General features: G+C 74.3%; 41 protein-coding genes, 3 tRNA genes and 1 pseudogene. 20 read left to right on the top strand and 25 right to left on the bottom strand.

Features of this window, described 5'->3' with window-relative positions; genetic code table 11:
- The 5 genes from modA to ACFU0Y_RS02510 form a co-directional block, all read right to left on the bottom strand.
- Positions 1-605, bottom strand: a 605-nt coding sequence (gene modA / locus ACFU0Y_RS02530; RefSeq protein WP_380212870.1) for a molybdate ABC transporter substrate-binding protein, incomplete at its 3' end; no start/stop codon positions are given.
- 7 nt (positions 606-612) lie between these two features.
- Positions 613-1,011, bottom strand: coding sequence for a molybdopterin-binding protein (locus ACFU0Y_RS02525; protein WP_380212869.1), 399 nt, complete (start codon positions 1,009-1,011; stop codon positions 613-615).
- Between the two features lie 61 nt (positions 1,012-1,072).
- Positions 1,073-2,878, bottom strand: coding sequence for a DNA helicase RecQ (recQ, locus tag ACFU0Y_RS02520; RefSeq protein WP_380212868.1), 1,806 nt, complete (start codon positions 2,876-2,878; stop codon positions 1,073-1,075).
- Positions 2,875-5,229 carry a glycoside hydrolase family 65 protein gene (locus tag ACFU0Y_RS02515; RefSeq protein ID WP_380212867.1) on the bottom strand — a complete coding sequence of 785 codons (2,355 nt, stop codon included), beginning with the start codon at positions 5,227-5,229 and terminating at the stop codon, positions 2,875-2,877. The genes recQ and ACFU0Y_RS02515 overlap by 4 nt, the downstream gene beginning before the upstream one ends.
- 51 nt (positions 5,230-5,280) lie before the next feature.
- Positions 5,281-6,114, bottom strand: a complete 834-nt coding sequence (locus ACFU0Y_RS02510) for an enoyl-CoA hydratase (protein WP_380212866.1) — start codon at positions 6,112-6,114, stop codon at positions 5,281-5,283.
- A 164-nt stretch (positions 6,115-6,278) separates the two neighbouring features.
- Here ACFU0Y_RS02510 and nadE point away from each other — a divergent pair, with 164 nt between their 5' ends.
- Positions 6,279-7,103 carry an ammonia-dependent NAD(+) synthetase gene (gene nadE / locus ACFU0Y_RS02505; protein ID WP_380212865.1) on the top strand — a complete coding sequence of 275 codons (825 nt, stop codon included), beginning with the start codon at positions 6,279-6,281 and terminating at the stop codon, positions 7,101-7,103.
- 85 nt (positions 7,104-7,188) lie between these two features.
- On the opposite strand, the gene ACFU0Y_RS02500 is transcribed toward nadE, so the two are convergent.
- Positions 7,189-8,490, bottom strand: a complete 1,302-nt coding sequence (locus ACFU0Y_RS02500) for a CAP domain-containing protein (RefSeq protein ID WP_380212864.1) — start codon at positions 8,488-8,490, stop codon at positions 7,189-7,191.
- A 160-nt stretch (positions 8,491-8,650) separates the two neighbouring features.
- Here ACFU0Y_RS02500 and ACFU0Y_RS02495 point away from each other — a divergent pair, with 160 nt between their 5' ends.
- Both ACFU0Y_RS02495 and ACFU0Y_RS02490 read left to right on the top strand, forming a co-directional pair.
- Complete coding sequence (locus tag ACFU0Y_RS02495; protein ID WP_380212863.1) at positions 8,651-9,457, top strand: exodeoxyribonuclease III; 807 nt, start codon at positions 8,651-8,653, stop codon at positions 9,455-9,457.
- Between the two features lie 6 nt (positions 9,458-9,463).
- Positions 9,464-10,336, top strand: coding sequence for a hypothetical protein (locus tag ACFU0Y_RS02490; RefSeq protein ID WP_380212862.1), 873 nt, complete (start codon positions 9,464-9,466; stop codon positions 10,334-10,336).
- A gap of 7 nt (positions 10,337-10,343) precedes the next feature.
- Here ACFU0Y_RS02490 and ACFU0Y_RS02485 read toward each other — a convergent pair whose 3' ends face one another.
- The gene (locus ACFU0Y_RS02485) at positions 10,344-11,393 is read right to left on the bottom strand and encodes a LacI family DNA-binding transcriptional regulator (RefSeq protein WP_380212861.1); all 1,050 of its coding nucleotides are present in this window, start codon (positions 11,391-11,393) and stop codon (positions 10,344-10,346) included.
- Between the two features lie 196 nt (positions 11,394-11,589).
- Here ACFU0Y_RS02485 and ACFU0Y_RS02480 point away from each other — a divergent pair, with 196 nt between their 5' ends.
- The 7 genes from ACFU0Y_RS02480 (at position 11,590) to ACFU0Y_RS02450 (ending at position 19,410) form a co-directional block, all read left to right on the top strand.
- Positions 11,590-12,954, top strand: a complete 1,365-nt coding sequence (locus tag ACFU0Y_RS02480) for an ABC transporter substrate-binding protein (protein WP_380212860.1) — start codon at positions 11,590-11,592, stop codon at positions 12,952-12,954.
- Entirely contained in the window at positions 12,951-13,934 is a 984-nt protein-coding gene (locus ACFU0Y_RS02475; RefSeq protein WP_380212859.1) for a carbohydrate ABC transporter permease, read from the top strand. Before ACFU0Y_RS02480 ends, ACFU0Y_RS02475 begins: the two co-directional genes overlap by 4 nt.
- A 2-nt stretch (positions 13,935-13,936) precedes the next feature.
- Positions 13,937-14,761, top strand: a complete 825-nt coding sequence (locus ACFU0Y_RS02470) for a carbohydrate ABC transporter permease (protein WP_380212858.1) — start codon at positions 13,937-13,939, stop codon at positions 14,759-14,761.
- A 112-nt stretch (positions 14,762-14,873) separates the two neighbouring features.
- Positions 14,874-16,529 (top strand): glycoside hydrolase family 13 protein, encoded by a 1,656-nt coding sequence (locus ACFU0Y_RS02465; RefSeq protein ID WP_380212857.1) that lies wholly within the window; start codon positions 14,874-14,876, stop codon positions 16,527-16,529.
- A gap of 191 nt (positions 16,530-16,720) precedes the next feature.
- The gene (locus ACFU0Y_RS02460) at positions 16,721-17,026 is read left to right on the top strand and encodes a DUF4193 domain-containing protein (RefSeq protein WP_035925540.1); all 306 of its coding nucleotides are present in this window, start codon (positions 16,721-16,723) and stop codon (positions 17,024-17,026) included.
- Positions 17,027-17,086: 60 nt separating this feature from the next.
- A complete protein-coding gene (locus ACFU0Y_RS02455; RefSeq protein WP_380212856.1) occupies positions 17,087-18,334 on the top strand; it encodes an MFS transporter in 1,248 nt (415 codons plus the stop codon).
- A 41-nt stretch (positions 18,335-18,375) separates the two neighbouring features.
- Positions 18,376-19,410, top strand: coding sequence for a Gfo/Idh/MocA family protein (locus ACFU0Y_RS02450; RefSeq protein WP_380212855.1), 1,035 nt, complete (start codon positions 18,376-18,378; stop codon positions 19,408-19,410).
- Between the two features lie 527 nt (positions 19,411-19,937).
- Here the strand turns inward: ACFU0Y_RS02450 and ACFU0Y_RS02445 are convergent.
- A pseudogene (locus ACFU0Y_RS02445) lies at positions 19,938-20,855 on the bottom strand (carboxylesterase family protein); the annotation flags it as partial.
- Between the two features lie 241 nt (positions 20,856-21,096).
- Between ACFU0Y_RS02445 and ACFU0Y_RS02440 the strand changes: the two are divergent.
- Complete coding sequence (locus ACFU0Y_RS02440; protein ID WP_380212854.1) at positions 21,097-22,161, top strand: DMT family transporter; 1,065 nt, start codon at positions 21,097-21,099, stop codon at positions 22,159-22,161.
- A 76-nt stretch (positions 22,162-22,237) separates the two neighbouring features.
- The gene (locus ACFU0Y_RS02435) at positions 22,238-23,944 is read left to right on the top strand and encodes an alpha-amylase family glycosyl hydrolase (RefSeq protein ID WP_380212853.1); all 1,707 of its coding nucleotides are present in this window, start codon (positions 22,238-22,240) and stop codon (positions 23,942-23,944) included.
- 66 nt (positions 23,945-24,010) lie between these two features.
- Here the strand turns inward: ACFU0Y_RS02435 and ACFU0Y_RS02430 are convergent, their stop codons facing one another.
- From ACFU0Y_RS02430 to ACFU0Y_RS02410, 5 genes are all read right to left on the bottom strand, one after another.
- Positions 24,011-24,163: a hypothetical protein gene (locus ACFU0Y_RS02430; RefSeq protein ID WP_380212852.1), complete on the bottom strand. Its 153-nt coding sequence runs from the start codon at positions 24,161-24,163 to the stop codon at positions 24,011-24,013.
- Positions 24,164-24,229: 66 nt separating this feature from the next.
- On the bottom strand, positions 24,230-24,691 hold the full coding sequence (locus tag ACFU0Y_RS02425) for a hypothetical protein (RefSeq protein ID WP_380212851.1): 462 nt from the start codon (positions 24,689-24,691) through the stop codon (positions 24,230-24,232).
- A 105-nt stretch (positions 24,692-24,796) separates the two neighbouring features.
- A tRNA-Phe gene (locus ACFU0Y_RS02420) sits at positions 24,797-24,869 on the bottom strand.
- Positions 24,870-24,932: 63 nt separating this feature from the next.
- Positions 24,933-25,006, bottom strand: a tRNA-Asp gene (locus ACFU0Y_RS02415).
- A gap of 78 nt (positions 25,007-25,084) precedes the next feature.
- Positions 25,085-25,157 (bottom strand) — tRNA-Glu (locus ACFU0Y_RS02410).
- Positions 25,158-25,314: 157 nt separating this feature from the next.
- Here ACFU0Y_RS02410 and ACFU0Y_RS02405 point away from each other — a divergent pair.
- Positions 25,315-25,668 carry a metallopeptidase family protein gene (locus ACFU0Y_RS02405; protein WP_380212850.1) on the top strand — a complete coding sequence of 118 codons (354 nt, stop codon included), beginning with the start codon at positions 25,315-25,317 and terminating at the stop codon, positions 25,666-25,668.
- Positions 25,669-25,678: 10 nt separating this feature from the next.
- On the opposite strand, the gene ACFU0Y_RS02400 is transcribed toward ACFU0Y_RS02405, so the two are convergent.
- Positions 25,679-26,758, bottom strand: coding sequence for a universal stress protein (locus tag ACFU0Y_RS02400; RefSeq protein ID WP_380212849.1), 1,080 nt, complete (start codon positions 26,756-26,758; stop codon positions 25,679-25,681).
- A gap of 181 nt (positions 26,759-26,939) precedes the next feature.
- Here ACFU0Y_RS02400 and ACFU0Y_RS02395 point away from each other — a divergent pair, with 181 nt between their 5' ends.
- The gene (locus ACFU0Y_RS02395) at positions 26,940-28,301 is read left to right on the top strand and encodes a D-arabinono-1,4-lactone oxidase (protein ID WP_380212848.1); all 1,362 of its coding nucleotides are present in this window, start codon (positions 26,940-26,942) and stop codon (positions 28,299-28,301) included.
- 131 nt (positions 28,302-28,432) lie between these two features.
- On the opposite strand, the gene ACFU0Y_RS02390 is transcribed toward ACFU0Y_RS02395, so the two are convergent.
- The 8 genes from ACFU0Y_RS02390 to ACFU0Y_RS02355 are packed head-to-tail and all read right to left on the bottom strand — an operon-like array spanning position 28,433 to position 37,657.
- Positions 28,433-29,902, bottom strand: a complete 1,470-nt coding sequence (locus tag ACFU0Y_RS02390; protein WP_380212847.1) for an FAD-dependent oxidoreductase — start codon at positions 29,900-29,902, stop codon at positions 28,433-28,435.
- 56 nt (positions 29,903-29,958) lie between these two features.
- On the bottom strand, positions 29,959-30,942 hold the full coding sequence (locus ACFU0Y_RS02385) for an ABC transporter permease (protein ID WP_380212846.1): 984 nt from the start codon (positions 30,940-30,942) through the stop codon (positions 29,959-29,961).
- Positions 30,932-31,711, bottom strand: a complete 780-nt coding sequence (locus ACFU0Y_RS02380) for an ABC transporter ATP-binding protein (RefSeq protein WP_380212845.1) — start codon at positions 31,709-31,711, stop codon at positions 30,932-30,934. The genes ACFU0Y_RS02385 and ACFU0Y_RS02380 overlap by 11 nt, the downstream gene beginning before the upstream one ends.
- Complete coding sequence (locus ACFU0Y_RS02375) at positions 31,708-32,844, bottom strand: ABC transporter substrate-binding protein (protein WP_380212844.1); 1,137 nt, start codon at positions 32,842-32,844, stop codon at positions 31,708-31,710. Before ACFU0Y_RS02375 ends, ACFU0Y_RS02380 begins: the two co-directional genes overlap by 4 nt.
- 1 nt (position 32,845) lies before the next feature.
- Positions 32,846-34,237 (bottom strand): sulfate adenylyltransferase subunit 1, encoded by a 1,392-nt coding sequence (locus ACFU0Y_RS02370; RefSeq protein WP_380212843.1) that lies wholly within the window; start codon positions 34,235-34,237, stop codon positions 32,846-32,848.
- Positions 34,238-34,239: 2 nt separating this feature from the next.
- Complete coding sequence (gene cysD, locus ACFU0Y_RS02365) at positions 34,240-35,172, bottom strand: sulfate adenylyltransferase subunit CysD (protein ID WP_380212842.1); 933 nt, start codon at positions 35,170-35,172, stop codon at positions 34,240-34,242.
- A 26-nt stretch (positions 35,173-35,198) separates the two neighbouring features.
- Positions 35,199-35,966: a phosphoadenylyl-sulfate reductase gene (locus tag ACFU0Y_RS02360; protein ID WP_380212841.1), complete on the bottom strand. Its 768-nt coding sequence runs from the start codon at positions 35,964-35,966 to the stop codon at positions 35,199-35,201.
- Positions 35,963-37,657 carry a nitrite/sulfite reductase gene (locus ACFU0Y_RS02355; protein WP_380212840.1) on the bottom strand — a complete coding sequence of 565 codons (1,695 nt, stop codon included), beginning with the start codon at positions 37,655-37,657 and terminating at the stop codon, positions 35,963-35,965. The genes ACFU0Y_RS02360 and ACFU0Y_RS02355 overlap by 4 nt, the downstream gene beginning before the upstream one ends.
- Positions 37,658-37,935: 278 nt before the next feature.
- Here ACFU0Y_RS02355 and ACFU0Y_RS02350 point away from each other — a divergent pair, with 278 nt between their 5' ends.
- The gene (locus ACFU0Y_RS02350; RefSeq protein WP_380212839.1) at positions 37,936-39,405 is read left to right on the top strand and encodes an NCS2 family permease; all 1,470 of its coding nucleotides are present in this window, start codon (positions 37,936-37,938) and stop codon (positions 39,403-39,405) included.
- Positions 39,402-39,791 carry a YchJ family protein gene (locus ACFU0Y_RS02345; RefSeq protein WP_380212838.1) on the top strand — a complete coding sequence of 130 codons (390 nt, stop codon included), beginning with the start codon at positions 39,402-39,404 and terminating at the stop codon, positions 39,789-39,791. Before ACFU0Y_RS02350 ends, ACFU0Y_RS02345 begins: the two co-directional genes overlap by 4 nt.
- 10 nt (positions 39,792-39,801) lie before the next feature.
- On the opposite strand, the gene ACFU0Y_RS02340 is transcribed toward ACFU0Y_RS02345, so the two are convergent.
- The 3 genes from ACFU0Y_RS02340 to ACFU0Y_RS02330 all read right to left on the bottom strand — a co-directional run bounded on the left by ACFU0Y_RS02340 (position 39,802) and on the right by ACFU0Y_RS02330 (position 42,181).
- Entirely contained in the window at positions 39,802-40,167 is a 366-nt protein-coding gene (locus ACFU0Y_RS02340) for a VOC family protein (protein WP_380212837.1), read from the bottom strand.
- A gap of 9 nt (positions 40,168-40,176) precedes the next feature.
- Positions 40,177-41,040: an SDR family NAD(P)-dependent oxidoreductase gene (locus ACFU0Y_RS02335; protein WP_380212836.1), complete on the bottom strand. Its 864-nt coding sequence runs from the start codon at positions 41,038-41,040 to the stop codon at positions 40,177-40,179.
- Positions 41,041-41,155: 115 nt separating this feature from the next.
- Positions 41,156-42,181 (bottom strand): AraC family transcriptional regulator, encoded by a 1,026-nt coding sequence (locus ACFU0Y_RS02330; RefSeq protein ID WP_380212835.1) that lies wholly within the window; start codon positions 42,179-42,181, stop codon positions 41,156-41,158.
- A 69-nt stretch (positions 42,182-42,250) separates the two neighbouring features.
- Here ACFU0Y_RS02330 and ACFU0Y_RS02325 point away from each other — a divergent pair, with 69 nt between their 5' ends.
- From ACFU0Y_RS02325 to ACFU0Y_RS02310, 4 genes are all read left to right on the top strand, one after another.
- A complete protein-coding gene (locus ACFU0Y_RS02325; protein WP_380212834.1) occupies positions 42,251-43,894 on the top strand; it encodes a flavin-containing monooxygenase in 1,644 nt (547 codons plus the stop codon).
- Positions 43,891-44,850: an alpha/beta fold hydrolase gene (locus ACFU0Y_RS02320; RefSeq protein WP_380212833.1), complete on the top strand. Its 960-nt coding sequence runs from the start codon at positions 43,891-43,893 to the stop codon at positions 44,848-44,850. The genes ACFU0Y_RS02325 and ACFU0Y_RS02320 overlap by 4 nt, the downstream gene beginning before the upstream one ends.
- A 284-nt stretch (positions 44,851-45,134) precedes the next feature.
- Complete coding sequence (locus tag ACFU0Y_RS02315; RefSeq protein WP_380212832.1) at positions 45,135-46,505, top strand: polysaccharide lyase family 1 protein; 1,371 nt, start codon at positions 45,135-45,137, stop codon at positions 46,503-46,505.
- Positions 46,502-48,391, top strand: coding sequence for a pectinesterase family protein (locus ACFU0Y_RS02310; RefSeq protein ID WP_380212831.1), 1,890 nt, complete (start codon positions 46,502-46,504; stop codon positions 48,389-48,391). The genes ACFU0Y_RS02315 and ACFU0Y_RS02310 overlap by 4 nt, the downstream gene beginning before the upstream one ends.
- The last annotated feature ends 39 nt before the right edge of the window (positions 48,392-48,430 follow it).

Here is a 48,430-nt window from a genome sequence, read left to right as displayed (position 1 = left end):
AGGTCCTCGACCGCGTCCCCGGCCGCGCGCGCGTCCGTGGCGTAGACGAGGCCGGCGTCCGCCTGGCCCGAGGTCACCTTCCCCAGCACGTCGGTCACGGCGCCCTCCTCGCTCACCGGGCTCAGCCGCACGCCCGAGGCCTCCTCGACCTGCTCGGCGGCGGCCCCGCAGGGGACCTGCGGGGCGCACACCACGACCTGCACGCCCGGCTCCGCCAGGTCCCGGAAGGACCGGACGCCGGCCGGGTTGCCGGCGGGCACCACCACGGTCAGGACGTTGCTCGCGAAGACCTCCGGCTCCCCGGCGACGAGGCCGGCGGCCACGGCCCCGGCCATGCTGCGCTCGTCCGCGGTGGCCAGGACGTCGCCGGGCGCGCCCTCGGCGAGCTGCTGGACCAGGGTGGAGGAGCCGGCGAAGCTCAGCGACACCTCGACCTCCGGGTGCTGCGCCTCGAACTGCCCGGCGAGCTCGGTGAAGGCGTCCCGCAGGGAGGCGGCGGCGTGGACGTCGAGGACGGTCCCGGGGGCGCCGCCGCCGTCCCCGCACCCGGTGGCGCCGACCCCGAGGGCGGCGAGGAGGACGACGACGGAGGTCCTGGCGCGCACCACCGCCTCACGCCCCGGGGATCTCGACGACCACGCTGGTCGACTTGACGACGGCCGTGGCCACGCGGCCGGGCTCCAGGCCCAGGTCCCGGACGGCCTCGGTGCTCATGAGCGAGACCACGCGGTGCGGGCCGCACTGCAGCTCCACCTGGGACATCACGGTGTCCGAGACGACCTCGGTGACCAGCCCCACGAACCGGTTGCGCGCCGAGCTGGCGACGCGCGCGGGGTCCTCCGGCCGGACGGAGCGCTCCTTGAGCAGGCGGGCCAGCTCCAGCCCGTCCACCACGGTCTGGCCGCTCGCGCCGCGGGCGCTGCCCAGCGTGCCCTGGTCGATCCAGCGCCGGACGGTGTCGTCGCTGACGCCGAGGAACCGGGCGGCGTCGGCGATCCTGAGCTCGGTCATGGCGCCATGCTATCCGCACCTGCGCACTCTCACCGGATGTTCCGTCCGCAGATGCGGACGCTCAGGCGTCGGCGACGACCTGACGGACGGCCTCCCCGTAGCGCTGGAGCTTGGCGTCGCCGACACCGGAGATGCCCCGCAGCTCGTCCAGCGAGCCCGGCCGGGCCTGGGCGATCGCGGCGAGGGTCGCGTCGTTGAAGACCACGTAGGCGGGCACGCCCTGCTCCTTCGCCACGGCGGAGCGCCAGGCCCGCAGCCGCTCGAAGAGCTCCTGCTGGGGCTGGTCGAGGACCGGTCGCGCGGCGGCGGAGCGCGCCGTGCGGGTGGGCCTCGACCGTTCGGGCTCGCGGCGCAGGCGCACCTCCTGCCGCCCGCGCAGCACCTCCCCGGCCGCCTCGGTGAGCGCCAGGACGCCGTACTCGCCCTGCACCCGGAGCAGGCCCTGGGCGAGCAGCTGGCGCACCACCCCCCGCCACTCCTGGTCGCTCAGCTCGGTGCCGATGCCGAACGTGGTCAGCTCGGTGTGGCGCATCCGCACCACCCGCTCGGTCTCCCGGCCGAGCAGGATGTCCACCAGGTGCCCGGCGCCGAACTGCTGGCCCCGCTCCCGCTGCAGCCGCACGATCGTGGACATGAGCTTCTGCGCCGGCACCGTGCCGTCGAAGGCCTCGGGCGGATCCAGGCAGGTGTCGCAGTTGCCGCACGGCTCGCTCGCCTCGCCGAAGTAGCGCAGCAGCTGCTGGCGGCGGCACTGCACCGTCTCGCACAGCGCGAGCATCGCGTCGAGGTGGAGGGTCTGCGCGCGCTTGCGCTGCCGGTCCCCCTCTCCGTCCTCGATCATCCGCCGCTGCTGGACGACGTCCTGCAGCCCGTAGGCCAGCCACGCCGTCGACGGCAGCCCGTCGCGCCCGGCGCGGCCGGTCTCCTGGTAGTAGCCCTCGACGCTCTTGGGCAGGTCCAGGTGGGCGACGAAGCGCACGTCGGGCTTGTCGATGCCCATGCCGAAGGCGATGGTCGCGACCATGATGACGCCGTCCTCGCGCAGGAAGCGGGTCTGGTGCTGCGAGCGCAGCCCGGCGGGCAGGCCGGCGTGGTACGGCAGCGCGGTGACGCCCTGGCCGGCCAGCCACTCGGCCGTGCGCTCGACCGAGGCGCGGGACAGGCAGTAGACGATGCCGGCCTCGCCGTCGTGCTCGTCCCGGACGAGCTGCAGCAGCTGCCGGCGGGCGTCCTTTTTGGGCCCGACCCGGTACTGGATGTTGGGCCGGTCGAAGCTGGAGACGAAGACGCGGGCGTCGTCCAGGCGGAGGTTGCGGACGATCTCCTCGCGCGTCTCCGCGGTCGCGGTGGCGGTGAGGGCGATGCGCGGGACCCCGGGCCAGCGCTCGTGCAGGAGCGTCAGCCCGAGGTAGTCGGGGCGGAAGTCGTGGCCCCACTGGGCCACGCAGTGCGCCTCGTCGACGGCGAAGAGCGCGATCCGGGCGCGGTCGAGCAGATCGGCCGCCACCGGCAGGCGCTCGGGGGCGAGGTAGAGCAGGTCGAGCTCGCCGGCCAGGAGCCGGCGCTCGACGTCGCGGCGCTCCTCGGCCGTCTGGGTGGAGTTGAGGTACGCGGCGCGCACCCCGACCTGCTCGAGGGCGTCCACCTGGTCGTGCATGAGCGCGATGAGCGGGCTGATCACCACGCCGGTGCCCTCGCGGACGAGGGCGGGGACCTGGTAGCACAGGCTCTTGCCGCCGCCGGTGGGCATGAGCACGAGGGCGTCGTCGCCGCGGACGACCGCCTCGACGATCTCGGTCTGCTGCCCGCGGAAGGCGTCGTAGCCCCAGACGCGGGTGAGCACCTCGAGGGGTGCGGACGCCGTCACGGGGTGCGGGGCGCGCGCGGGGCCCGGCCCGGGGGCTGCTGCGGCGCGGCGGTGGCCGGACGGGGCGTGTGCAGCGGGGCGGTGGCGGGGCGCTCGGCCGTGACGGTCCGGGGCTCGCCGTCGATCCGCAGCGCCACCTCGCCGGCGGCCCCGTCCAGGAGCCGCACTGCCGTGCCCGAGCGGGTGACCTCCACGCCGAGCCGGCGGCCGCGCCAGCGGAGCCGGAACGCGATCCGGTGCAGGCGCTCGGGGAGCCGGGGATGCAGGCGCAGCTCGCCCCCGGCCGTGTCGAGGCCCCCGAACCCGCAGACCACGGCCAGCCACGACCCGGCGGCGGAGGCCAGGTGCAGGCCCTGCTCGGCGTCCTGCTGGATGTCCCGCAGGTCCACGAGGGCGGCCTCGCGCAGGTACTCGAGGGCCAGGTCCAGGTGGCCCACCTGGGCGCAGACCACGGCCTGGACGCAGGCCGAGAGGGACGAGTCGCGCACGGTGCGCCGCTCGTAGTAGTCCAGGTCCCGGGCGGTCTGCTCGGCCGTGAAGTCCTCGGCGCACCACCACAGGGCGAGGACCAGGTCCGCCTGCTTGACGACCTGGCGGCGGTAGATCTTCGCGTAGTGGAAGTGCTCCTCCACGGGGTAGCCGTCGCGCTTGGCCTCGAAGTCCCACTCCCGGTAGGTCGTGAACCCCTCGTTGGCGGGGTGCACCCCGCGCTCGGCGTCGTAGGGGACGTGGATCGCATCCGCCAGGGCCCGCCACCGCTGGAGCTCGTCCGCCGTGACGGAGAGCCGCCCCACGTGCTCGGGGTGCTCCTCGCAGGCGTCGGCGCCCGCCCGGAGGTTGCGCCGGGCCATGAGATTGGTGAACACGTTGTCGTCCACCACGCCGGTGTACTCGTCCGGGCCGGTCATCCCGCGGTAGTGGACGCGTCCTTCGTCGTCCTCGTGCGCCATGGCCGCCCACACCCGCGCCGTCTCCACGAGGACGTCGACCCCGCCCACCGCGGTGAGGCCCTCGCCGGTCGCGTCGGCCCACCAGCGGAAGGCCCGTGCGATGTCGGCGTTGACGTGCATGGCCGCGGTGCTGGCCGGCCAGTACGCGGAGGTCTCGTGCCCGTCGATGGTGCGCCACGGGAAGGACGCGCCGCCCAGGTCCAGGACCCGCGCCCGTTCCCGCGCCCGGTCCAGGGTCGAGGAGCGCCACCGCAGCAGCCGGGCGGCGTCGCGGGGGCGCAGCAGCGACAGGGCCGGCAGCACGAAGCCCTCGACGTCCCAGAAGGTGTGCCCGCTGTACCCGCCGCCGGTCAGGCCCTTCGCCCCGACGGGGGCCCGGCTGACGCAGGCCGCCGCCTGCAGGAGCTGGAACAGGTCGAAGCGGACCGCCAGCTGGAGCTCGGGGTCGCTGTCGATCTCCACGTCGGCGCCGCCCCAGTAGTCGTCCAGCTCGGCGCGCTGGTCGGCGAGCAGTCCGTCCCAGCCGCGCCGCCGCGCCCCGGCCATCGCGGCGAGCACCTGGCCGCGGAGGTCGTCGGCGGGGTCGTCCGCGGCCGAGGAGTGGCACAGGTACTTCACGAAGCGCACCGTCTCACCGGCACCGACGCCGGCGACGACCGTGGTCACGACGTGGTCCTCGTCGCACTGCGTGCTGACCGCGCCGCCGGCCGGCAGCTCGACATCGTGCTCGACGGCGGCCGCGACCCCGATGCGGCTCCGCGCGGTGCGGTGGACCAGGACCCCTCCGGCGTCGTGGCAGTGGTGGAGCTCGGGGCGGAACGGCTTCTCCAGGGCCGCCGCCACGCGCGGGTCCTCGTTCTCCACCTTGGGCGGGGTGCCGTTGACCACGAGACCGGACCGGAGCACCACCTGCACGGGGCGGTCCACCGCCTCGACGACGTACTCGACCGCCGTCACCGGGCGGTGCACCAGCGACACGAGCCGGGTGGACGTCAACCGCATCCGGGCGCCCCCCGGAACGGTCCACTCCGTCTCCCGGCGGACGGTGCCCGCACGCAGGTCGAGCACCCGCTCGTGCCGCTCCGGCGGCGACTCCCGCAGGTCCAGCGGGACGCCGTCGACCTGCAGGTGCACGGTGCTGCCGTCGGCCACGCCGACGACCGCCTGCCCGTGCTCGGGGTGACCGTAGCCGCCCTCGGGGTAGGACAGCGGGTGGTACTCGTGGACCCCGGACATGAAGGTGCCGCGGGAGGTGCTGGGCTGCGCCTCGTCCAGGGTCCCCCGGACGCCCACGTACCCGTTGGACAGGGCGAAGACGGACTCGAGGGCGCCGCCCGCGACGGGGTCGAGGGCGGACTCGCGGACCTGCCAGGCGGAGGCTTCGTTCGACGGTTCGGGCATGGCACCACGGTAGTCCCCGCGGCCGCCCGGCGCCGGTCCGCGTCCGGGGACTCAGCGGTGGGTGAACCGCGGCTCGCGCTTCTCCGCGAACGCGGCCATGCCCTCCTTCTGGTCCTCGGTGGCGAACAGCGCGTGGAAGAGCCGGCGCTCGAGGTGGACGCCCTGTGCGAGGGTGGTCTCGAACGCCGTGTCCACCGCCTCCTTGGCCGCGAGGACCGAGGGGAGGGACTTCGCCGCGATGGTGCCGGCGACGTCCAGGGCCACCGGCAGCAGGTCCGCGGCGGGCACGACGCGGGAGACGAGGCCCGCCCGCTCCGCCTCCGCGGCGTCGACGTGCCGGCCGGTGAGGACCATGTCCATGGCCTTGGCCTTGCCCACCGCCCGGGCCAGGCGCTGGGAGCCGCCCATCCCCGGGATCACCCCGAGGTTGATCTCCGGCTGCCCGAAGCGGGCCGTGTCCGCGGCGATCAGCAGGTCGCACATCATCGCGAGCTCGCACCCCCCGCCGAGGGCGTAGCCCGAGACCGCCGCGACCACGGGCGTGCGCACGCGGGTGAAGGCGTCCCAGCCCGCGAACCAGTCGGCGAGGTACATCTCGGAGGCGCTGCGCCCGGCCATCTCCTTGATGTCGGCGCCCGCGGCGAAGGCCTTCTCCGAGCCCGTGAGCACGATCGCCCCGATCCCGGGATCGGCGTCCATCCCCGCCGCGGCCGCGACGACCTCGCGCAGGGTCGCGGCGTCGAGGGCGTTGAGCGCCTTCGGCCGGTGCAGGGTGATGATGCCGACCCGCCCGCGGGTCTCGACCAGGATGTTCTCGTACCCGTCCTCGTTCCCCGGCGTGGTCCCGGGGGTGCTGCCGTGCTCGGTCCCGTGCTGCTCGCTCATGCTGCGCTCCTGGTTCGCTCGGTCAGGTCGGGGCCCGGTGCCCTCGGGGGCGGCCGCGGCGTCCGCGGCGTCCGGGTCTGGCCCGCATCCTACGCAACCGCCCCGCCGCGCCCCGCGCGCCGAGTCCTTGCCCTCCGGGGAGCGGCCCGCACTAGCATGGGCGCATGCGGACACTGCAGGCAGCAATCATCGAAGAGATGGGCGTGAAGCCCGAGATCGACCCCGAGCAGGAGATCGAGGCGCGCGTCGGCTTCCTCTGCGACTACCTGCGGGCCAGCGGCACGAACGGCTTCGTGCTCGGCATCAGCGGGGGCCTCGACTCCACGCTGGCCGGCCGTCTGGCCCAGCTGGCCGTCGAGAGGCTGCGCGCCGAGGGCACGGACGCGGAGTTCGTGGCCGTCCGCCTGCCCTACAACGTCCAGCACGACGAGGACGACGCCCAGGCGGCCCTGGACTTCATCCGGCCGTCCAGCACCGTGACCTACAACGTGGCCCCCGCCGTGGACGGCTTCGAGGGCGAGTTCCGGGGGGCCACCGGCCGGGAGATCTCCGACTTCAACAAGGGCAACATCAAGGCCCGGGTGCGGATGATCGCCCAGTACGCGCTCGCCGGGGAGCGGAACCTGCTCGTGATCGGCACCGACCACGGGGCCGAGTCCGTCACCGGGTTCTTCACCAAGTACGGCGACGGCGGCGCGGACGTGCTGCCGCTGTTCGGGCTGGACAAGCGGCAGAACCGGCTCCTGACGAAGACCCTGGGCGCCGAGGAGCGGCTGTGGTCGAAGGCCCCCACCGCGGACCTGCTCGACGACACCCCTGGCCAGACCGACGAGGCGGAGCTCGGGCTGTCCTACGACGACATCGACGACTACCTCGAGGGCCGCGAGGTCGCCGACGCCGTGGCGGAGCAGATCGAGCTCCGCTGGCGCATCACCCGGCACAAGCGCACGACCCCCGCCACGCTCCTCGACGACTGGTGGCGGGACTGACGCCCCGAGCACCGGCAGCACCGGCAGCACCACGGAGCCGCGCCCCCCCGTCCGGGGGCGCGGCTCCGTCGTCGTCGGGGAGTCCTCAGCGGGTGGCCCAGGTGCGTCCGGCGGCGTAGTGGACGGTGTAGCCCTTCGAGAAGCGCTGGCGGACCTCGGCGCCGTGGCGGTACTCGTCGGTGACCGGGAAGCCCCAGCCCCGCTCGGACCCGGCGGCCTTCCAGGCCCGGCCGATGGCCCCGTGCTGCTTGATCGCCCGGGTCCCCGTGCCGGGGCTCCACATGAGCATGGTCGAGCGCCCGTCGCGGCGGAAGACCTGGTACGCGCCCCCGGTGACCGGGTGCTCGTCCGTGACGGGCAGGCCGAAGTGGTGCTCCCGGCCCGCCGCGACCCACCGGCCGCCGATGGAGCCGTAGTTCTTCACCGCCATCGCCCCGTGGCCGGGGGCCCAGTAGATGGTCGTGGTGCGGGTGCCGGTCCGGAACTGCTGGTAGACGCCGCCGTCCACCAGACCGCCGCGCTCGTTCATGGTCGGCTGCCCGAGCGCCGGGGCCCCGCCCAGGCGGTGGTACTTGGTGCCGATGGCCCCCCGGACGGTGTAGCTGGGCGCGGTCACCGGCGGCACGAACCCCTGCGCGGGCGTCGCGGTCGTCCCGGGCACGGTCTGCCCCGCCGGGTAGGCGTAGTAGTAGATCGTCAGGTAGGTCTCCCACCCGGGGCCGCGCGGGCCCGACGTGGCCACGTGGCTGACCCCGATGCCGAGATGGGTGAGGTCGCGGGCGAACTGGTCGGTCCCGTTGCGGGGGAAGAAGTCCAGCAGGTAGTGCGTGAGCGCCTCGACCGCCTCGGCGCCCTCGAAGGCGCCGGTGAAGACGCCCTTCCCGTAGTACTGGTCCATCCGGATCCCGCCGGCGGGGGCACCCGCCCAGGGGTCCGGGTTGCGGGACTCCTTCCGGGCCGCGGCCATGGTGTCCGCCCACTGCTGGGCGTTGCGGGACAGCGCGGTGTTGTAGACCAGCGGGGCCCGCCGCGCCTGGCTGCGGTGGTCGTTGACGATCTTGAAGGCCTCGGTGACGTCCTGGACCGTGGTCGGGTGGACACCGGCCGACGCCGCCCCGGCCAGGTCGCCGGCGGCCGGGACCCGCTCGGCCGCCGGAGGGTCCGCCGGAGCGGGCGCCGGGGCGGCGTCGCTGCCGGATCCCCCGTGCAGGCTCGGAGCGGGCGTGCCGGCGGGGCCGGGGCGCTCCGCCGGCTCCGACAGCTCGGGCGGGGCCGAGAACCCGGGCGGGGCCGGCGGCGGGGTCGGCGCGGCGAGCGCCGCCGGGACGCCGCCGAGGAGGAGGGCGAAGGACGTGGACACGACGAGCGCGGTCCGTGCGAGGTTCATGGGGGTCTCCCTGCTGGGGGCGGCGCCGCCGGGGGCACGGGCCAGCAGGAAATTAGCATGTGCAATTGCACGGCGGAAGGGGTCGCCGAGAAACCCCTGGTCCCCCGGCGCGGCGGACCCCGTGACGGGGCCGTCCGGGCCAGCCGGTAACGTGGGGACCATGAGGATCGCCACCTGGAACGTGAACTCCGTCCGCGCCCGCGCCGACCGCGTGGAGGCGTGGCTGCAGCGCTCGGACGTGGACGTCCTGGCCATGCAGGAGACCAAGGCGAAGGACGAGAACTTCCCCTGGGAGCTCTTCGAGTTCATGGGCTACGACGTGGCGCACTTCGGCCTCAGCCAGTGGAACGGCGTGGCGATCGCCTCCCGGGTGGGCCTCGAGGACGTCGAGCGCACCTTCCCCGACCAGCCGGCCTTCGGCAAGCCCGGCGAGGAGCCCGTGCAGGAGGCCCGCGCGATCGGCGCCACGTGCGGCGGCGTGCGCGTCTGGTCCCTCTACGTCCCCAACGGCCGCGGCCTGGAGGACCCGCACATGCCCTACAAGCTGGAGTGGCTGCGCGTGCTCAAGGACCACGCCAGGCGGTGGGTCGACGAGGACCCGCAGGCGCAGGTCGCCCTGGTGGGCGACTGGAACGTGGCTCCGCAGGACGAGGACGTGTGGGACCTGCAGTTCTTCCTCGACAACGGCCTGACCCACGTCAGCGCGCCCGAGCGCGCCGCCTTCCGCGCCTTCCTCGAGGAGGCCGGCTACCAGGACGTGGTCCGCCCCCGGCACCCCGGCCCCGGCGTCTACACGTACTGGGACTACAAGGGGCTGCGCTTCCCGAAGAAGGAGGGCATGCGCATCGACTTCCAGCTCTACTCCCCCGCTCTCGCCGGGCGCGTCACCGACGCGTCGATCGACCGCGAGGAGCGCAAGGGCAAGGGCGCCTCGGACCACGCCCCCGTGATCGTCGAGATCGACTGAGCGGCCGTGGCCCAGCTGCTGCAGGTCGGCCGGACGTTCCGCTCGGCCACCGGGATCCCCCACCAGTTCGCCCTGCGGGTGTACGTGCCCGCCGAGGAGCTCGACGCCGTCTACGCGCCGCTGGTGCCCCGGGCGCTGCCCCCCGAGGAGGCCGGGGTCAACGAGCTGACCGAGCAGCTCGCCCGCCTGGCCGAGCCGGGCCAGGACCCCCTGCCCCCGGCCGTGGAGCCGCTGTGGACCCTGCCGTTCTCCGCGGCACCCCGGGGCCGGGACATGCTCGCGGCGGGGGTCGGCGACTTCCCCGTCTACCACCCACCGCAGCGGCTGCGGCGCTCGCTGCGGCTCGTGGCGCTCGCCGAGGAGGAGGGCGGCCAGCCCCTGCCCAACCTGCTCATCCCCGAGGACGCCGTCCGGTCCGCGGGCGAGCTCGTGAGCCGGGAGCACTTCGTGCCGGTCCACGCCCGCCAGTCGGCGTTCACGGTGCCCATGGCGTGGTTCTCGCTCTTCACCGCCCAGGACCACACCGAGAGCTTCCACCACGGCAACCGCGTCCACCGGTGCGCGGTGCCGGTGGACCTCGCGACCCGTCGCGTCGTGCGCGCCGCGCAGGTGGTGGAGGACGCCGGCGGGGAGGACCTGGAGGACCTCGCCGAGGACCTCACGCACCTGGGCCGGTGGCTCGGGGCGTTCTCCGCCAACTCCCTCGTGGTCCTGCACTACGGCTCGCTCGCGGACCCGTTCCAGCCGGACGAGAGCCCGCAGGACTTCTCGGACGCCGTGGAGCTGCTGGCCGCGCAGGACGCCCACGGCGCCGCCGTGGCGTTCCGCCGGCTCATGCACCGCTGGCTGCGCCTCGCGCACCTGGAGAGCGCCAGCTGAGACGGAGCTAGTCCGGGGCGCTGTCCGACGCGGCCCCTGGGCGGCCGCCGGCGGCGGCGGTGGTGCTGCGCACGACGACCCGGGTGGGCAGCTTCTGCGCCAGGTCCGGGTCCTCGCCCCGCAGGAGGGCCAGCAGCAGGTGCGCGGCGCGCAGCCCCTGGTCCCGCACGGGCTGGCGGACGGTGGTGAGGTCCACCAGCTCCGCCAGCGGGTGGTCGTCGATGCCGATGACGGAGATGTCCTCGGGCACGCGCAGACCGGCGCGGCGGATGGTGCGCATCGCGCCCAGGGCCATCTCGTCGGAGTGGGCCAGGACGGCGGTGGGGAGCTCCCGGACGCTGAGCAGCCCCTCCATGGCCTCGGCGGCCTCCACCCCGCCCCAGGCGGTGGTGACGACCAGCTCCTCGTCGACCGGGACGTCGGCGCGGGCCATGGCCTCGTAGAAGCCGCGGGGGCGTCCGCGGTGGACCGGCTGGTCGGCGCGGTCGGGATCGACGGCGGTGATCATGGCGATCCGCCGGTGCCCCAGGCGCAGCAGGTGCTCGGTGGCCTGTCGCACGGCGGCGGCGTCGTCGATGGAGACATAGGGGTATGTGGCGTCCTGACCACCGGCGGCGACGATGGTGACGCCCATCAGCTCCAGGCGGCGCCGTTCGTGGTCGGTGACCGGGACGGCGACCACCACGACAGCATCCACCTTCCGGCGGGCGGGCAGGTGTTCGAAGAACGTGTGGCGGCCGCCGGGGTCACCCACGTGGTACAGCAGCACGTCGTGACCGGCCTCCCGCAGGACCTCCTCGAGACCGCTGACCATCTCCCCGAAGTACCAGCGGTCCAGATGGGGGACGACCAGGGCGACGCTGCGGGTGGCGCCGGTGGCCAGCCGCGAGGCCTCTGGGGAGGCGACGTACTCCATCCGGCGGGCGACCTCGGCGACGCGCTCCCGGGTGGCGGCGGCGACGCCGTAGGCGCTGTTGAGCGCCCGGGAGGCGGTGGCCAGCGAGACGCCGGCCTCACGGGCGACATCGGCCAGGCCGACGGACTTCGAGGAGCTCATAGCCCTAGTGTAGATCTTTAGGAAGCGTTTTCGAGATGTCGTCCTCATGGTGGCACCCCCGTCCCACCGGAGTCCGGCTGTGACACGACGAAGTCCACTAGCAGAAGGTTGACAGATCGGCGCTATGACGTGGATCATATTCGGAAGCGCTTCCGAAAAGGTGGGGCGCGGCAACCCTTCCGGAGGAGGAAGTTCCATGACCGACCGTCATGTCACCCAGGATCCCGAGCGTCCGGCCGGCACCCGGCTGCGCGTGCTGGGAGCGGGCGCCTGCGCCCTGTTCGCCCTGGCGGCCTGCGCACCCCCCGGTGCCGGCTCGGCGCCCGCGGCGTCCGAGGAAGCCCCCACGGAGGTCTCCACGGATCTGGGCGAGGAGCCCGTCGAGCTGACTCTCTACGACGGGGCCGGGCTCAGGGCCAAGGACGAGGCACTGATCGCAGCGTTCGAGGAGAAGCACCCGAACGTGACCGTCACCGGTCGTTATGACCCCGATGATGTGCAGGCCCAGAACGCCCCGCGTGTGCTGGCCTCGGACGATCCGCCGGACATCGCCCGGGTGATCGCCCTGTCCGACGTGGCCGGCGACGGGCTGCTGACCGATCTCGACGCCTACGCCGACGCGTACAACTGGGACGAGCTGCCGGCGGGCCAGCTGGCCCAGTACCGGGTGGACGAGGACGGAGTCCGCGGTGAGGGCTCCCAGTACACGATGGCCGACGGCTTCACCGTCACCGGCTTCTACTACAACAAGGACCTGGCCGAGCAGCTGGGCATGACCACCCCACCGCGGACCATGGAGGAGCTGGAGGACCTGCTGGCCCAGGCCGAGGAGGCCGGCACGACACCGATCATGGCCGGAAACCAGACCGGTCAGGTCGTGTTCACCACCCAGATGATGCTCAACAACGCCCTCGGGGCGGAGTCCGTCAACGAGTGGGTCTTCCACGCCCCGGAAGCCACCATCGACACTCCCGAAGCCGCCCAGGCCGTGACCACGATCCAGGACTGGGCCGAGGCCGGGTACTTCCCCGAAGACACCAACGGCACCGACGCCACCGGGGCTCTGGGACGCTTCGCCAACGGTGAGGCCCTGTTCTACTTCTCCGGCAACTGGGACGCCGCCGCCCTGGACGAGCAGATGGGTGAGAACGTCGGGTTCTTCCTGTCGCCGGCCCCTGAAGGCAGCGAGCAGGCGACGATGTCGGACCCGGCCTCGAACTTCGCCATCCCGGCCGGTTCCGACGACAAGGATGCCGCCGCCGCGTTCCTGGACTTCCTGCGGTCCGAGGAGGCCCGCCAGGTCGTCGCCGACGCCGGGTTCGCCCCCTCCGGGGAAGGGGAGATCCCGGCCACGGAGGAGGGCTCGGTCAACGCCCAGATCCAGGCGGCCTTCGCGCAGCTGGTGGAGGCCGACGGGCAGGTGCAGTTCGTGCAGAACGCCACCAACGGGCTGACCACGACCTGGAACTCCGAGGTCCAGCGCCTGGTCGACGGGGCGACGGATCCGGAGGGCCTGCTGGCCGCGGTCCAGCGCCAGTACGAGAGCGAGCTGGGGCGATGAGCTCCCTCGACGGTTCCACCGGTCCCCTGCAGGGCCTGGTCCTGCCCACCCCCGCTCCGGCGGAGGAGACCGCGCGGCAGGACCGTGCCGAGCGGGCGACCCGCCCGCGGCGTCGGCGGCAGAGGCGGAACTGGGGCGGCTGGCTGTTCGCCGCACCGGCGGCACTCATGTACGCGCTCTTCGTGCTGCGCCCGCTGGCCGCCTCTGTCCAGTACTCCTTCTACGACTGGGACGGCATCACCGTGGCCACGTTCGTGGGCCTGGAGAACTACGTGCGGGTCTTCACCGATCCGCAGCTGCTGTCCTCGATCTGGCACGCGTTCTTCCTGATCATCTTCTTCACCGTCCTTCCCGTCACGGTGGCGCTGCTGGTGGCCGGGCTGATCCGGGAGCTGCGCAGCAAGGGCCTGGGCAGGCTCGCCCAGACCCTGCTGTTCATCCCCTACGTCATTCCGGCCGCCGCGGCCGCGATCGCCTGGAGCTGGATGTACGCCACCACCGGGGCGGTCAACCAGCTGTTGTCCGCCATCGGCCTGGAGTCCGTGACCCGCGCCTGGTTCGGGGACTTCACCTGGGCGCTGCCGGCGGTGGGTCTGATCGGGACCTGGATCAACCTCGGGTTCTGCACGATCCTGCTCATGTCCGGCATCGGCAAGATCGACGCGTCGCTCTACGAGGCCGCCAAGCTGGACGGCGCCGGGTTCTTCCAGACCTTCCGGGCGATCACCCTGCCCGGGCTGCGCCAGGAGATCGGGGTGTGCGTGACCATCACCATCATCGCCGCTCTGGCCAGCTTCGACATCGTCTTCATGGCCACCCAGGGCGGGCCCGGCTACGCCACCATGGTGCCCGGCGTGCAGGTGTACCAGCTCGGTTTCACCGAGTCCCGCATCGGCCTGGCCTCCGCCCTCGCCCTGGTCCTCAGCGCCCTCGTGCTGGCCGTCATCCTGCCCCTCCAACGACTGTTCCGGGAGAAGTGAGCATGCGTACCTCCAAGAGCACCCAGATCCCCGGGGTGGCCCTGCTGCTGCTGGCGATGGCCTTCTCGATCTTCCCGCTGCTGAGCATGTTCTCCACCGCCCTGCAGCCCCAGGGGTCCGTGCCCCGGGGGCTGAGCTGGCCGGCCGATCCGCAGTGGCACAACTTCGTCGACGCCTGGAACGTCGCCGACATCACCACCCTGGCCGGTTCCAGCTTCCTGCTCGTGCTCGGCGTGGTGCCCCTCGGGGTGCTGCTGGCCACCATGGCCGGCTACGCCCTGGGCCGGCTGCGCATCCCCGGCGGGCCGGTGCTCTTCGTGCTGCTGCTGCTGGGCCTGACTCTGCCCTTCGAGGTCACGATCGTCCCGCTGTACTACCAGATCCGCGAGATGGGCCTGCTCAACACCCGGCTGGGGCTGATCCTGCCGCTGATCGCGCTGAACCTGCCGTTCGCCGTGTTCTGGATGCGCGCCCACTTCCTCAACGCACCCGCCGAGCTCTCCGAGGCCTCGAGCATGGACGGGGCCAACGCCTGGCAGTCCTTCCGGGCCATCCACCTGCCCCTGGCCCTGCCCGCGATCGCGTCCCTGGGGCTGTTGATGTTCATCTCCACGTGGAACCAGTTCCTGCTGGCCATCGTGCTCATGGACGACCCCGGCAAGCGCACCATGGCCGGCGCCCTGCAGAACTTCGTCGGCCAGTACTCCACCGACGTGGTCCTGCTCAACGCCGGGTCCCTGCTGATCATGGCCCCGATGATCCTGGTGTTCCTCTTCTTCCAGCGCCACATCGTCAAGGCCATGCTCGCCGGCTCCGTCAAGGGTTGACCGGCCCCACCCGGTCGTCACCGGCGGTCCCTTCGTCGGGCCGCCGGTGACCGCCCACGCTGCCCCGGCCTGTGCGCCCTTCCCTCGCTTCTCTTCCTCGGACGGAGTCCCCGTGTCCTCTTCCCCCTTCTCCCCCGCTGTCGCCGTCGATCCGGACTGGTGGCGCACCGCGGTCGTCTACCAGGTCTACCCCCGGTCCTTCGCCGACTCCGACGGCGACGGCGTCGGCGACCTGGGCGGGCTGCTCTCCCGGCTGCCGTACCTCGCCGACCTGGGGGTCGACGCGGTCTGGCTCAGCCCCTTCTACCCCTCCCCGCTGGCCGACGGCGGCTACGACATCAGCGACTACCGCGACGTGGACCCCCGGCTGGGCACCCTGGACGACTTCGACCGGGTCGTGGCCGCCGCCCACGGACTCGGGGTGCGGATCATCGTCGACATCGTCCCCAACCACACCTCCGACCAGCACCCCTGGTTCCAGGAGGCCCTCGTCTCCCCGAAGGGCTCCCCGGCCCGGGACCGCTACATCTTCCGGGACGGCACCGGCGACGACGGGGCGTGCCCGCCGGCGAACTGGGTCTCGCACTTCGGCGGGCCCGCCTGGGAGCGACTGGCGGACGGCCAGTGGTACTGCCACCTGTTCGCCAAGGAGCAGCCGGACCTGAACTGGGACCACCCCGAGGTGCGCCAGTACTTCAAGGACACTCTGCGCTTCTGGGCCGACCGCGGCGTGGACGGCTTCCGCATCGACGTGGCCCACTCCCTGGCGAAGGACCTCTCCCACCCCCTGCGCGACCAGCCCACGCTGGACCGCATGCTCCCGATGGACGGCACCGACCCCCTCTACGACCGGGAGGAGGTGCACACGATCTACCAGGAGTGGCGGCAGGTCTTCGACGAGTACGACCCGCCGCGGATGGCGGTCGCCGAGACGTGGCACCCGGTCAACGAGCGGACCTATCTCTACGCCCGCCCCACCGAGCTGGGGCAGGTCTTCGACTTCTCCCTGCTGAAGTCCCCGTGGGGCGCCGAGCGCTTCCGGGCCGTGATCGACCAGGCCATGGCCGGTCACACCGGCGCCGGCGGCGGCCTCACCTGGGTGCTGTCCAACCACGACGTCCCCCGCCACGCCTCGCGCCTGGCGCTGCCGCACGACGCGGACCTCGACGAATGGCTGCTGGCCGACGGCCGCCACCCGGTGCTCGACCCCCAGCGGGGCCTGGACCGGGCACGGGCCGCCACCCTGATGATGCTGGCCCTGCCCGGCTCCCCCTATCTCTACCAGGGCGAGGAGCTCGGCCTGCCCGAGGTCCCCGACCTCCCCCGCGAGGCCCTGCAGGACCCCGTGTGGGAACGCACCGGCCACACGCTCAAGGGCCGCGACGGCGCCCGCGTCCCCCTGCCCTGGACCCGCACCGGCACCTCCCTCGGCTTCGGCGACGGCGGCGCCTGGCTCCCCCAGCCGGAGAGCTTCGGGGAGCTGTCGGTCGAGGCCCAGGACGGGGTGGAGGGCTCGACCCTCGAGCTGTACCGGGCAGCCCTGCGGATCCGCCGCGCCCACCCCGGGCTCGGCACCGCCGGCTTCGCCTGGGCCGGGGCGCCGGCCGGGTGCCTGGCCTTCGAACGAGGGGCTGACTTCCGGTGCCTGGTGAACCTCTCCGACGCGAGCGTCCCGCTGCCCGAGGACGCCGAGGTGCTCCTGGCCAGCGCCCCGGTCCCGGGCGGACAGCTGCCGCCCGACCACACCGTCTGGCTGACCGTCTCCTGAGCCCTCCGGGCACCGCCGGGGGCCGGTCCGGGCCCGGGCGCGGTGCGACGAGGATCACGCTCGAGACGCCGCACTCCACCGGGGCGGGCGGGGACTCGACAGTTGCCCATGTCGTAGGGGTACACTCTGGTCCTTCCGTGCAGGGCACCCTCTGCACAGCACCACCCCGTTCCAGGAGGACGCACCACATCATGGCCACCGATTACGACGCCCCGCGCACCCGGCCCGAGGACGAGCCGGCCAACGAGTCCCTGGAGGCGATCCAGGTCCAGCGCAGCGCCACCACCCAGACCGCGGTCATCGACGCCGAGGACTTCGACACCGCCGAGGGCATCGACCTGCCCGGCGCCGACCTCTCCCACGAAGAGCTCACCGTGGCCGTCATCCCGGAGCAGGTCGACGAGTTCACCTGCGCCTCCTGCTTCCTGGTCCGGCACCGCTCCCAGCTGGCCCGCCAGTCCGGCGAGACGCGGTACTGCACCGACTGCGAGGGCTGAGCGGACCGTTCCGTCCGGCCCGCGTCCGGGTGCCGCCGCACACCGTGATAGAACGGGCCGGTGCGCCCCTCCACCCCGCCCCCTGACCGTTCCGCCGTCCCGCCCCGCGTGCCGGGGTGGCTGGTCGTGCTCGCGGTGCTGCTCGTGGCGGTCAACCTCCGTCCCGGGGCGACCTCCGTGGGTCCCGTCCTCGCCGAGGTGCAGCAGGGTCTGGGGCTGAGCCCCACGATGGCTGGGGTGCTCACCGCCCTGCCCGGGCTCACGTTCGCCGCGGCGGGGGCGTGCGCGGCCGCGCTCTCGCGCAGGACCGGCATCAGCGGCGCCGTCACCGCCGGTCTCGTCCTGGTCGCCGTCGGGCTGCTGGCCCGCCCGGCCACCGGGTCCGTGCCGGTGTTCCTGGCCCTGTCCGTGCTGGGCTTCGCCGGCATGGCCGTCGGCAACATCCTCGTGCCGGCCTTCATCAAGCGGCACGGGGGCCGGCGCACACCGGCACTGAACTCCCTCTACACGACCGCCCTGGCCGTCGGCGCCACGCTGCCCCTGCTGGCGGCCGGGCCGCTGGCCGCGAGCGGCCCCGACGGGTGGCGGGCGGCCCTGGGCCTGTGGGGGCTCGTGGCGCTGACCGCGGTGGTGCCCTGGGTCCTGGTCACCGTCCGGGACCGGCGGGAGCCCGCCACGACCCCCGGCCGGGCCCTGCGCGCCGGCCGCCGCCCCTCGATCCTGCGCTCCCGCACCGCCGTGGCGCTGTGCGTCTACTTCGGCATCCAGTCGATGCACGCCTACGTCCAGTTCGGCTGGGTGGCCCAGATCTACCGCGACGGCGGCCTGACCCAGGCCCAGGCGGGACTGATGGCCGCCCTCATCGCCGCCATGGGCATCCCGGGCGGACTGCTGATGCCCGCCCTCGTGGCCCGCTCGCCGCACCTGCGGCGGTGGATCGTGGGCCTGGGCGCCTGCATGGTGGCCGGCTACTCCGGTCTGCTCCTGGCGCCCGCCACCGTCCCCTGGGCCTGGGCCCTGCTGCTGGGGGTGGGCGGCTTCGCGTTCCCCACCGCCCTGGCCCTGCTCACGGCCCGTTCCCGGGACCCCCGGGTCACCGCGCAGCTGTCCGGCTTCACCCAGCCGGTGGGCTACCTGCTCGCGGCGGCCGGCCCCTTCGCCGTCGGCGCCCTGCACGAGGCCACGGGCAGCTGGACCGCGCCCCTGCTGCTGCTGATGGCCACCGCGGTGGTCCTCGTCGTCGCCGGCGGCGTCGCGGCCGCGCCCCGCTTCGTCGACGACGAGATCGCGGGCACCGACGATGCGTAGCGCCAGGGTGGGGCGGGACGCCGAGCGGCTATCGTGACGGCATGACCGCACAGGCAGCAGGACGAGAGCTCACCGCCGGACTGGTCGGCTACGGCATGGCCGGGCGGGACTTCCACGCGGACCTGCTGCGGCGGGCCGGCGGCCGGGTCACCGACGTCGTCACCGGCAGCCCGGAGCGGGCCGCCCGTGCGGGCGGCGACTGGCCCGGGGTGCAGGTGCACCGGGACCTGCCCGCCCTGCTGGAGCGCTCGCGGCCCGATGTGCTGGTCGTCGCCTCCCCGACGGGACTGCACGTGGAGCACGCCCTGGCCGGTCTCGAGGCCGGGATCCCCGTGGTGGTCGACAAGCCGCTGGCCATGGACCACGAGGGCGCGGCGGCCGTGGTCCGTCGGGCCGAGGCGACCGGGACCCCGCTGACGGTCTTCCACAACCGGCGCTGGGACAGCGAGCAGCTGACCCTGGCCCGCGTGCTCGCCGAGGGGCGCCTGGGGGACGTGCACCGGTTCGAGCGCCGCTGGGAGCGGTGGCGCCCGGTGCCCAAGGACCGGTGGCGGGAGAACGCGGTGGGCCGGGGCGGCGGGCTGCTGCTCGACCTCGGACCGCACCTGGTGGACGCGGCGATCCAGCTGTTCGGGCCGGTGGCCGCGGTGCGGGCCGAGCTGCGCGCCCTGACCACGCCCACCGAGGACGACGTCTTCCTGGCCCTGGACCACGCCGCGGGCACGATCAGCCACCTGTGGGCCGGGAGCCTCGTGGGCGCGCCGGGTCCGCGGACCCGGGTGCTGGGCTCGGCCGGCGCCTTCCTCGTGCCCGGGCACCCCGACAGCCCGGGGCCCTTCGACCTCCTGGACCCCGGGGCGGGCAGCACGGGCCTGCTCGTCCACGGCACCGGGACCGAGCCCGTGCCCACCGCCCCCGGCGAGCCCGCCGACTTCTACCGGGGCGTGGCCCGGTGGCTCCTCGGCGACGGCGAGGTCCCGGTGGACCCCTGGGACGCCGTGGCCGTCGCCGCGGTGCTGGACGCGGCCCGGCGCAGCGCCCGCACGGGGGCGCGGGAGGTGCCCGCCGCCGCCTGAGCCCGGCGCACGGGGCCGAGGACGCGGCCGGCCACGCGGCCGAGGACGGTGCCGAGGACGGTGCCGAGGACGGTGCCGAGGACGGTGCCGAGGGCACGGTCGAGGGGCCGTGCGCCGCCGGCCGACCGGTAGCGCAGGACGCCGGGGACCTCCCCGGCGTCGGCGAGCGCCTCGCCGCGGGCGAAGTCGGCCCACAGCCGCCGGAGCTGCCGGCCGTGGGCCTGGACGTCCTGCCAGGGGGCGCCGGCGAGCAGCCCGGTGCCGGCCCACGTGTCCTCGTCGCCGAACAGCAGCGGGAGGTCCACCGTGTGGGCGGAGCCGTACGGACTGCCCGGTGCGCCCCAGCGGAGCACGTAGGTGTGCGCCGTGCCGCCGGCACGGGCGTGCCGGGCCGCGAAGCGGCGGACGGCCCGGAAGTGCACGGCCGCGCTCACGTGCCCCACGACGGCCCGGCGCAGCACCGGGCCGACGAGCGGCACACGGGTGGCCCGGTGCAGGACGGGCAGCGTGGGCAGGTAGAGCCGGGCCTCCTCGGCGGTGTGGCCGATGAGCACGTCGATGTGCGGGGCCACCCGGTCCCAGGCCGCCTCGACGGCGTCCTCGTCGGGCAGGGGGTGGTGCCCGTACTGGGTGCCGAACGGCATCCGGCCCCGGAGGCCGAAGGAAGCCGCGCCGGCCTCGACCTCGGCCTGCAGCGCCACGACCTCCGCGGCGGGCGTCCCGGCGGTGACGGCCCCGGCGGCGGCCGCCATGGCCGCGATCATCGCCGCCCGGCCGCGGGCGAGGCCCAGCGGCGGGCTCTGCAGGATGGCGCGGCGGAACAGCCGCTCCGCTCCCGGGACGGCCATCAGGTGGGCCACGGCGTCGCCGCCGGCGGACTGGCCGAACACGGTGACCCGGTCCGGGTCGCCGCCGAAGGCCGCGATGTTGCGCCGCACCCAGCGCAGCGCCTCGAGCTGGTCGAGCAGGCCGAGATTGGCGGGGCGGTCCGGGCCCGTGCCGAGATAGCCGAACAGTCCCAGCCGGTAGGTGACGCTCACGACCACGACGCGCTGCTCGGCGACCAGGGAACGGGGGTCCATGATCGGCGCGTCGCCGGCCCCGGTGGCGTAGGAGCCGCCGTGAATCCAGACCATGACCGGCAGCCGTTCGTCCGCTGCCCGCTCCACCGGCAGGGTCACCGACAGCCGCTGGCAGCGCTCGTCCTGCGGGAGCCCGGCGAGGGTGTCGCCCAGGACCCCGGCGAGAAAGGGCGAGTGCGCCTGGGGGCAGGCCGGGGCGGGGCGGGTGGCGTCGTACGGCTCCTCCCGGTCGGCCGCCGGGACGGGCGCGGCGAACCGGTCGGCCGTGGCGTAGGGGATCCCGGTGGCCCGCACGACGTCGCCGTCGACACGGCCGCGCACCGGGCCGCAGGGAGGAGCGAACGTGCACGCCGGAGTGGTCATGCCCTTCTTCTACCACGCGCCCCGCCGGGGACGGCAGCGGCGCCCGCCAGCCGGTCGCCGCCGGGGACCGGCGTGCTCGTCCGGCCCGTCGTGCAGGGCGCGGCGCCATCCGCCGGCGGCCCTGGGTAGATTGGGCTGTCGACCGACAGGAGCGCTCCATGACCGCACCCCCGCAGCACCCGGCACGGCTCCGCCGTGCCGGCCCCGCCCGCGCGGGGGCCGCCGACGCGCCGGCCGTGCCGTGAGCCGCACCGGACCCCACACCGGCCTCGGCGTCGCGGCGATCCTGGTCACCGCGGTCCTGTGGGGCACCACCGGCACCGCGGCGACCTTCGCGCCCGGCGCCGGGCCGCTGGCGATCGGGGCCGCCGCCCTGGGGGTGGGCGGGCTGCTCCAGGCGGCGATCGCCCTGCCCGCGCTGCGCCGCTCGCGGCGGTCGCTGGGCGCGCACGCCGGGCTGGTGGGACTCGGGGCCGGAGCCGTGGCCGTCTATCCGCTGGCGTTCTACAGCTCGATGCACCTGGGCGGCGTCGCGATCGGCACGGTGGTCTCCCTGGCCTCCGCACCGCTGGCCTCGGGCGTGCTGGAACGAATCCTCGAGCGACGCCCCCTGAGCCGGTGGTGGATGGTCGCCGCGTTCCTGGGCGTCCTCGGCAGCACCCTGCTGTGCGTGTCGCGGGACGGAGGGCCGGCGGCCTCGGCCGCGGACACCGCCGCCGGCATCGGGCTCGGACTGGTGGCCGGGGCGACCTACGCGCTGTACTCGTGGGTGGTCCACCGGCTGATGGGCCACGGAGTGGGTCGCGCGGCCTCCATGGGCGCGGTCTTCGGCACCGGCGGGGCGCTGCTGCTCCCGGTGCTCGCCCTCACGGGGGCGCCCCTGCTGGCCTCGGCGCAGTCCTTCGCCGTGGCCGCCTACATGGCGCTCGTGCCCATGTTCCTCGGGTACTTCCTGTTCGGCCTCGGGCTCGCGCGGGTGCGCCCGAGCACGGCGACCACGCTCACCCTGACCGAGCCGGCGGTCGCGGCGGTCCTGGCCGTCGTCGTCGTCGGCGAACGGCTGACCGGCGCCGGCTGGACCGGGCTGGCGGTCATCGCCGCCGCGCTGGTCGTCCTGGCCCTCGCTCCGGCCAACGTGGCCGGGCGGCAGCCGGGCGCGCCCGGCCAGGGGCCGTCCGACCGGACAGCGCCCGACCGGAGCGAGCAGGACCGGAGCGCGCAGGACCCGGCGCCCGGGGCGGAGCGCCCGGCCGCCGCACGGGCGGCCGTCGCGCCGGGCGGCCGTGACACGGCCCCGGCGGACTGACTAGGTTGGGGACGCCCCGCGCCGGCCCCCGGCGCAGGGCACCGCAGACCCCCAGGACGAGCCCGAGGAACAGCCCATGACGCAGCAGGTCCGCCAGTCCCCCACGCCCGAGGACGGCCCGTGGTGGCGCTCCGCGGTGATCTACCAGATCTATCCGCGCTCCTTCAACGACGGCAACGGTGACGGCATGGGCGACATCCCCGGCATCGTCGACCGGCTGGACTACCTGGCGGACCTCGGTGTGGACGCCCTGTGGTTGTCCCCGTTCTACGTCTCGCCTCAGCACGACGCCGGCTACGACGTCTCCGACTACCGGGACATCGACCCCCGCTTCGGCACCCTCGAGGACTTCGACCGGATGCGCGCCCGGATGGCGGAGCTGGGCATGCGGCTGATCGTGGACCTCGTGCCCAACCACACCTCGAGCGAGCACGAGTGGTTCCGGGCGGCCGTCGCCGCCGGGCCGGGCAGCCCCGAGCGGGACCGGTACCTGTTCCGGGACGGCCGGGGCGAGCACGGCGAGCTGCCGCCGAACAACTGGCGCTCCGTGTTCGGCGGCGAGGCGTGGACCCGGCTGCCGGACGGGCAGTGGTACCTGCACCTGTTCGACAGCACCCAGCCGGACCTCGACTGGGAGAACCCGGAGGTGTGGGAGGAGTTCCGCTCCGTCCTGCGCTTCTGGCTGGACCGGGGCGCGGACGGGTTCCGCGTGGACGTGGCCCACGGCCTCGTCAAGGCCGAGGGGCTGCCGGACTGGGACCACCGGGTGCGCATGGTCGAGGGCGAGCACGACGCGCGGGAGCACGACGCCCCGGACACCCCGCTGAGCACCGGCAGCCCCTACTTCGACCAGGACGGCGTGCACGAGGTCTACCGCGACTGGCACCGGGTGCTCGCCGAGTACGAGGGCGACCGGATGATGGTGGCCGAGGCCTGGGTGGAGCCGGCGCACCGGCTGGCGATGTACGTCCGCTCCGACGAGATGCACCAGGCGTTCAACTTCGACTTCCTGGTGGCCGGGTGGGACTGGGCCCGGCTGTCCCGGGCCATCGAGGACTCGCTCCGGGAGGCGGCGGCAGTCGGCGCCCCCACCACCTGGGTGCTGTCCAACCACGACACCGTCCGGCACGTCTCCCGCTTCGGCCTCACGGACCCCATCGCCTATCCCAAGGGGATCGACGCGGACGGCGAGCAGCCGGACCACGAGCAGGGCCTCGCCCGCGGCCGCGCCGCCGCGCTGGTGGAGCTCGCCCTGCCCGGCTCCGCCTACCTGTACCAGGGGGACGAGCTGGGCCTGCCCGACCACACGCGCCTGCCCGCCGAGCTGCGCCAGGACCCGGCGTTCGCCCGGACCGGAGGCGAGGAGATCGGCCGCGACGGCTGCCGCGTCCCGCTGCCCTGGGCGGCGGGCGAGCCCGGCCACGGCTTCGGCCCCGACCCCTGGCTGCCGCAGCCCGAGGAGTTCGCGCGGCTCGCGGCGGACCGGCAGGTGGGGGTCCCCGACTCCACGCACACGCTGTACCGCACGGCGCTGCGGCTGCGCCGGGAGCTCGGGCTCGGTCGTGGCGCCTTCGCGTGGCACCCGAGCCACGACGCCGCGACGGGCCTGCTCTCCTTCGTGAACACCACCGGCTCCGGGGAGCAGGTGATCGTGGCGGCGAACCTGGGCGGCGCCCCTGCGCCCCTGCCGGCGGGAGAGCCGCTCCTGCTCAGCCGCCGGGACGCCGTGCAGGACGGCGCCCTGCGGCCCGAGCGCGCCGTGTGGTGGCGTCCGACCCCCTGAGGCCTCCTGCCGGCCCCGGTGCGCGGCGGGCGGCGCCGGGGCGGCCCGGACGGGACCGGGGCCCGGTCACGGCTGCTCGCCGCCGGGCCGCTCAGGGTCCGTTCCCTGCTGCTCCAGGTCCCGGTCGAGCTCCGCGCCGGGTTCGCCGACCACGCCGTCCTCGTGCTGGTCCTCGACCGGTCCGTGCCCCGGTTCCTGCGCGCATCGGTGCTCGGTCATCTCGGCTCCTCCCGTCGGGGCCGTCCCGGCCGGGCGACCTGCCCTCCAGTCCAGGCAGGCGGCTGATCATCTCGAGGGGGTGGGCTCCGCGCACGCCCGGCGCAGCCAGTCGCCGACCGGCGCCAGGGTCCGCTGCAGCTCGGCCAGCTCGGCGGGCTGCACGGACGGGCCCGCGGCATCCAGGGCGGCCACGGCGTCGTCGAACGCGGGGCGCAGCTCGGCGGGCAGCCGCGGGGCGAGCTCCCGCACGGAAGCTGCCGCCCCCTGCGGGCGGAAGTGGGGGTCCGGCTTCTCGCCGGACAGCGGCACGAGGGTCAGCGCGGTGTAGGCGCTGGCCACGTCGAAGCAGGTCCCCGGCTCCGGGGAGGACCCGGAGGGCGCCGGGGAGTTCGCGCCCGCCGACGGCTCGAGCACGAGCCCGGAGGACTGGTGACCGGCGCCGCAGCCCGCGAGCCCCAGCAGGCACAGAGCGGTCAGTGCGGCCGCTGCCGCCCCGCGGGGGCTCGGTCGACGGGGATTCCGGGTCACGGCTCCCAGGGTAGGGAGCGAACCTCGGTGTCCGCTGGCAGCGGGCAGCACGTCCCGGGCACGAAGAAACCGCCGGCCCCACGAGGGGACCGGCGGCTTCCGCGGTGGCTCCGACCGGCGTCGATCCGGTGACCTTACGATTTTCAGTCGTACGCTCTACCAACTGAGCTACAGAGCCCCGGCACATCCACGGCGGATATGCCGCGACGGCGCCGCATCGCATCGATGAACGCCGTCTGAGCGACCCTGACGGGACTTGAACCCGCGACCTCCGCCGTGACAGGGCGGCACGCTAACCAACTGCGCTACAGGGCCTTGCTGTTTCCAACGAGGACTGATCTTACCAGCATTCCTCGGCGGTTGTGCAAATCGGCGGGAGACCCTCCGATCGCGTACCCCCAACGGGATTCGAACCCGTGCCGCCGCCGTGAAAGGGCGGTGTCCTAGGCCGCTAGACGATGGGGGCCAGAACGCCCGCATCGACGACCACGACCTCGGCGGCCGAGGACCGTCACACGGGAGAAACCGAGTACAGCTTAGAGGCTCGCGCGGATCCAGCACAATTCCGGCCCGGCCCCTCGGGACCCGGCCGCCGCCGGGGCTCGTGCGGTAGGAATGGGAGGATGATCGAGATGACCCGCGAGGAGTTCGACGGCGCCGTCGACGACGCCATCGACCTGATCCCGGACCCGCTGTTCCGCGCGATGGACAACGTGGTGATCCTGGTCGAGGAGGAGCCGCCGGAGCACTCCCCCGGGCTGCTCGGCCTCTACGAGGGCGTTCCCCTCACCGCACGGGACGGCGGGTGGGGCGCCGGGTCCCTGCCGGACCGGATCTTCGTCTACCGGGGCCCGCTGCAGCGCATGTGCGCGGAGCGCGAGGAGCTCGTGGAGGAGATCACGGTGACCGTCATCCACGAGATCGCCCACCACTTCGGCATCGACGACGAGCGCCTGCACGAACTGGGCTGGGGCTGAGCCGGCCCGCTCAGACGTCCCAGGGGCGGACGTCGTCGGAGTCGAAGTCCTTGCGGGTCTCGATCCGCTCGTCGTAGCGGTCCGGGACGATCAGCACGGGCCCGGCCGCGTTGTGCAGCACGCCCTGCGACGTGGAGCCCAGGAGCATCCCGGCGAAGCCGCCGCGGCCGCGCGTGCCCATCACCACCAGGCCGTTGCGCCGGGTCTGCTCGACCAGCACCTGCACCGGCGCCCCGTCCGCGAGCTCCGAGCCGATCTCCAGGTCCGGGAACCAGCTCTCGAGCCAGGCGACCCCGCCGTTCAGCGACCGCGCGACGTCCTCGTACATCACCTCGAAGTCCACCGCCGTGGGCATCCACGCGAGCGCCCCGCTCACCGGCGGCAGCGCGCACAGCACCGTCAGCGGGACGCCGAGCAGGCGCGCCTCCTCCGCGGCGTAGAGCATCGCGGCCCGGGCCTGGGAGGAGCCGTCCGAGCCGACGACCACGCGGTCCACGAGGGGGCGGGGGCTCGTGAGCTCCTCCGGGCCCAGGTGCTCCTGCGCCCAGGGCAGGGGCACCACGCCCGTGGGGCACTTCGAGTGCGCGGGCACGGCCGTGGAGACCGTGCCGAGCAGCCGGCCCAGCAGGCCGCCCCGGCCGCGGGAGCCCAGGACCATCAGCTCCGCGGTGCGGCTCAGCTCGAGGAGGGCCCCGGAGGGGTCCCCGGTCTCGACGGTCGCCCGCAGCTCGACCCCCGCGTCCCGGACCTGGTCCGCCGCGTGGTTGAGCAGCTCCTCGACGCCCTGGGTGAGGGCGGCCTCGTCCACGGTGGCGTAGCCGGTGTCGAACCCCGAACCGGAGAAGACGGGCAGGCTGTACGCGGTGACCAGCCGGACCGGGCGGCCGCGGCGGCGCGCCTCGCGGGCGGCCCAGCGCAGGGCCCCGAGGCTCTGCTCGGAGCCGTCGACGCCCACGACGACCTCCCCGGCGGCGTCGAGCGAGCGGCTCCGCCCGCCGCCCGAGGGGATCCGGCGGCGCACCGCCTCCTCGCCCAGCGTGCTTCCCTGCGGCTCCTCGGGCTCCCGGTCCGGGGACGGGTGGTCGGTCATGGTGCTGCCTCCTGTGCGCGTCCTCGGTCCTCGGCGCTCCGCGCGCTGCCGCGGGTCCCGCCTCCGATGGTACGCGCGGCCGGGCGCCGGAGCGGGGTGCCACGGGGCGCCGGAGCGCCCTGCGGGATGACATGATGAGCGGGCACTGTGCACCTGCCTGCGAGGAAGGACGGTCCCGCCGATGAGCGAGGTCTCGTTGCCCGACGCCCTGCCCGGTGAGACCGGGACGAGAGAGTGGGCCACGTGGGGCAGGACGCACTCCGTCACCCCCCGGCACGTGCTGCGCCCCACATCGGTCCCGGAGCTCGCGGACGGTGTCGCCGCCGCCGTGCGCCGCGGGCTGGGCGTGCGCGCGGTGGGCTCCGGGTGCAGCTTCTCGGCGCTGCCCCTGGCCCCCGACGTGCTGCTCGACCTCTCCGGGCTCTCCGGGGTCCCGGCCGTGGACCGGGAGAACCAGCGGGTCACGGTCCTGGGGGGCACCACGATCCGCGACCTGAACCAGGAGCTGGACGCCCACGGGCTGGCCGTGACCAACCTGCCGGACAGCGACTGGCAGACCGTCGCCGGCGCCGTGTCGACCGGCACGCACGGGACCGGCCTGGCCTTCGGCTCCCTCTCCCAGCAGGTGGTGGCCCTGAGCCTGGTCACGGCCGGCGGCGAGCTGGTGGAGTGCTCCGCCGAGCAGCACCCCGCTCTCTTCCAGGCCGCGCGCGTAGGACTGGGCGCGGTGGGAGTCGTGGCGAGCGTCACCCTGGCGTGCGAGCCGACGTTCCGGCTGCACGCGTCGGAGCTCAAGGAGCCCCTCGGACAGCTCGTGGACACCCTGGCGAGCCGGATGGCCGGGGCGGACCACTTCGAGTTCTTCTGGACGCCGGGCACCGCCACCGCCCAGACCCGGATCCTGACCCGCCTGCACAAGCTCCCGGACTCCTACACGCGGCCCGGCTCCCCCGTGGCCCGCACCGTGCGCCGGCTCGACGACGCCCTGCTGCGCAACACCCTCACCGCGGGGCTGAACCAGCTGTCCACCGCCCTGCCGCGCTCCACCCCGGGACTCAACCGCCTCGACGCCCTCACCAACAGCCCGCGGCAGTACAGCGACCTCTCGTTCCGGGTGTTCACCGTGCCGCGACGGGTCCGGTTCGTCTCCGCCGAGTACGCGCTGCCCGTCGAGGAGCTCGTGGTGGCCTTCCGGGAGCTGCAGACGCTCATCGAGCGCCGCGACTACTCCTTCTCGCTGCCGGTGGACGTGCGCTGCTCCGCGGCCGAGGACGCCTGGCTCTCCCCCGCCCACGGCCGGGAGACCGGCTGGATCGCGCTGCGGCAGTACTGGCGCCGCTACGACCCCAAGGTCTTCGCCGCGGCCGAGGAGATCTTCGTGGCCCACGGCGGCCGCCCGCACTGGGGCACCGTGCACACGCAGCAGGCGGAGCACCTGCACTCGGTGTACCCGCGGTTCCAGGACTTCCTCGACGTCCGGGAGTCGGTGGACCCGGACGGGGTGTTCCTCAACGACCACGTTCGCGGGCTGCTGGGCGTGTAGGCCCCCGCGAGCTCCGGCGGCGCCGGGTCCCCCGCGGTGGATCCGCCCGGGGTGGCGGCGCACGGCGCGAGGGGCCGCGCCCGGCAGGACGCGGCCCCTCGACGGGAGGCACGGCGGCGGGGCGCCGCGGATCAGACGGGCGAGGAGACCGGCTCCGTCACGCCCTCGCGGGAGACGCTGACCATCTCCTCGCGCTCGACCACCTTGACGCGCTCGCGCGGGTTGCCCTCGGCGTCGTGGGAGGACTGCCCGAGGCCCTGCTCGTACTCGTCGAGGGCCAGCCAGCCCTCCCAGGTGGTGTACTCCACGCCGCGGGCCTCGAGCACGTCGTTGACGGACTCGGGGTCGGGACGGGTGGCACCGGGCAGCACCGGGCGGTCCTCCAGGAGGTGGGTGACCGTCTCGAGGGCGTCGGACTTGGTGGCGCCGATCAGCCCCACGGGGCCGCGCTTGATCCACCCGGTCGCGTAGAGGCCGTGCAGCACGGTGCCGTCCTCGGCCAGGACCCGGCCCTCCACGTTGGGGATCACGCCGCGGCCGTCGTCGAACGGCAGCTCGGGCAGCCGGGAGCCCAGGTAGCCCACCGCGTGGTAGACGGCCTGCACGGAGTAGTCGACGTGCTCGCCGGTCCCGGACACGGAGCCGTCGCCGTTGAGCCGGGTCCGCTCCATCCGCAGACCCGTGACCTGGCCGTCCTCGCCGAGCACCTCGCGGGGGCTCTGCAGGAAGTGCAGGTGCAGCCGGCGGGAGGCGGTCCTCGGGGAGTCGTCGGCCCGCCACTTCTCGAGGGTCTTGACCATCACCTTGACCTGGTTGTTCTCGGCGATCGCCCGCTCGGAGCCCTCGTCGTAGTCGAAGTCCTCGTCGTAGACGACGATGTCGACGTCCCGCGACTTGGCGAGCTCGCGCAGCTCGAGGGGGGTGAACTTCACCTGGGCGGGGCCGCGGCGGCCGAAGATGTGCACGTCCGTGACCGGGGACGCCTTGAGCCCCTGGTAGACGTTGCCGGGGATCTCGGTGACGAGCATGTCGTCGGCGTGCTTGGACAGCACGCGGGCGACGTCCAGGGCCACGTTGCCGTTGCCGATGACCGCGATCTCGCGGGCCTCGAGCGGCCAGGTGCGCGGGAAGTCGGGGTGGCCGTCGTACCACGCCACGAACTCGGCGGCCCCGTGCACGCCCTTGAGGTCGTTGCCGGGGATGTTCAGGGGGGCGTCGTAGACGGCGCCGGTGGCGAAGATCACGGCGTCGTAGTGGGCGCCGAAGTCGGCGAGGGTCAGGTCCCGGCCGAACTCCACGTTGCCGAAGAAACGGATGTCACCGCGGCCCAGGATGGCGCGCAGCGCGGTGATGATGCCCTTGATGCGCGGGTGGTCGGGGGCCACGCCGTAGCGGATGAGGCCGAACGGGGTCGGGTAGCGGTCGAACAGGTCGATGCTGACCTCGAGCTCCCCGCTCGTCACGGGCTCGGACTTGGTGAGCATGTCCGCGGCGTAGATGCCGGCCGGGCCGGCGCCGACGACGGCGACGCGCAGGGGGCGGGTGGTGGTGTCAGCCACTGAGTTCCTTTCGATTGCGCGCACGGCGTGCACCGCGCGCATCGTAGACCGGGTCCAAGGGTAGTGAAGTTCTCGCAGAATCGCCTGGGTGAGAGGGCTCACGGCCGGTGGCCGAGCAGCCCCCGCCCCCGCAGCAGGCGCCGTTCCACCGGGTTGAAGAACAGCAGCTCCACGAGGATGCCGACGGCGAGGATCGACAGGACGGCGACCATCACCACCGCCATGTTGGAGACCGTCCGGCCCTGCTCCAGCAGGGAGCCGAGGCCGAAGCCGATCGAGCCGCCGATCGCGATGAGCTCGGCGCCCATGAGCGAGCGCCAGGAGAAGGCCCAGCCCTGCTTGAGCCCGGCGAGGTATCCGGGCAGGGCCGCGGGGAGCACGACCTTGCTGGCCATGGTCCATCCCCGGGCGCCGAGCACGTGACCGGCGCGGCGCAGCTGCGGCGGGATCTGGTCCACGCCCGCGAGCATGCCGTTGATGATCGAGGGGATGGCGCCCATGAGCACCACGAAGTACACCGTGGCGTCGGAGAGGCCGAACCAGATGATCGCGGCGGGCACCCACGCGATCGAGGGCAGCACCTGCAGCCCGGAGATGATCGGGCCCACGGCGTCGCGCAGCCCGCGCCACTGGGCGATGAGCAGTCCCAGCGGCGTGGCGACCGCCGCCGCCACCAGGAAGCCGCTGATCCCCCGCCACAGGCTCGTGCCCAGGGCGCCCAGCACGGTGCCGTCGCCGGCCAGGGCGCCGAACTGCCGCGCGACGTCCAGCGGGCCGGGCATGACGTCCGGCCGGGGGCCGAGGAGCGCGACGAGCAGCTGCCACAGCAGCAGACCGGCCACCAGGGCGACCAGGGGCGGGGCCACCTTGGTGCGCAGCACCTCGCCGGCCGAGGTCTTGCGGGTGCGCTCGGTCTGCAGCGCGTCGAGCCCGGCGAGCTCCTCACCGGTCCCCGTCGGGACCCCGGGCCGGTCGGGGGACGGCGCGGGGGCCGCCCGATCCCCGCCGCGGCGGGGTGCGGGGGGCACGGGGGCCACGGGCGGCGCGGCCGGGACGTCGGGCAGGGCGGTGTCATTTCGCATGGCGGCTGATCTCCTCACGCAGACGTGCGGTGATGGTGCGGGTCAGCTCGCCGAGGGTGTCGTCGAGCGACTGCGCGCTGCCCTCGAAGCCGTAGGACTCGGGGTCCTTCCACGGCCGGGTGTCCCACTCCTGGACCACCTGTCCGGGGCGGGAGGACATCAGCAGCACCCGCTGGCCCAGCCGCACGGCCTCGGCGACGTTGTGCGTGATGAACACGATCGTCCGGCCGGTGGTGCGCCAGACCCGCAGCAGCTCCTCGTGCAGCAGGTCCCGGGTGATGGCGTCGAGCGCGGAGAACGGCTCGTCCATGAGCAGGACCTCCCGCTCCTGGGCCAGGGCCCGGGCCAGGGCCACGCGCTGGCGCATCCCCCCGGAGAGCTCGTGCGGGCGCTTGTCCGCGGCGTGCGGCAGCCGGACCAGCTCGAGCAGCTCCCCGGCCTGCCCCCGCCGCCGGGCCGCGGGGACCCCGCGCAGCTCCAGGGCCAGCTCCACGTTGCGCCGCGCCGTGAGCCACGGGAACAGCGCGGCGTCCTGGAACATCAGGGCCGCGCCCTCCGCGGGGACCGTCACGGAGCCCTCCGTCGGCTCCTCGAGACCCGCGACGATGTTCAGCAGGGTGGACTTCCCGCAGCCGGAGGCCCCGAGCAGCGCGACGAACTGCCCGCGCTCCACGTCGAGGTCCACGTCCTGCAGCACGGGGCCGTCCTCGGGGGCGAAGCTCTTGCCGAGGCCCCGGAGGCGGATGGCGGTGCCGGCCGTGGTGCTCATGCGCCCTCCTCCGTGCCGGCGCGGACGCGGTCGAGGACCGTGGCGTCCACGAGCCCCTCGAGCGGGGCCTCGTCCGTGGTCCCCGCCGCCACGCCGTCGGCGAGCAGCTGCGGGTAGGTGTCCGCGAGGGGGTCGGTGGTCCACTCGATGGCCTCGAGGGCGCCCGCGACCGTCTCTTCGGGCAGCGTCTCGGTCTGCGCACGCTCCAGGCCCCGGTTCAGGGTGGAGGCCAGCAGGTCGGGCTCCGCCTCGTGCTCGTGCAGCCAGTCGACGGACCGCTGCAGACCGCGCACCAGCTCCTCGACGGTCCCGGGGTGGCGCTCGAGATAGTCCTTGCGCACCACCAGGACGGTCGTGGGATAGCGCCCGTCCGGCCAGAGCTCCCGCTCGTCCACGAGGACCCGGGCGCCGTCCTGGACGGCACGGGTGGCCCAGGGCTGGGGCAGCCAGGCGCCGTCCACGCGGCCCTGCAGGAGCATGGAGATGGTCTGGCCGTTGGCCATGGGCGTGATCGCCACGGCACGCTCGCCCTCGCCGTCCACGTCGTAGTCCTGCTCGGCGAGCCAGGTGCGCAGGGCCACGTCCTGGGTGCCGCCGAACTCCGGGCTCGCCACGGTGTGCCCGGCGAGGTCCTCCGGGCCCGCGACGTCCGGACGCACCACGAACTGGGCCCCGCCGGAGGCGGCGCCCGCGACGACCGCGAGCGAGCGGCCCTGGGAGCGGACGAAGGAGTTGATCGCCGGGTTGGGGCCCACGAAGGCGGCGTCGATCGACCCGGCGTTCATGGCCTCCACCGCCGTGGGGCCGCTGTTGAAGACCTGCGCGGACAGCGCCGTGTCCCCCAGCTCCCGGGCGAAGTAGTCGTTCTCCAGTCCGACGAGGGCGGGGCCGTGCGTGAGGTTGCCGAAGTAGCCCAGCCGCAGCTCGGCGGCGTCCGAGGTCTCCACCGCACCGGCCTCCCAGGCCGCGAGCGTCCCGTTCTCGCGCAGCACGGTGGCGGCGACCGTCAGGGCGGCCAGGAGCGCCAGCGCGGTCAGCACCAGCGGCCACCCCCGGCGGCGGCGGCCCGAGGCGGCGCGGCCCCCGTCGCCGGCCGTCACCGTGGTGAGGGCCGGTGGGTGCTGCCGGTCCACCTCAGGCGTCCCGCACGAGCCCGGCGGCGAGCGTGTTGCCCGTGGCCGGGTCGACGACCAGGAAGGCGCCGGTGCGCCGCAGCCGGTCGTAGGGGTCGACCGGCAGCGGGGAGGCGAGCCGGAGCCGGACCCGGCCGATGTCGTTGAGCTCGAGGGTCGCCGCGTCCCGCAGCACGAGCTCCTCCAGGTCCAGCCGCCCCTCGAGCTCGACGACCATGGCCTGGACCGTGGCGGCGCCGTGCTTGACGAGCACGCGGGCCCGGGGCTGCAGGGGCCGCTCCCCCAGCCACGCCACCGAGGCGACGAGGTCCTGGACGGGCTCGGGCAGCTCGTCGTCGGCGCTCGCGACGAGGTCGCCGCGGGCGATGTCGATGTCGTCGGCCAGCCGCAGGGTCACGGACAGCGGGGCCGCGGCCTCCGTCAGCTGCTCGCCGGGCAGTGGCGCCCCGGGGGCGGGCGCGGTGCCCGCCACGTCGATGCCGGTGACCGTGGTGCGCCGGCCCGCGGGCAGGACCACGACCTCGTCCCCGACCGCGACGGTGCCCGAGGCGATCTGGCCCGCGTAGCCGCGGTAGTCCCGCAGCTGCTCGGCGTCCGAGCCCGGCGCCGTGCCGCCCTGCGGGCGGATGACGTACTGGACGGGGAAGCGGAAGGGGCGGGCGGTGCCGCGGCCGGACTCGTCCACCGTGGGCAGCTCCTCGAGCACCCGCAGCAGCGGCCGCCCGGAGTACCAGGGGGTCCGCGGGGAGGAATCCACCACGTTGTCGCCCTCGAGGGCGGAGACGGGCACCACGTGCACGTCCTCGACCCCCAGCCGGGCGGCGATGGTGGTGGCGTCCGCCGCGACCCGGTCGAAGACCTCCTGGGAGTAGTCGACGAGGTCGATCTTGTTCACGGCGACCACCACGTGCGGCACGCGCAGCAGGGAGACGACGGCCAGGTGCCGGCGGGTCTGCTCGACCACGCCGTGCCGGGCGTCCACGAGCACCACGACGGCGTCGGCCGTCGAGGCGCCCGTGACGGTGTTCTTGGTGTACTGCACGTGGCCGGGGCAGTCCGCCAGGACGAAGGAGCGGCGGTCCGTGGCGAAGTAGCGGTAGGCCACGTCGATCGTGATCCCCTGCTCCCGCTCGGCGCGCAGGCCGTCGGTGAGCAGGGCGAGGTCGAGCCGGCCTGTGCCGCCGCCGAAGCCGCGCTCGGCGGAGGTGCGGCCCACGGCCTCGAGCTGGTCGGCGAGGATCGCCTTCGCGTCGTGGAGCAGCCGGCCCACCAGGGTGGACTTGCCGTCGTCGACGGAGCCGGCGGTCGCGAAGCGGAACAGCGACCCGGGGTCGATCGTGGGGACGTGCGCGGCCGCGGGGGCGGGCCCGGTTACGGTGCTGGGGGAAGTCATGTCTAGAAGTACCCGTCCTTCTTGCGGTCCTCCATGGCGGCCTCGGAGATCCTGTCGTCCGCGCGGGTGGCCCCGCGCTCGGTGAGCGTGGACACGGCGACCTCGGCCACCACGTCGGCCACGGTCCGCGCTCCGGAGAGCACGGCGCCGGTGCAGGACATGTCGCCCACGGTGCGGTAGCGCACCGTCTGCCGCTCCACGGCCTCGGCCCCGGTCGGCGCCGAGAACTCGCCCACGGCCATCCACATCCCGTCCCGGCGGAAGACGTCCCGCTCGTGGGCGTAGTAGATCGGCGGCAGCTCGATGTTCTCGCGCTCGATGTAGCGCCAGATGTCCAGCTCGGTCCAGTTGCTGATGGGGAAGGCCCGCACGTGCTGGCCGGGGGTGTGCCGGCCGTTGTAGAGGTTCCACAGCTCCGGGCGCTGGTTGCGGGGGTCCCACTGGCCGAACTCGTCGCGCAGCGACAGGATCCGCTCCTTGGCGCGGGCCTTGTCCTCGTCGCGGCGGCCGCCGCCGAACACGGCGTCGAACCGGTGCTCCGCGATGGCGTCCAGCAGCGGCAGGGTCTGCAGCGGGTTGCGGGTGCCGTCGGCGCGCTCGAGCAGCCGGCCGTCGTCGAGGTAGTCCTGCACGCTCGCCACGACCAGGCGCAGGCCCAGCCGCTCCACGGTGCGGTCCCGGAAGCCGAGGACCTCCGGGAAGTTGTGGCCGGTGTCCACGTGCAGCACGGGGAAGGGGATCCGCCCGGGCCAGAAGGCCTTGGCGGCCAGGTGCAGCATGACCACCGAGTCCTTCCCACCGGAGAACAGCATGGCCGGGCGGTCGAACTCCGCCACGACCTCGCGCAGGATGTGGATGGACTCGGCCTCGAGCGCGTCGAGGCTGCTGTGCACGCCGGCCTGCGCAGGGGCCGGGGCGGTGGTCGGGGTGGTCACGTTCGTCTCCGTCGTCGTGGGTGCGCTCACAGGTGGATCCCGCACTCGATCTTGTCCTGGCCGGCCCAGCGGCCCGCGCGCGGGTCCTCGCCCGGGGCGGTGGGGCGGGTGCAGGGCGCGCAGCCGATGGAGAGGTAGCCCTCCCCCATCAGCGGGTTCGTCGGCACGCCGTGGTCCTGCGACCACTCGACGAGGTCGTCGAGGGTCCAGCGCACCATGGGGTTGACCTTGACGAGCTTGTGGGTCTCGTCGAAGGTCACCATCGGCGCGTTGGTGCGGGTCCAGGACTCGTCGCGGCGCACGCCGGTGAACCACACCTCGTAGCCCTCGAGGGACTTCTTCAGCGGGGCCACCTTGCGGATCGCGCAGCACAGGCCGGGGTCGCGGGCGAAGAGGTCCTTGCCGTGCTTCTCGTCCTGCTCGGCCACGGTCAGCTCCGGGAGGGCGTCGACCACGGTGATGTCGAGCATGTGCGCCACCGCGTCCCGGGTGCCGATGGTCTCCGGGAAGTGGTAGCCCGTCTCGAGGAAGAGCACGTCCACGCCGGGCAGCTGCTCGGCGACCAGGGCCGGGAGCACCGCGTCGGCCATGGAGCAGGCCACGGTGACGTTGCGCAGGTCGAAGTTCTCGGCGACCCAGCGGATCGCCTCCTCCGTGGAGGCCTCCCCCGCGGCCGGGACCCGGCCCTCGGCGTCGAGCTCGGCGTGCAGCGCGGCGGCGCCGGCGGCCGCGAGGTCGCGCAGCCGCTGCTCGTCGCGCAGGGCGGGACGGGCGTCCGTTCCGGTGCTGGTCATGCGAGTTCACTCTCCTCGACGCGGTGGGTCCACTCGGCGAAGCTCTCGTCGCCGGTGCGCTGGGCCAGGAAGCGCCGGACCAGTCCCTCGACGTAGTCGGCGAGGTCGTCCTGGAACACCTTCAGCCCGCGCACGGTCCGGCCCAGGCCGGCCTCGGCGCGGTCGTCGGCGGCGAGCCCGCCGCCCAGGTGCACCTGGTAGCCGGGCTTCTGCCCGCCGTCCTCGGTGGGCAGAAGCTGGCCCTTGAGCCCGATGTCCGCGGTCTGGATGCGGGCGCACGAGTTCGGGCACCCGTTGACGTGCATCGAGATGGGGTGCGGCAGCTCCACGCCCTCGAGCCGCCGCTCGAGCTCGTCGATGGTGTCCGAGGCGGTCTGCTTCGTCTCGACGATCGCGAGCTTGCAGTACTCGATGCCGGTGCACGCCACGGTCGAGCGGCGGAACGCGGAGGGCCTCGCCTGCAGGTCCAGGGCGGCGAGGTCGGCGACGACGTCCTCGACGTCGGCCTCCTCGACGTCCAGGAGCACGAGCTTCTGGTGCGGGGTGGTGCGCAGCCGGTCGGAGCCGTACTTCGCCATCACCTCGGCGAGGGCCAGCAGCTTCGCCCCGGAGACGCGGCCCACGCGCGGGGCCACCCCGATGTAGAAGCGTCCGTCCTTCTGCCGGTGCACGCCGATGTGGTCGCCCGGGACGGCCGCCTTCGCCGGCGCGGGACCGTCCGGGAGCTCGTAGCCGAGGTACTCGTCCTGGAGCACCTGCCGGAACTTCTCCGGCCCCCAGTCCTGGACCAGGAACTTCAGCCGGGCGCGGTTGCGCAGCCGCCGGTAGCCGTAGTCGCGGAAGATGCTGGTGACGCCCTTCCACACCTCGGGGGCCTGCTCCTCCGTCACGAAGGCGCCGAGGCGCTTGCCGAGGAACGGCACCACGGACAGCGCACCACCGACCCACAGGTCGTAGCCGGGGCCGAGCTCGGGGTGGACCACGCCCACGAACGCGCAGTCGTTGATCTCGTGCACCACGTCCAGGGACGGGTGGCCGGTGATCGCGGTCTTGTACTTGCGCGGCAGGTTGGAGAACTCCGGGGAGCCGATCCAGGTGGACTTGATCCGCTCGATCACCGGGGTGGGGTCGATGATCTCGTCCTCGGCGATCCCGGCGAGCGGGGAGCCCAGGATCACGCGCGGCACGTCCCCGCAGGCCTCGACCGTGTCCAGGCCCGCGTCCTCGAGCCGGCGCCAGATCTCCGGGACGTCCTCCACGCGGATCCAGTGGTACTGGATGTTCTGCCGATCCGTGATGTCGGCCGAGTCCCGCGCGAAGTCCGCGGAGATCTGCCCGAGCACCCGCAGCTGCTCGCGGGTGAGGGCCCCGCCGTCGAGCCGGACGCGCATCATGAAGTACTCGTCCTCGATCTCGGCGTCGGACAGCGAGCCCGTCCGCCCGCCGTCGATGCCCGGCCGGCGCTGGGTGTAGAGCCCCCACCAGCGGAAGCGTCCGTGCAGGTCCTGCGGATCGATCGAGGCGAAGCCGTGCTTCGAGTAGACCTCCTCGATCCGGGCGCGCACGTTGAGCCCGTCGTCGGCCTGCTTGAAGACCTCGTTCGGGTTCAGGGGATCCCGGCCGTCGACCTTCCACTGCCCCTCGGGCTTCGGCTTCCGGGCAGCGCGGGGCGCGCGCGTCGTCTGTGTCATGCCATCGATTGTTCGCGGGTCCCGCAGGACAGTCACGCCGGTCGTCACAAACCGCCATGAACCGACGTGACAGGACACAGGGGTGGACACGGGGACCGATCTGTGCAAGGACGCCGAGCGTGAGCCCCGCTCGACCCCGGCCCCCGGCCCGTCCGGGCCCGGACGCGCCCGGACGCAGGGAGGTAGTGTCGTCCCGGTGGCACGCCGGTGCCGCCGTCAACCCGGGAGCGCTCCTCGTGGAGTCGTGCTCCCTCCCGTCGAGTGCCTGAAGGACCACCATGGCATCCTCCGCTTCCGTCTCCACCGAGACCCCCTCCGGTCCGCCGCGCAACGGCCTGGACCGCTTCTTCAAGATCAGCGAGCGCGGCTCCTCGGTGACGAGCGAGGTGCGCGGCGGTGTGGCGACGTTCATCGCGATGAGCTACATCGTGGTGCTCAACCCGCTGATCCTCGGCTACGGCCCGGACGGCGCCGGCAACGTCCTGGGCGGTGAGCGCGTCGCGGCCGTGACGGCGCTCGTCGCCGGGGTGCTGACCATCCTCATGGGCGTCGTGGCCCGCGCGCCCTTCGCGATCGCCACGGGGCTGGGCGTCAACGCGTTCCTCGCCGTGACGATCGTCACCACCCCGGAGCTCACCTGGCCGCAGGTGATGGGCCTGGTCGTGTGGGCGGGCCTGATCATGTTCGTCCTGGTGCTCACCGGCTTCCGCACCGCCGTGTTCAACGCCGTGCCGGCGTCCCTGAAGACCGCCATCGTGGTGGGCATCGGCCTGTTCATCGCCCTGATCGGGTTCGTGAACTCCGGCTTCGTGCGCCGCATCCCGGACGCGGCCGGCACCACCGTGCCCGTGCAGCTCGGCGACGGCGGGACGCTGCTGGGCTGGCCCATGCTGACGTTCGTGGTCGGCCTGCTCCTGACCGTGGCCCTCATCGTGCGCAACGTCCGCGGCGCGATCCTGATCGCCGTGGTCGCCACCACGCTCCTCGCCCACGTGCTCGAGGCGGTCGTCCCGTCCGGCTCCTCCGTGGACGCCCCCACCGGCTGGTCGCTCGTGGTGCCTGCGGCCCCCACCTCGTTCGTGGCGCTGCCCGATCTCTCCCTCGTGGGCTCGGCCGCCCCGCTCGAGGCGTTCCGGAGCCTGGGTGCCCTCGCCGCGGCGCTGCTGATCTTCACGATCCTGCTCTCGATCTTCTTCGACGCGATGGGCACGATGGTCGGGCTCTCCCAGCAGGCCGGGCTCGTGGGCCGCAACGGGCAGATCCAGAACGTGGACAAGATCCTGCTCGTGGACGCCGCCGGGGCGATCGCCGGCGGCGCCGGCTCCGTGTCCTCCAACCAGATCTTCGTGGAGTCCTCCACCGGCATCGCCGACGGTGCCCGCACCGGTCTGGCCAACGTGGTCACCGGCGTGCTGTTCCTCCTGGCCATGTTCATCACCCCGCTGGTCAACGTGGTGCCGTTCGAGGCCGTGGCCCCGGCCATGGTGGTGGTGGGCTTCCTCATGGCCAAGCAGGTGGTCCGCATCGAGTGGGACGACTGGGGCCTGTCCGTGCCGTCCTTCCTCACGTTCGCCGTCATGCCGTTCACCTACTCGATCGCCGACGGCATCGGCGCGGGCTTCGTCTCCTACGTCTTCATCCGGCTCGTGCAGGGCCGCGGCAGGGAGGTCCACCCGCTGATGTACGTCGTGGCGGCGGCCTTCGTGGTGTTCTTCGGCAAGGGCGTGGTCGAGGGCTGGATGGCATGATCGACGACGGCGCCCGCTGCCCCTGCGGCACCGGGGAGACCTACGGCGCGTGCTGCGGCCGCTTCCACGGCGGCCGCGCGGCCCCCACGGCCGAGCTGCTCATGCGCTCGCGGTTCAGCGCCTTCGCCGCGGGGGACGCGGCGCACCTGCTGGGCACGTGGCACCCCAGCACGCGCCCGGGGTTCGTGGACCTGGACCCCGCGCTGCGCTGGACCCGGCTCGCCGTCCACGGCGCCACGGGCGGCGGCCCCTTCGACGACGAGGGGTGGGTGGACTTCACCGCCTTCTGGCGCGGGCCGGACGGGGCCCGCGGGGCCCAGCGGGAGAACTCCCGGTTCCGGCGCGAGGGCGGCCGGTGGTACTACGTGGACGGTGTGGCCGGCTGAGCCCGCCGGCTCAGTCCTGCTCGAGGTCGGAGAGCACGCAGAACTCGTTGCCCTCCGGGTCGGCCAGCACCACCCAGGTCACCTCGGGCCCCTGGCCCACGTCCACGCGGCGGGCCCCGAGGGACTCCAGGCGGGCGACCTCGGCGGTCCGACCGCCGTCGGCGGCGCGCAGGTCGAGGTGCAGCCGGTTCTTGGCCGTGCGGGGCTCGGGGACGAGCACGAAGTCGAGGTGCGGGCCGCTGCCCCCGGCGGGGGCGATGCCCACGAAGCCCTCGGCCTGCCCGTGGACGACGTAGCCCAGGGCGGCGCACCAGAAGCGGGAGAGGGTCTCCGGGTCGCGGCAGTCGACGACGACGGCGGACAGCGTGCTGGTCATGCGCCCAGCCTAGGCCCGGCGCCGCCGTCCGGGAAGGCGCCGCAGCACTCGTGGCGCCCACCGCAGGACCGGCCAGTAGGAGCCGGGCAGGAGCCGTGCCACGAGGTCCGGCAGCACGGCACTGGGAGCCACGAGCAGCCGGGTCCGCCGCCGCTCCACCGCCCCCAGGATGTCGGCGGCAGCCCGCTCCGCGGGATAGCTCAGCAGCGCCGCGAAGTCCTCCCGGTCCTTCCGTGCCCGCTCCTCGGGCACCCCGGCCGGGGTGCGGGCGGTCTCGGCGATCCTCGTCCGGACCCCGCCCGGGTGGACCACGGTGACCCCCACCCGCCCGGCCAGCTCGTGGCGCAGGCCCTCGGTGAACCCGCGCAGGGCGTACTTGCTCGCGGAGTAGGCCACCTGGCCGGGCGGGGCGATGAGACCGAACAGGCTGGAGAGGTTGACCAGGTGGCTGCCGGGGGCGGCGAGCAGGGCGGGCAGCAGCTCCCGGGTGAGCACCACGGGCGCCCGGAAGTTGACGTCCATGAGCCAGTCGAACTCCGCGGCCGAGACCTGTTCGAAGGACCCGCCCAGACCTACGCCCGCGTTGTTGACCAGCAGGTCGATCCGCGGGTGCTCCGCCCGGATCCGCCCGGCCACGCCCGGCAGCGCGGACAGCTCGGCGAGGTCGGCCACGACCGTGCGCACCGGCAGCTCCGGGTGCCCGGCGCGGATCGCCCCGGCGACGGCCTCGAGCCGGGCCCCGTCCCGGTCGAGGAGCACCAGGCCGGTGCCGCGGGCGGCGAGGCCGTGGGCCAGGTGCTCGCCGATGCCGGAGGCGGCGCCGGTGAGCACCGCGGTGGCGCCGACGAAACGGAAGGGGGCGGACGGGGACACGGGCTGCTCCTGGGGTCGGGCGGGGTCGTGGATCGGGGCCTGCTGTCCAGTGTGCGGGCGGGCGGTCGCCCCCGCTTGACCCGCCGCGACAGGAAGTTGACGCGCGGCGACATCGTCAGCCGGCCGGGACGCCCCGGCGGCGGACGTCCCGCGGCGGCGCGCCCCACCAGCGGCGGGCGCACCGGGTGAGGGCCGAGGACTCCGAGAGCCCCACCAGCCCGGCGATCTGACCGAGCGGGACGTCGGTGGTGGTGAGCCAGCGCAGGGCGGCGCCGCGCCGGGTCTCGTCGAGGACGGCGCCGAAGCTGGTGCCCTCCTCCGCGAGCCGGCGCTGCAGGGTGCGGGGGTGCAGGTCCAGCTCCCGGGCCACCGCCTCGATCTCCGGGGCAGCGGTGCCGAGCAGCTGCACCAGCACGCCCCGGACCCGGGGCGCCCAGGCGGAGCCGGCCCCGGGGAGCTGGGTGTCGAGGAAGGCGAGCGCCACCTGCCGGACCCCGGCGTCCCCGTGCAGCGGGCGGGCGAGCGTGCTCGTGGGGATCCGCAGCAGGACCTCGGGGCGGCCGGTGCGCACGGGCGCACCGAAGAACTCCTCGTAGGCCCGCAGTGGTGCGGCGGGGCGGTGGTCCAGTTCGACCGTGCGCAGCCCGTAGCGACCGCCCACCAGGGACGTCAGGGCCCGGTGCAGCAGGCCCAGGCCCAGGTCGGTGCCCTGCGGGCTGCCGCGCCCGGGGTCCCGGGCGGCCGCGGCGGAGCCGCCGTAGCGCACCGCCGTCACCCCGCGGGCACCGTAGGGGTCCGGCACCAGCGCCAGCTCGAGGGAGGGGGCGTGCACGAACAGGTAGCGGGAGGTGCACTCGAGGGCGTCGCGCACCGTCTCGGAGTGGCGGGCCGCCAGTGCGAGAGGGCCGAGCACGCCCGGGTCCTGCCGGGCCGCGACCCGCAGCCCGAGGTCGGGGCAGCCCAGCTCCCGGGCGGCGCCCTCCAGCACCCGCCCCACGGCCCGCTCCGGGACCAGCAGGTCGTCGGTGTCCAGGGCCGCCCGGGGCAGCCCGGCGGCGTCGGCCAGGGCCTCGGCGTCGCCGCCGAGCTCCGCCACCGCGGCACGGAAACCGCGCAGACCCGCGGACCGGATGACCGTCATGTCGCCCAGGGTCAAGCAATCGTCGCGCAGCGTCAAGTCTTCCCGGGCGTCCCGGACGATCCTGGAACCATGCGAGCACCGTCCACCGCCGGCCGGCCGTCTCCCGGGACGCCCGGCGGCACCCCCGCCGGATCCCCCCGCGAGCGACCGGGCGGGCCCCCCGACCGGCCCCGCGGAGAGTTCGCCGGTGCCTTCTCCGGCGATTGCCCCGGGGGGACCGACCACCGGGACGTCGTCGTCGTCGGGGCCGGTCTGTCCGGCATCGGTGCGGCGTACCGCCTGCAGACCGAGTGCCCCGGGCTGTCCTTCGCCGTGCTCGAGGCCCGGGACGAACTGGGTGGGACCTGGGACCTGTTCCGCTACCCGGGGGTGCGCTCCGACTCCGACATGTTCACGCTCGGCTACTCCTTCAAGCCGTGGCGGGCCGCGCAGGCGCTCGCCGACGGCCCGTCGATCCTCGCCTACCTGCACGAGACGGCGGAGGAGTTCGGCCTCGACCGGCACGTGCGCCTCCGCACCAAGGTGGTCTCGGCCGACTGGTCCGGCGCCGAGCAGCGCTGGCTCCTGGGCCTCGAGGTCCGGGACGCGGACGGCGCGGTCCACGAGAGCGCCATGACGTGTTCGTTCCTGTACTCGTGCGCCGGCTACTACGACTACGACCGCGGCCACGACGCCGCGCTGCCCGGCCTGGCGGAGTTCGGGGGCCGGGTGGTGCACCCGCAGTTCTGGCCCGAGGACCTGGACTGGACCGGCCGGCGCGTGCTGGTCATCGGCAGCGGCGCCACCGCGGTGACCCTGGTGCCGGCCATGGCCCGGGACGCCGCGGGCGTGACGATGCTGCAGCGCTCCCCCACCTGGATCAGCGCCGTGCCGGGGCGGGACAGGCGGGCCGACGCGCTGCGGCGGTTCCTGCCCGCGGGGCTCGCCCACCGGCTCATCCGGACCAAGAACATCCTGTTCAGCACGGCCGTGTACCAGTTCTGCCGCCGGCGCCCGACGGCGGCCCGCGCGTTCTTCACCTCCCGGGCCGCGCGCCTCCTCGGCTCCGAGGACCTCGTGGCCGAGCACTTCACCCCGTCCTACGACCCGTGGGACCAGCGGCTGTGCGCGGTGCCGGACGCGGACCTGTTCCGGGCGCTGAAGAAGGGGCGGGCGGAGGTCGTCACGGACACGATCGACACGTTCGTGCCCGAAGGTGTCCGGCTGAGCGGCGGGCGGGTGCTCGAGGCCGATCTCGTGGTGACCGCCACGGGCCTGCGGCTGCTGCCGTTCGGCGGGATCGCCCTGACCGTGGACGGGACGCCGGTGGAGCTGTCCGAGCAGTTCGTGTGGAACGGGGCGATGCTCACCGGCGTGCCGAACTTCGCGCTGTGCATCGGCTACACCAACGCGTCCTGGACCCTGCGCGCCGACCTCACCCACCGGCTGGTGTGCAAGGTGCTCCGGCACCTGCGGCGCCGGCACGCCGGTGCCGTGGTGCCGCGCGCGCCCCGGGGCATGACCGAGCAGCCGCTCCTGGACCTCACCTCCGGCTACGTGCAGCGCGCGATCGGGGCCTTCCCGCGCCAGGGCGACCGGCACCCGTGGCGGGTTCGGCAGAACTACCTGCTGGACTCCGCGACCACCCTGCGCACCCCGCTGTCCCGCAGCCTCGACCTCGTCCCCCGCACCGCGTCCCGCCGCGGTGCCCGCCCGCAGGAGACCCGCGCATGACCGACCGGCACACCCCGCGCCCCACCGTCGGCACCCCCGCCCCGCAGTCCCCCGTCCGCCGCTCCCCCGTTCCGGAGGCCACGACGACGACGGTGGAGGTCGCCGGCCGGCCCGTGCGCATCCGCCGCTCGGGGCCGGCGCAGGCCCCGCCGGTCGTGCTGCTGCACGGCATCGGCCGGAGCCTGGAGGACTGGTCGGCCGTCCACGAGCTGCTGGCCGAGGACCACCGGGTGCTGAGCATGGACCTGCCCGGTTTCGGGCTCACCCCCGCCGGCACCGAGCGGCCGGGGCTCGGGGCGTTCGCCCGCGCGGTGGTCGGCGTGCTCGACGCGCTCGGCGAGGAGCGGCCCGTGCACCTCATGGGCAACTCTCTGGGCGGGGCCGTGGCCATGACCGTGGCCGCCGAGCACCCGGGGCGCGTCGCGGGTCTGCTGCTCGCCGACAGCGCCGGGTTCGGCCGGGAGGCCAATGTCTCCGCCCTGCCCATGGTGTGGGCCGCGCTGTCCCGGCTGCCCGTGGTGGGGCCCCGGTTCCGGCCGCTGGCGCGGGCCGCCGCGGTGCGGTCCCAGCAGAGCTGCTTCTTCGACCCGTCCCTGGCCACCCCGGAGCGGCTGCGGCATGCGGCCCGGGTGGGCGCGCAGCCGGACTTCCGGGCCACGTTCCTGGGCACCTACCGGAGCATCGGGCTGCCGGTGATCGGCGTGCTGCCCGGCTGGCGGCGGGCCCTGCTGGCGAAGGTGCGGGCGGCGGGCCCGCCCGTGCTCGTGGTGTGGGGCGACGCCGACGCGGTGCTGCCGGCCCACCACGCCGAGGCCGCGGCGGCGGCGCTGCCGGAGGCCCGGCTGCACGTCTTCCCGGACACCGGGCACATGCCGCAGATCGAGCGCACGCAGGAGCTGGTGGAGCTGGCCCGGGAATTCGTGGCCTCGGCCGAGCGATCCCGCTCGGCCCGCTGACGCCCGCGCCACCGGAACTCCGCCGCGGGGTCGCCTCCGCGCCCAGCGCACACGGCGGGTCGCGTTCCGATGCACAGCGCAGCACGTTCTCGCAGATGGCGACCCCTCGGGCACAGGAGAGCGATGCGGGAGGCGACGAGGGGTGGGCGGCACCGTTCGAACGCCTGCGCATCTTCCGTGGGAAAGCGCTTTCTGATACCGTCCTGCTCAGCGCCCTCCCGTGACCCCCGTCACACCCGCTCCACCTTCGGCGAGGGCGTCCCCCCGATGACGGAAGAGGAACCATGCGGAGACGCACTGCGCACCTGTCCATCCCCACCGCCGTGGCCGTGACGGCCGCGCTCCTCGCGGCGACCCCTGCGTCGGCCGCGCCCAGCCCCCTCGCCGCTCCCGCGGCCCAGAGCTCCCGCACCCCGCTCGAGCGCCAGGTCCTGCCGGAGAACGACGGATGGGCCGCCCTCGGCCCCGGCACCACCGGCGGCTCGGCCGCGGAGCCCGCCGACGTCTACGACGTCACGAACCGCACCGAGCTGCTGGCGGCCTTCGAGGCCGCGGGCGAGCGTCCGAAGATCGTCCGCGTCCACGGCCGGATCGACGCCAACACCGCGCCGGACGGCTCCCCGGTGAGCTGCGACGACTACGCGGCGGGCACCGGGTACTCCCTGGAGCAGTACCTGGAGGCCTACGACCCGGCCACGTGGGGCCGTGACCGGGACCCGGCCGGGGCGCAGGAGACGGCCCGCCGCGCCGCGGCCACGAACCAGGCGCGGACGATCCGGTGGGACATCCCGAGCAACACCACGATCGTCGGCGCGGGCGCCGACAGCGAGATCCGCGGCGCCGCCCTGCGGATCAACGGGGCCGACAACGTGATCCTGCGCAACCTCACGCTCTCCGACGCCTCGGACTGCTTCCCGGCCTGGGACCCGGGGGACGGCAGCACCGGGGCCTGGAACAGCGAGTACGACCTGCTCCAGGTGATCAACGGCGCCACCCACGTCTGGATCGACCACTCGGAGTTCACCGACGCCCCGAACCTCGACAGCGAGCAGCCCTCCTACTTCGGCACCCCCTACCAGGTGCACGACGGCGCGCTCGACGTGACCAACGGGTCGGACCTGGTCACCGTGTCCTGGAACCGGTTCACCGACCACGACAAGCTCATGCTCATCGGCTCCACCGACTCCACCAACCGGGGCGACCCGGGCAGGCTGCGGGTGACCGTGCACCACAACGTGTTCGAGGACGTCGGGCAGCGGGCCCCGCGGGTGCGCTACGGCCAGGTGGACGTCTACAACAACCACTACGTGGTGCCCGAGGACGGCTCCGTCCCCTACGTGTACTCCCTGGGCGCGGGGATCGAGTCGCACCTCTACGCGGAGGCCAACGCCTTCACCCTCCCCGCCGGCACGGACGCCGCGGAGATCATCGGCCGGTACAAGGGCACGACCATCGCCACCGTGGACAACACCGTGAACGGCAGGAAGGTCGACGTGCGGGCCGCGTACAACGCCGCCGTCCCGGAGGCCGAGCGGCTGACCCACGACACCTCCTGGACGCCCGTGCTGCGCACGAAGGTCCACGCCCCCCAGGCCGTGCCGGCGCTGCTCGCCCGCACCGCGGGTCCCGTCCTGAGCACCGGCGGTGACCGGTGAGGCCCGTCGGGGCGCCGACCCGGCGCACCGTCCTGACCGCGTTCGCCGTGGCCGCCGGCGCCGCCGCCCTGACCGGTGCGGCGGGCTCACCGGCCCTCGCCACGACGGGGGCCGCCGGCAACAGCGGCGGGGCGCGGCGCACCCGGCCGGCGCTGGTCGTCGTCGGGGACTCGACCTCGTCCGCGTACCAGCACTCCGAGCGACCGCGCGCCGGGTGGGGCCAGGCCCTGCCCCTGCTGCTGGGCCCCCAGGCCGGCGTGCTCGACCTCGCCTGGTCCGGGGCCTCGTCCAAGAGCTACGCGGACGCCGGGCTGCTGGACCGGGCACTGGGAATGCTCCAGCCCGGCGACCACCTGCTGATCTCCTTCGGCCACAACGACGAGAAGGTCGAGGACCCGGCCCGCGGCACCCTGCCGGGCTCGACCTTCGAGGAGTACCTGCGCCGCTACCTCGACGGCGCCGCGGCGCGCGGGGCGCAGCCCGTGCTGGTCACCCCCGTGGAGCGGCGGCGCTTCGACGCCTTCGGGGCAGCGCGGGACACCCACGGCGCCTATCCGCAGGCGGTGCGCGAGCTCGCCGCGGCCACCGGCACGCCCCTGGTGGACCTGACGGCCTCGTCCAAGGAGCTGTGGCAGCGGCTCGGCCCGGAGGGGACCACGTCCCACTTCCTGCACCTGCCCCCGGGGCAGCACCCGCAGTACCCGCAGGGCTCCACCGACAACACCCACTTCCAGGCCCTCGGCGCGCTGGCCGTGGCCCGGCTGGTGGCGCGCGAGCTGCGGTCGAAGCGGATCGTGCCGCCGGGCTGGTTCCCGGCCCCCGACGCCGTGACGGACCCGCTGGCCCGGATGTACTGGCCGAGCGAGCGCCCCGTGGACACCCCCGTGGTGCTCGAGGTCGGCCCCGGGAAGCCCTTCCGCACCGTGCAGGCCGCCGTGGACGCGGCGGAGGCGGGCGGCGCCCGCCGGACGGTGGTCCGGATCCAGCCCGGGGAGTACCGGGAGGTCCTGCGCGTGCCGTCGGCCAAGCCCCGGATCTCGCTCGTCGGGACGGGCGAGCGTCCCGAGGACGTGGTGCTGGTGTACGACAACGCCTCCGGCACCGTGAAGCCCGACGGTAGCGGGCCGTTCGGCACGTCCGGCAGCGCGTCCGCCCGGGTGGACGGCGCGGACTTCGTGGCGCGCAACCTCACGTTCGCCAACGACTTCGACGAGGCCGCGCACCCGGAGATGAAGGACCGCCAGGCCGTGGCCCTGCACCTGACGGGTGACCGGGCGGTGCTGTCCGGGGTGCGCTTCCTCGGCAACCAGGACACCCTGCTGGTCAACTCGCCGGCGAGCGGTGTGGCCGCGAGGTCCTGGTTCGACCGGTGCTGGGTCGAGGGCGACGTCGACTTCGTGTTCGGCCGCGGCACCGCCGTCTTCGAGGACTGCGAGATCCGCTCCCTCGACCGCGGCTCCGCCACCAACAACGGCTACGTCACGGCCGGGAGCCAGGACCTCGACATCGCGCACGGATATCTTTTCGACCGGTGCCGCTTCACCTCCGGGGCGGCCGCGGGCACCGTGCACCTGGGCCGGCCGTGGCACCCCAGCGGGGACCCCCGGGCCGTCGCGCAGGTCCTGGTCCGCGACTCGTGGCTCGGCGCCCACATCGCGGCGAGCCCGTGGACGGACATGAGCGGCTTCTCGTGGCGCGAGGCGCGCTTCGCCGAGCACCGCAACCGGGGCCCGGGGGCGCAGGTCACCCCCGACCGCCCGCAGCTGCCCGCCGGGGAGGAGGGCCGGTTCACGGTGCGCACCTACCTCGAGGGCGACGACGGCTGGGCGCCGCAGCTGGCGGGCACGGCGGCCGACAGCACCGCGCTCCTCGGCCTGCCGGGCTGACCCGCGGCGGGCACGGCACCGGTGCGAGCTCCTCGCACC

Source organism: Kocuria sp. NPDC057446 (genome assembly GCF_042802875.1).
Taxonomy (GTDB): Bacteria; Actinomycetota; Actinomycetes; order Actinomycetales; family Micrococcaceae; genus Kocuria.
The sequence above is the reverse complement of the archived record's forward strand: the minus strand, read 5'-3'. Positions and strand labels throughout refer to the sequence as shown.

Bases quoted from the DNA above. Each gene is read 5' to 3' on its own strand.
- ACFU0Y_RS02525 (WP_380212869.1), bottom strand. From the start codon at position 1,011: ATGACCGAGCTCAGGATCGCCGACGCCGCCCGGTTCCTCGGCGTCAGC.
- ACFU0Y_RS02515 (WP_380212867.1), bottom strand. From the start codon at position 5,229: ATGCCCGAACCGTCGAACGAAGCCTCCGCCTGGCAGGTCCGCGAGTCC.
- ACFU0Y_RS02510 (WP_380212866.1), bottom strand. From the start codon at position 6,114: ATGAGCGAGCAGCACGGGACCGAGCACGGCAGCACCCCCGGGACCACG.
- nadE (WP_380212865.1), top strand. From the start codon at position 6,279: ATGCGGACACTGCAGGCAGCAATCATCGAAGAGATGGGCGTGAAGCCC.
- ACFU0Y_RS02500 (WP_380212864.1), bottom strand. From the start codon at position 8,490: ATGAACCTCGCACGGACCGCGCTCGTCGTGTCCACGTCCTTCGCCCTC.
- ACFU0Y_RS02495 (WP_380212863.1), top strand. From the start codon at position 8,651: ATGAGGATCGCCACCTGGAACGTGAACTCCGTCCGCGCCCGCGCCGAC.
- ACFU0Y_RS02485 (WP_380212861.1), bottom strand. From the start codon at position 11,393: ATGAGCTCCTCGAAGTCCGTCGGCCTGGCCGATGTCGCCCGTGAGGCC.
- ACFU0Y_RS02480 (WP_380212860.1), top strand. From the start codon at position 11,590: ATGACCGACCGTCATGTCACCCAGGATCCCGAGCGTCCGGCCGGCACC.
- ACFU0Y_RS02475 (WP_380212859.1), top strand. From the start codon at position 12,951: ATGAGCTCCCTCGACGGTTCCACCGGTCCCCTGCAGGGCCTGGTCCTG.
- ACFU0Y_RS02470 (WP_380212858.1), top strand. From the start codon at position 13,937: ATGCGTACCTCCAAGAGCACCCAGATCCCCGGGGTGGCCCTGCTGCTG.
- ACFU0Y_RS02460 (WP_035925540.1), top strand. From the start codon at position 16,721: ATGGCCACCGATTACGACGCCCCGCGCACCCGGCCCGAGGACGAGCCG.
- ACFU0Y_RS02450 (WP_380212855.1), top strand. From the start codon at position 18,376: ATGACCGCACAGGCAGCAGGACGAGAGCTCACCGCCGGACTGGTCGGC.
- ACFU0Y_RS02435 (WP_380212853.1), top strand. From the start codon at position 22,238: ATGACGCAGCAGGTCCGCCAGTCCCCCACGCCCGAGGACGGCCCGTGG.
- ACFU0Y_RS02430 (WP_380212852.1), bottom strand. From the start codon at position 24,163: ATGACCGAGCACCGATGCGCGCAGGAACCGGGGCACGGACCGGTCGAG.
- ACFU0Y_RS02405 (WP_380212850.1), top strand. From the start codon at position 25,315: ATGATCGAGATGACCCGCGAGGAGTTCGACGGCGCCGTCGACGACGCC.
- ACFU0Y_RS02400 (WP_380212849.1), bottom strand. From the start codon at position 26,758: ATGACCGACCACCCGTCCCCGGACCGGGAGCCCGAGGAGCCGCAGGGA.
- ACFU0Y_RS02395 (WP_380212848.1), top strand. From the start codon at position 26,940: ATGAGCGAGGTCTCGTTGCCCGACGCCCTGCCCGGTGAGACCGGGACG.
- ACFU0Y_RS02390 (WP_380212847.1), bottom strand. From the start codon at position 29,902: ATGCGCGCGGTGCACGCCGTGCGCGCAATCGAAAGGAACTCAGTGGCT.
- ACFU0Y_RS02385 (WP_380212846.1), bottom strand. From the start codon at position 30,942: ATGCGAAATGACACCGCCCTGCCCGACGTCCCGGCCGCGCCGCCCGTG.
- ACFU0Y_RS02380 (WP_380212845.1), bottom strand. From the start codon at position 31,711: ATGAGCACCACGGCCGGCACCGCCATCCGCCTCCGGGGCCTCGGCAAG.
- ACFU0Y_RS02370 (WP_380212843.1), bottom strand. From the start codon at position 34,237: ATGACTTCCCCCAGCACCGTAACCGGGCCCGCCCCCGCGGCCGCGCAC.
- ACFU0Y_RS02360 (WP_380212841.1), bottom strand. From the start codon at position 35,966: ATGACCAGCACCGGAACGGACGCCCGTCCCGCCCTGCGCGACGAGCAG.
- ACFU0Y_RS02355 (WP_380212840.1), bottom strand. From the start codon at position 37,657: ATGACACAGACGACGCGCGCGCCCCGCGCTGCCCGGAAGCCGAAGCCC.
- ACFU0Y_RS02350 (WP_380212839.1), top strand. From the start codon at position 37,936: ATGGCATCCTCCGCTTCCGTCTCCACCGAGACCCCCTCCGGTCCGCCG.
- ACFU0Y_RS02345 (WP_380212838.1), top strand. From the start codon at position 39,402: ATGATCGACGACGGCGCCCGCTGCCCCTGCGGCACCGGGGAGACCTAC.
- ACFU0Y_RS02340 (WP_380212837.1), bottom strand. From the start codon at position 40,167: ATGACCAGCACGCTGTCCGCCGTCGTCGTCGACTGCCGCGACCCGGAG.
- ACFU0Y_RS02330 (WP_380212835.1), bottom strand. From the start codon at position 42,181: ATGACGGTCATCCGGTCCGCGGGTCTGCGCGGTTTCCGTGCCGCGGTG.
- ACFU0Y_RS02325 (WP_380212834.1), top strand. From the start codon at position 42,251: ATGCGAGCACCGTCCACCGCCGGCCGGCCGTCTCCCGGGACGCCCGGC.
- ACFU0Y_RS02320 (WP_380212833.1), top strand. From the start codon at position 43,891: ATGACCGACCGGCACACCCCGCGCCCCACCGTCGGCACCCCCGCCCCG.
- ACFU0Y_RS02315 (WP_380212832.1), top strand. From the start codon at position 45,135: ATGCGGAGACGCACTGCGCACCTGTCCATCCCCACCGCCGTGGCCGTG.